Origin of the sequence: Lacticaseibacillus zeae subsp. silagei, from assembly GCF_030770335.1 — a bacterium.
GTDB lineage: Bacteria > Bacillota > Bacilli > Lactobacillales > Lactobacillaceae > Lacticaseibacillus > Lacticaseibacillus zeae.
This window is the reverse complement of record NZ_CP132484.1, coordinates 922,745-980,415: the sequence shown is the minus strand read 5'-3', so window position 1 is coordinate 980,415 and position 57,671 is coordinate 922,745. Positions and strand designations below refer to the sequence as shown.

Annotated in this window: 52 protein-coding genes and 1 tRNA gene (2 of these 53 running past the window's edge); 12 read left to right on the top strand and 41 right to left on the bottom strand. The window is 48.3% G+C overall.

The features are described from left to right. The 3 genes from LACZS1_RS04685 to LACZS1_RS04675 form a co-directional block, all read left to right on the top strand. Positions 1–59, top strand: partial view of an ABC transporter permease gene (locus tag LACZS1_RS04685; RefSeq protein WP_070650174.1) — the 3' portion only. It extends 1,084 nt beyond the left edge of the window; only the last 59 of its 1,143 coding nucleotides appear in the window; its start codon lies off the left edge, out of view; the stop codon is at positions 57–59. Between the two features lie 32 nt (positions 60–91). Beyond that, positions 92–736 carry a TetR/AcrR family transcriptional regulator gene (locus LACZS1_RS04680; protein ID WP_070650175.1) on the top strand — a complete coding sequence of 215 codons (645 nt, stop codon included), beginning with the start codon at positions 92–94 and terminating at the stop codon, positions 734–736. 131 nt (positions 737–867) lie between these two features. After that, the gene (locus LACZS1_RS04675) at positions 868–3,681 is read left to right on the top strand and encodes a cation-translocating P-type ATPase (RefSeq protein WP_070650176.1); all 2,814 of its coding nucleotides are present in this window, start codon (positions 868–870) and stop codon (positions 3,679–3,681) included. 163 nt (positions 3,682–3,844) lie between these two features. Here the strand turns inward: LACZS1_RS04675 and LACZS1_RS14180 are convergent, their stop codons facing one another. From LACZS1_RS14180 to murB, 8 genes are all read right to left on the bottom strand, one after another. Continuing rightward, positions 3,845–4,036 (bottom strand): hypothetical protein, encoded by a 192-nt coding sequence (locus LACZS1_RS14180; protein ID WP_010489269.1) that lies wholly within the window; start codon positions 4,034–4,036, stop codon positions 3,845–3,847. A 222-nt stretch (positions 4,037–4,258) separates the two neighbouring features. Next, positions 4,259–5,332: an ABC transporter substrate-binding protein gene (locus LACZS1_RS04670; protein WP_070650177.1), complete on the bottom strand. Its 1,074-nt coding sequence runs from the start codon at positions 5,330–5,332 to the stop codon at positions 4,259–4,261. After that, a complete protein-coding gene (locus tag LACZS1_RS04665) occupies positions 5,316–6,149 on the bottom strand; it encodes an ABC transporter permease (RefSeq protein ID WP_010489273.1) in 834 nt (277 codons plus the stop codon). The genes LACZS1_RS04670 and LACZS1_RS04665 overlap by 17 nt, the downstream gene beginning before the upstream one ends. Continuing rightward, the gene (locus tag LACZS1_RS04660) at positions 6,139–6,963 is read right to left on the bottom strand and encodes an ABC transporter permease (protein WP_080958066.1); all 825 of its coding nucleotides are present in this window, start codon (positions 6,961–6,963) and stop codon (positions 6,139–6,141) included. Before LACZS1_RS04660 ends, LACZS1_RS04665 begins: the two co-directional genes overlap by 11 nt. A 97-nt stretch (positions 6,964–7,060) precedes the next feature. Then, on the bottom strand, positions 7,061–8,149 hold the full coding sequence (locus tag LACZS1_RS04655; RefSeq protein WP_010489277.1) for an ABC transporter ATP-binding protein: 1,089 nt from the start codon (positions 8,147–8,149) through the stop codon (positions 7,061–7,063). Positions 8,150–8,162: 13 nt separating this feature from the next. Beyond that, the gene (locus tag LACZS1_RS04650; RefSeq protein WP_010489279.1) at positions 8,163–8,702 is read right to left on the bottom strand and encodes a helix-turn-helix domain-containing protein; all 540 of its coding nucleotides are present in this window, start codon (positions 8,700–8,702) and stop codon (positions 8,163–8,165) included. Positions 8,703–8,971: 269 nt separating this feature from the next. Continuing rightward, a complete protein-coding gene (locus LACZS1_RS04645; RefSeq protein WP_070650178.1) occupies positions 8,972–11,083 on the bottom strand; it encodes a cation:proton antiporter in 2,112 nt (703 codons plus the stop codon). A 33-nt stretch (positions 11,084–11,116) separates the two neighbouring features. Further along, the gene (gene murB / locus LACZS1_RS04640) at positions 11,117–12,019 is read right to left on the bottom strand and encodes a UDP-N-acetylmuramate dehydrogenase (RefSeq protein WP_172493414.1); all 903 of its coding nucleotides are present in this window, start codon (positions 12,017–12,019) and stop codon (positions 11,117–11,119) included. A gap of 134 nt (positions 12,020–12,153) precedes the next feature. On the opposite strand from murB, the gene LACZS1_RS04635 reads away from it, so the two are divergent. Together LACZS1_RS04635 and LACZS1_RS04630 are read left to right on the top strand one after the other, a co-directional pair. Then, positions 12,154–12,912: an exodeoxyribonuclease III gene (locus tag LACZS1_RS04635; protein WP_070650179.1), complete on the top strand. Its 759-nt coding sequence runs from the start codon at positions 12,154–12,156 to the stop codon at positions 12,910–12,912. 11 nt (positions 12,913–12,923) lie between these two features. After that, complete coding sequence (locus LACZS1_RS04630; RefSeq protein ID WP_070650180.1) at positions 12,924–13,466, top strand: 3'-5' exonuclease; 543 nt, start codon at positions 12,924–12,926, stop codon at positions 13,464–13,466. A 361-nt stretch (positions 13,467–13,827) separates the two neighbouring features. On the opposite strand, the gene LACZS1_RS04625 is transcribed toward LACZS1_RS04630, so the two are convergent. The 5 genes from LACZS1_RS04625 to LACZS1_RS04605 form a co-directional block, all read right to left on the bottom strand. Beyond that, entirely contained in the window at positions 13,828–15,087 is a 1,260-nt protein-coding gene (locus tag LACZS1_RS04625; RefSeq protein WP_010489288.1) for an ABC transporter permease, read from the bottom strand. Then, positions 15,080–15,976, bottom strand: coding sequence for an ABC transporter ATP-binding protein (locus LACZS1_RS04620; RefSeq protein WP_070650181.1), 897 nt, complete (start codon positions 15,974–15,976; stop codon positions 15,080–15,082). Before LACZS1_RS04620 ends, LACZS1_RS04625 begins: the two co-directional genes overlap by 8 nt. 194 nt (positions 15,977–16,170) lie before the next feature. Next, positions 16,171–16,635, bottom strand: a complete 465-nt coding sequence (tsaE, locus tag LACZS1_RS04615; RefSeq protein WP_047105826.1) for a tRNA (adenosine(37)-N6)-threonylcarbamoyltransferase complex ATPase subunit type 1 TsaE — start codon at positions 16,633–16,635, stop codon at positions 16,171–16,173. After that, positions 16,632–17,609, bottom strand: a complete 978-nt coding sequence (gene pta / locus LACZS1_RS04610; protein ID WP_010489293.1) for a phosphate acetyltransferase — start codon at positions 17,607–17,609, stop codon at positions 16,632–16,634. The genes tsaE and pta overlap by 4 nt, the downstream gene beginning before the upstream one ends. Positions 17,610–17,710: 101 nt before the next feature. Then, the gene (locus LACZS1_RS04605) at positions 17,711–18,400 is read right to left on the bottom strand and encodes a uracil-DNA glycosylase (RefSeq protein ID WP_010489295.1); all 690 of its coding nucleotides are present in this window, start codon (positions 18,398–18,400) and stop codon (positions 17,711–17,713) included. Between the two features lie 118 nt (positions 18,401–18,518). Here LACZS1_RS04605 and LACZS1_RS04600 point away from each other — a divergent pair, with 118 nt between their 5' ends. Then, positions 18,519–19,412: a Cof-type HAD-IIB family hydrolase gene (locus tag LACZS1_RS04600; RefSeq protein WP_010489297.1), complete on the top strand. Its 894-nt coding sequence runs from the start codon at positions 18,519–18,521 to the stop codon at positions 19,410–19,412. 48 nt (positions 19,413–19,460) lie between these two features. Then, positions 19,461–19,967, top strand: a complete 507-nt coding sequence (locus LACZS1_RS04595; RefSeq protein ID WP_010489299.1) for an LURP-one-related family protein — start codon at positions 19,461–19,463, stop codon at positions 19,965–19,967. Between the two features lie 375 nt (positions 19,968–20,342). Here LACZS1_RS04595 and LACZS1_RS04590 read toward each other — a convergent pair whose 3' ends face one another. Beyond that, the gene (locus tag LACZS1_RS04590) at positions 20,343–20,915 is read right to left on the bottom strand and encodes a GNAT family N-acetyltransferase (RefSeq protein ID WP_070650183.1); all 573 of its coding nucleotides are present in this window, start codon (positions 20,913–20,915) and stop codon (positions 20,343–20,345) included. A 299-nt stretch (positions 20,916–21,214) separates the two neighbouring features. On the opposite strand from LACZS1_RS04590, the gene LACZS1_RS04585 reads away from it, so the two are divergent. The 5 genes from LACZS1_RS04585 to LACZS1_RS04565 all read left to right on the top strand — a co-directional run bounded on the left by LACZS1_RS04585 (position 21,215) and on the right by LACZS1_RS04565 (position 26,788). After that, positions 21,215–22,276: an ABC transporter ATP-binding protein gene (locus LACZS1_RS04585; RefSeq protein ID WP_010489303.1), complete on the top strand. Its 1,062-nt coding sequence runs from the start codon at positions 21,215–21,217 to the stop codon at positions 22,274–22,276. Beyond that, positions 22,266–23,159 carry a carbohydrate ABC transporter permease gene (locus tag LACZS1_RS04580; RefSeq protein WP_049172338.1) on the top strand — a complete coding sequence of 298 codons (894 nt, stop codon included), beginning with the start codon at positions 22,266–22,268 and terminating at the stop codon, positions 23,157–23,159. The genes LACZS1_RS04585 and LACZS1_RS04580 overlap by 11 nt, the downstream gene beginning before the upstream one ends. Before the next feature lie 15 nt (positions 23,160–23,174). Then, positions 23,175–23,996: a carbohydrate ABC transporter permease gene (locus tag LACZS1_RS04575; protein ID WP_039638850.1), complete on the top strand. Its 822-nt coding sequence runs from the start codon at positions 23,175–23,177 to the stop codon at positions 23,994–23,996. Positions 23,997–24,005: 9 nt separating this feature from the next. Beyond that, positions 24,006–25,322, top strand: a complete 1,317-nt coding sequence (locus LACZS1_RS04570; RefSeq protein WP_070650184.1) for an ABC transporter substrate-binding protein — start codon at positions 24,006–24,008, stop codon at positions 25,320–25,322. Positions 25,323–25,546: 224 nt separating this feature from the next. Next, positions 25,547–26,788: an MBL fold metallo-hydrolase gene (locus LACZS1_RS04565; RefSeq protein WP_070650185.1), complete on the top strand. Its 1,242-nt coding sequence runs from the start codon at positions 25,547–25,549 to the stop codon at positions 26,786–26,788. A gap of 42 nt (positions 26,789–26,830) precedes the next feature. Here LACZS1_RS04565 and LACZS1_RS04560 read toward each other — a convergent pair whose 3' ends face one another. From LACZS1_RS04560 to LACZS1_RS04430, 27 genes are all read right to left on the bottom strand, one after another. Further along, on the bottom strand, positions 26,831–27,019 hold the full coding sequence (locus tag LACZS1_RS04560; protein ID WP_010489313.1) for a helix-turn-helix transcriptional regulator: 189 nt from the start codon (positions 27,017–27,019) through the stop codon (positions 26,831–26,833). Beyond that, a complete protein-coding gene (locus LACZS1_RS04555; RefSeq protein ID WP_047105819.1) occupies positions 27,019–27,303 on the bottom strand; it encodes a hypothetical protein in 285 nt (94 codons plus the stop codon). Before LACZS1_RS04555 ends, LACZS1_RS04560 begins: the two co-directional genes overlap by 1 nt. A gap of 167 nt (positions 27,304–27,470) precedes the next feature. Then, on the bottom strand, positions 27,471–28,133 hold the full coding sequence (pgmB, locus tag LACZS1_RS04550) for a beta-phosphoglucomutase (RefSeq protein ID WP_070650200.1): 663 nt from the start codon (positions 28,131–28,133) through the stop codon (positions 27,471–27,473). Then, the gene (locus LACZS1_RS04545) at positions 28,126–30,387 is read right to left on the bottom strand and encodes a glycoside hydrolase family 65 protein (RefSeq protein ID WP_070650186.1); all 2,262 of its coding nucleotides are present in this window, start codon (positions 30,385–30,387) and stop codon (positions 28,126–28,128) included. The genes pgmB and LACZS1_RS04545 overlap by 8 nt, the downstream gene beginning before the upstream one ends. A gap of 39 nt (positions 30,388–30,426) precedes the next feature. Continuing rightward, positions 30,427–32,172 carry a glycoside hydrolase family 13 protein gene (locus LACZS1_RS04540; protein ID WP_070650187.1) on the bottom strand — a complete coding sequence of 582 codons (1,746 nt, stop codon included), beginning with the start codon at positions 32,170–32,172 and terminating at the stop codon, positions 30,427–30,429. 249 nt (positions 32,173–32,421) lie between these two features. Beyond that, the gene (gene smpB / locus LACZS1_RS04535) at positions 32,422–32,895 is read right to left on the bottom strand and encodes an SsrA-binding protein SmpB (RefSeq protein ID WP_070650188.1); all 474 of its coding nucleotides are present in this window, start codon (positions 32,893–32,895) and stop codon (positions 32,422–32,424) included. A 73-nt stretch (positions 32,896–32,968) separates the two neighbouring features. Continuing rightward, positions 32,969–35,338, bottom strand: coding sequence for a ribonuclease R (rnr, locus tag LACZS1_RS04530; protein WP_306402904.1), 2,370 nt, complete (start codon positions 35,336–35,338; stop codon positions 32,969–32,971). Between the two features lies 1 nt (position 35,339). Continuing rightward, on the bottom strand, positions 35,340–36,074 hold the full coding sequence (locus tag LACZS1_RS04525; protein ID WP_093997920.1) for an alpha/beta hydrolase: 735 nt from the start codon (positions 36,072–36,074) through the stop codon (positions 35,340–35,342). A 244-nt stretch (positions 36,075–36,318) separates the two neighbouring features. Continuing rightward, a complete protein-coding gene (secG, locus tag LACZS1_RS04520; RefSeq protein WP_010489332.1) occupies positions 36,319–36,555 on the bottom strand; it encodes a preprotein translocase subunit SecG in 237 nt (78 codons plus the stop codon). A 165-nt stretch (positions 36,556–36,720) separates the two neighbouring features. Continuing rightward, a complete protein-coding gene (locus tag LACZS1_RS04515) occupies positions 36,721–37,089 on the bottom strand; it encodes a hypothetical protein (protein ID WP_070650191.1) in 369 nt (122 codons plus the stop codon). A 105-nt stretch (positions 37,090–37,194) separates the two neighbouring features. Beyond that, positions 37,195–38,775: a ClC family H(+)/Cl(-) exchange transporter gene (locus LACZS1_RS04510; RefSeq protein WP_070650192.1), complete on the bottom strand. Its 1,581-nt coding sequence runs from the start codon at positions 38,773–38,775 to the stop codon at positions 37,195–37,197. Positions 38,776–38,915: 140 nt separating this feature from the next. Then, on the bottom strand, positions 38,916–40,220 hold the full coding sequence (eno, locus tag LACZS1_RS04505) for a phosphopyruvate hydratase (RefSeq protein ID WP_010489337.1): 1,305 nt from the start codon (positions 40,218–40,220) through the stop codon (positions 38,916–38,918). A 48-nt stretch (positions 40,221–40,268) separates the two neighbouring features. Beyond that, the gene (gene tpiA, locus LACZS1_RS04500; RefSeq protein WP_047105810.1) at positions 40,269–41,024 is read right to left on the bottom strand and encodes a triose-phosphate isomerase; all 756 of its coding nucleotides are present in this window, start codon (positions 41,022–41,024) and stop codon (positions 40,269–40,271) included. 78 nt (positions 41,025–41,102) lie between these two features. Continuing rightward, positions 41,103–42,293 (bottom strand): phosphoglycerate kinase, encoded by a 1,191-nt coding sequence (locus LACZS1_RS04495; RefSeq protein WP_010489340.1) that lies wholly within the window; start codon positions 42,291–42,293, stop codon positions 41,103–41,105. Positions 42,294–42,473: 180 nt separating this feature from the next. Then, positions 42,474–43,496, bottom strand: coding sequence for a type I glyceraldehyde-3-phosphate dehydrogenase (gap, locus tag LACZS1_RS04490; RefSeq protein ID WP_025013036.1), 1,023 nt, complete (start codon positions 43,494–43,496; stop codon positions 42,474–42,476). 36 nt (positions 43,497–43,532) lie between these two features. Then, positions 43,533–44,570 (bottom strand): sugar-binding transcriptional regulator, encoded by a 1,038-nt coding sequence (locus LACZS1_RS04485; protein ID WP_010489344.1) that lies wholly within the window; start codon positions 44,568–44,570, stop codon positions 43,533–43,535. Between the two features lie 558 nt (positions 44,571–45,128). After that, positions 45,129–45,200 (bottom strand) — tRNA-Arg (locus LACZS1_RS04480). Positions 45,201–45,522: 322 nt separating this feature from the next. Continuing rightward, positions 45,523–46,113 carry an ATP-dependent Clp endopeptidase proteolytic subunit ClpP gene (clpP, locus tag LACZS1_RS04475; protein WP_005684526.1) on the bottom strand — a complete coding sequence of 197 codons (591 nt, stop codon included), beginning with the start codon at positions 46,111–46,113 and terminating at the stop codon, positions 45,523–45,525. Between the two features lie 117 nt (positions 46,114–46,230). After that, positions 46,231–46,686 (bottom strand): MarR family winged helix-turn-helix transcriptional regulator, encoded by a 456-nt coding sequence (locus LACZS1_RS04470; protein WP_010489365.1) that lies wholly within the window; start codon positions 46,684–46,686, stop codon positions 46,231–46,233. 300 nt (positions 46,687–46,986) lie between these two features. Then, the gene (gene whiA / locus LACZS1_RS04465; protein WP_047105807.1) at positions 46,987–47,934 is read right to left on the bottom strand and encodes a DNA-binding protein WhiA; all 948 of its coding nucleotides are present in this window, start codon (positions 47,932–47,934) and stop codon (positions 46,987–46,989) included. Positions 47,935–47,938: 4 nt separating this feature from the next. Further along, complete coding sequence (locus LACZS1_RS04460) at positions 47,939–48,967, bottom strand: gluconeogenesis factor YvcK family protein (protein WP_070650193.1); 1,029 nt, start codon at positions 48,965–48,967, stop codon at positions 47,939–47,941. Further along, positions 48,964–49,851, bottom strand: coding sequence for an RNase adapter RapZ (rapZ, locus tag LACZS1_RS04455; protein WP_010489370.1), 888 nt, complete (start codon positions 49,849–49,851; stop codon positions 48,964–48,966). Before rapZ ends, LACZS1_RS04460 begins: the two co-directional genes overlap by 4 nt. Positions 49,852–49,988: 137 nt before the next feature. Continuing rightward, positions 49,989–50,528: an HdeD family acid-resistance protein gene (locus LACZS1_RS04450; protein ID WP_010489372.1), complete on the bottom strand. Its 540-nt coding sequence runs from the start codon at positions 50,526–50,528 to the stop codon at positions 49,989–49,991. Between the two features lie 205 nt (positions 50,529–50,733). Then, the gene (gene uvrA / locus LACZS1_RS04445) at positions 50,734–53,622 is read right to left on the bottom strand and encodes an excinuclease ABC subunit UvrA (protein WP_070650194.1); all 2,889 of its coding nucleotides are present in this window, start codon (positions 53,620–53,622) and stop codon (positions 50,734–50,736) included. 196 nt (positions 53,623–53,818) lie between these two features. Beyond that, positions 53,819–55,834, bottom strand: coding sequence for an excinuclease ABC subunit UvrB (uvrB, locus tag LACZS1_RS04440; protein WP_010489376.1), 2,016 nt, complete (start codon positions 55,832–55,834; stop codon positions 53,819–53,821). Between the two features lie 172 nt (positions 55,835–56,006). After that, positions 56,007–56,654 carry a YfbR-like 5'-deoxynucleotidase gene (locus LACZS1_RS04435; RefSeq protein ID WP_010489378.1) on the bottom strand — a complete coding sequence of 216 codons (648 nt, stop codon included), beginning with the start codon at positions 56,652–56,654 and terminating at the stop codon, positions 56,007–56,009. A 205-nt stretch (positions 56,655–56,859) separates the two neighbouring features. Then, on the bottom strand, positions 56,860–57,671 hold the 3' end of the coding sequence (locus LACZS1_RS04430; RefSeq protein WP_070650195.1) for a phospho-sugar mutase. The gene runs 916 nt beyond the window's last position; 812 of the gene's 1,728 nt are visible here — the last part of the coding sequence; its start codon lies beyond the right edge, outside the window; it ends in the stop codon at positions 56,860–56,862.

Here is a 57,671-nt window from a genome sequence, read left to right as displayed (position 1 = left end):
TCTTCTTACTATTTTTAAGCCTGAATCTTGTCACCATGCGGCATTATCGACAGGTTTAAACAAATCTGACTAAAGAAGGAAGTGAACGATCGTGCAGCCGCATAATCTGACGGATCTATTCTCCTCATCGCTTGCTGAAAGCCAGTTGTCAGCCAAGCAACAAGCAGTTTTGAAAGCAAGTCTGAGCCTTTTTTCGGAAAAAGGATTTGATCGTACCAGCACAAAAGATATCGCCCACCTGGCAGGCGTTAGCGAAGGAACAGTTTATAAGCAGTTCAAAACCAAAGAAAGCATCCGCCAAGCGTTATTGGCGCCCATGATTCAACACGTTATCCCGAGCGCATTCACTGAGTTCATTCATGAAATCGGTGAGCAACACCTACCTGATCTGCATACTTTTCTAACCTTCATCGTGCATAATCGGATGGCCTTTGCCATTGCCAATCAGGCACAGCTAAGAATACTGGCCGCCACTCTTTTGCAAGATGCGGCGCTAAGCCATGCACTGGCGGAAAAGTTTCAAAAGCAATTCATGGACAAGGCCATCCACTTACTCGCCGTCTATCAACAGGAAGGTGCGCTCGTTGACTGGCCACTGACGCGCATCCTTCGCTATATTTTTGGTACCATTTTAAGTTACCTGTTGCCAGTTGTCTTGGGGATGCAATCTAGTTTTGATCTTGAGACTGCGGTTTCCGAGGCAGTGGCGTTTCTTGAGCGGGGGTTACAAACATGATAAGACCAGATATACCAGCTATAAATCGCTAAATTTTAATCACCTAAATTCGACAGTTTTGGGTGTTTTTACATCCGGCAGAACGTTAGAATGAGGTTAAACGTCTTAATAAAAGGAGCCATGTCTGAGTCATGAAAAGTGAAAAGGAGACGCGGCGCAAGTTTGCAACTGAATCGGTTGCGGATTTACTGGACGACTTGCACACAACGTCAACTGGATTAAGTCAAAAAGAAGCAGCTGCCCGCCTTGCTAAATATGGTGAAAACACAATCACCCGCGAAAAGCAAAAGTCGCAGTTGCTAGTCTTTCTGAAAAACTTTACCAGTGTGATGGCGATTCTGTTATGGGTAAGCGGGTTTGTTGCAATCCTATCCGGCACCCTGGAGCTAGGCATTGCCATCTGGCTGGTCAACGTTATTAATGGTATTTTCAGTTATTGGCAGGAACATGAAGCTCAAAAGGCAACGGACTCACTCATGAAAATGTTGCCGACCTATACGCAGGTCTACCGTGATGGCAAACTGCAACAGGTCAATGCTACCCAAATCGTACCGGGCGACGTTTTCAATCTACAAGCAGGCAATGCAGTACCGGTTGATGCCCGCCTGATCAAGGCCACCTCTGTCCAAGTTGACCAAAGTGCCCTTACTGGTGAGTCTGTTCCCGAATCCAAAAAGGTTGACTACAACGCTGGCCAAGGCGAATTCGCTGAGTCCAATCTTGTCTATGCCGGCACCACGGTTGGCGCCGGAACCGCAACGGCCATTGCTTTTGCGACTGGCATGAAAACCGAGTTCGGGCGAATCGCCGCGTTAACCCAACAACAAAAGCGGAGTCTAAGCCCGCTGCAATTAGAGCTTAATCGTCTAACCAAACAGATTTCACTCATTGCCATCAGCTTAGGCGTTCTTTTCTTTGTGGCCGCCATCTTCTTTGTCCACTATCCGGTCGCCCAAAGCTTCATTTTCGCGTTAGGCATGATCGTCGCCTTCATCCCCGAAGGCTTACTGCCGACAGTGACACTTTCGCTGGCTCAAGGCGTGCAGCGCATGGCCAAGAAGCATGCTTTACTAAAAGACTTGAACAGTGTTGAAACGTTGGGTGAAACAACGGTGATCTGCTCGGATAAAACCGGCACCCTGACGCAAAACCAGATGACGGTCGATCATATCTGGACTCGGTCACATACTTATACCGTGAGCGGCCAAGGCTATGTCAATAATGGCCATATTGAGTTAGACGGCAAACCGGTTCAATACGGCAGCAATCCTGACCTGGATCTGCTTATTCGTCTGGTCGCATTCAACAACGACACCGAAGTTGAACCAGCAAAAGGCCAAGCCCGACCGAAAATCCTTGGCACACCGACCGAAGCATCACTGGTGATTCTGGCGCAAAAGTCCGGTATCGACGTTAATGCTTATACTAAAAAATATCCGCGGCTTAAAGAGCTCCCCTTCGACTCCGATCGGAAACGGATGACCACCATCCACCAGCACGATGATCACACGCTTTCCATCTGTACCAAAGGCTCTCTTAGCGACTTATTGCCGCACTGCGACACCATTCAGGAAAACGGCAAGGTCCGGCCTTTAACCGCAGCAGACAAAGAAGCAATCGATGCCGCCAACCGCAAGTATGCTTCTCTAGGCCTTCGCTCAATTGCGACCGCTTATCGTGAAATTCCCCAAGAAGCTGATAAACAAAGTCAGCTCGACAACCTCACGATTGAGACGGCCGAAACCAAACTTACCTTTGTCGGCTTGGCCATCATGTCCGATCCACCACGTCCGGAAATTTACGATGCCATCGAGAAATGCCACCGCGCTAGCATCAAAATCATCATGGTGACTGGCGATTCCTCACTAACGGCGAAGTCCATTGCCGTTAAAATCGGCCTGACCTCCGACAAAGCGCGGGTCGTCACCGGCAGTGAACTCGATGCCATGAGCCAAGACGAACTCAAACAGGCACTGGCAGGCGAAATTATTTTTGCCCGGGTCGCGCCAGAGCAAAAATATAAAATCGTTTCTACGTTACAAGCGATGGGCGAAATCGTTGCCTCCACCGGTGACGGCGTGAACGATGCGCCTGCGTTGAAAAAAGCAGACATTGGTGTTGCGATGGGCGTCACCGGAACTGATGTCGCCAAAGACGCTGCCGACATGATTCTTACCGACGACAATTTTGCCTCTATTGTTGCCGCCATCGAAGAAGGTCGTACCGTTTACAGCAACATTCAAAAGTTCTTGGTTTACATTTTGAACTCCAACCTACCAGAAGCGGTACCATCTGCCCTCTTCCTCTTCTCGCGCGGTGCCATCCCGTTACCGTTGACCGTCATGCAAATTCTGACTGTCGACCTCGGCACCGATATGATGCCAGCGCTGGGACTAGGGTCGGAAAAAGCCGAGCCTGGCATTATGGACAAACCGCCACGCGCACGTGATGCTCACCTTATGAACCGCACTGTTTTGTGGAAGGCATTTGCCTGGTATGGCTTAATTGCATCCATCATTTCCAGCGGCGCTTACTTCTTCGTCAACCATCTAAACGGCTGGCCATTACGCGGCCTGGCAACCAGCGGATCAACCTACGTCATGGCCACGACCATGACTCTTGCCGCGATCATCTTCTGCCAGATCGCTGCCGCTATGAACTGCCGCACCGAAAATGCTTCGGTCTTTAAAGTCGGCTTGTTCACCAATCACTTGGTCTGGTTCGGTATTGGCTTTGAAATCTTTCTGTTAGCATTGCTTAGCTACACGCCATTCTTACAGAACTTGTTCCACACCGGACCGTTAGCACTCACCGACTGGCTTTTCCTGGCAATCATTCCAATTCCCCTCTTCCTAATCGAAGAAGGCCGCAAATGGCTTAATCGCCGGCGCTTATCGCGTGAAAAAGTCACGGCTACCGCCCGTGCGTCAAGTGTTACCCGTTAACAGCATACCCGTGTGTTATAAGTCAGTTAAAAAAGGTCCAGAAGACATGTGATGCATATGCCTTTTGGACCTTTTCTAGTTGGCCATTGTTTGTCATCCGTCAACGACTCTACGTGCTCTCATTGCCTCACAAACCGGATTAATTGGAAAAGCCAGGTGCAACTCACCATTTTTTAAAAACCGTGACCGTCTCACCGAGTGCGCAAAGCCCAAAGGCCAGCATGATGATGATATAAGGTCGGTTCACTTTAATTGCCAAAGCTGCCAATAGCAGACAAACTACTGCCAGCCACAGACTCAGACAACAAATGATATCAAGCCACAGGCCTTCGTTGTGCCGACTGTGTTTTCTCATTTGGGTCACCTCATATACAACCTATCATACCTGATTGAGCTGCCTAGGACTACTGTATGCTTTCTTTCAATCTGTCTGGTTAAGATGACTTGACACCATTTTGGAGGCTTAATGGTTGCGGCTTGTTTGATACTATAAAAACCATCATAAATTCAAAACAAAAAATCCGCACCGGTCAGGGACTTTTTCCCGTCTGATGCGGATAGTTTTAGATACGAGTTCTCACCGGCGGTACATCTTAAATTCTAAGAATAAATCATTGTAGAGCCCAACCTTCGCCGGCGGGAGGTCTGAGTAGATCTCCAGATGCTTCATGGTCTCGTCATCTGGATAGAACTGCCGATCATTTTGGACGCTTTTTGGCAGCAGTTTTTTGGCGGCGGCATTTGGCGTCGCATAGCCGACATATTCGGCATTTTGAGCGGCGTTTTCGGGTTTCATCATGAAGTTAAGAAAGGCGTATATGGCTTTGAAATGTTTGGCGGTTTTTGGAATGACCAAGTTGTCAAACCAGAGATTGCTGCCTTCTCGCGGAACGACATAGTGCAGGTGTTTATTGTTGGCCAGCATTTCACTGGCTTCACCTGACCAGTCGACAGCGATTTTAGCTTCGTTTTCAGCCATATACATTTTGATTTCATCGGCGACAACTGCCTTGACGTTGGGCGACAATTGATCGAGTTTGGCTTTGGCCACTGCCAGCGTCTGCGGATTGGTTTCGTTAACTGACTGGCCCATTGAGATCAAAGCCGGCGCGAAAACATCACGCGCGGAATCAATCAGCATGATCGAATCTTTGAACTTAGGATTCCATAACTGATTCCAGTGCTGAACTTCACTGGCTTTGACAAACTTGTCATTATAAATGATCCCCAGTGTCCCCCAGAAATAAGGAATGCTGTATTTATTGCCAGGATCGAATTCCTTATTGATCAAACGCGGATCCATGTTCTGCATCCCGTTTAATTTACTTTTATCAAGCGGCAATAGCAGATGCGCCTTTTTCATTTTCTCAATCATATAATCCGACGGGACGGTCAAATCGTAGCTGGTGCCGCCTTGCTGGATTTTGGTGAACATGGCTTCATTGGAATCAAATGTTTCCTGATTCACGTGATAGCCGGTTTGCTTTTCAAATTTACTGATTAGTGCCGGGTCGATGTAATCGCCCCAGTTGAAAAGATTCAGCGTGTTGTCGCCAGTATTGCCTTGCGACTTTTGCAGGTCTTGGCTCCAAACCGCTAATCCAAGGCAAACGGCCAGGATGGCGACCGCAATACTAATGAGTCGTTTCATTGATCAACGCCTCGCTTTCTCGCTTGTGTTTGGCGCGCCGGCTCTGACCCGCCCGCTGTAGGAAGTAGTAACCGACAACCAGCAGTAAGGCAAAGACGAACATGACGCCGGATAATGCATTGATTTCCAAGCTGATGCCTTGGCGGGCGCGAGCGTAAATCTCGACAGCCAACGTTTCAAACCCATTGCCGGTCACGAAGAAGGTCACCGCAAAGTCATCCAGCGAGTACGTAAATGCCATGAAGAATCCCGAGAAAATGCCAGGCGTGATGTAAGGCACGATGACGCGCGTCAGCACCTGATAGTTGGAAGCACCCAAATCACGAGCGGCGTCCAGCAAGGAATGACTCATTTCCTGCAGACGCGGCAGGATCATCAGCACCACAATCGGGATAGAAAAGGCGATATGGCTCATCAGCACTGACCAGAATCCCAGCGGAACCTTTAGCGCCGTGTAAAAAATCAGGAAACTGGCACCGATAATAACATCCGGACTTACCATCAGAATGTTGTTGAGTGACAAGACCGTATTTTTCATCACGGGACGGCTGGTTCGATCAATGGCCAGCGCGCCCAATGCACCGATAATCGTCGCAATTAAGCTTGATAACAACGCTACCAGCAACGTATCCAAAACAATCTGAATCATCCGCGTATCCGCAAATAACTCAGCGTAATGTTTCCAGGTGAAGCCGGAGAAGTTGCTCATCCGATCCCCAGTCGAAAATGAATAGATCACAAGATAAAAAATCGGCACGTACAGACAGATGAACACGAAAATCAGATAAAGGTTGGACCATTTAAACTTACGCTTCATGCCGGCGCACCCCCTTCTTCTTTCGCTCACCGGTCAGGAACATGATGATAAACATGGCGACAATCAAAACAACGCCGATTGTTGAACCCATGCCCCAGTTCATTGTCGTCAAAAAATGCTCTTCAATGGCGGTGCCAAGGGTGATGACCCGATTCCCGCCAATTAACCGGGTTAACATGAACAGGCTTAAACTGGGAATGAAAACTGCCTGAACCCCTGACTTGACCCCTGAAATCGTCAACGGCCAAATCACTTTAGTAAACGTCTGCCAGCCGTTTGCGCCCAGATCCTGCGAGGCATTCACCAGATTTTCCGGTAGTTCTTCAATCGCATTGAAAATCGGCAAAATCATGAACGGAATTTCGATGTAGGCAGCAACGAAAATAAAGCTGAAATCAGTAAAGAGAAATTGCTGTGGTGCAATCCCAAACATCCCTAAGAAACTGTTGACTCCGCCGTCCTGGCTAAAGATGCCGATGAACGCATACGCTTTTAGCAACAAGTTGATCCACGTCGGTAAAATGATCAGCAATAGCCACAATTGCTTATGCTTGGCGTAATGCAGCAGATACGCAGTCGGATAACTGATCAGCAATGTGGCAAAGGTGATCAAAAAAGCATACCAAACCGAATTAATCGTCATCATAATATAAGTGCCGGATTTAAAATAAGTTTGGTAATTCGCCAAGGTAAAATGGCCGCTGATATCAAAAAAGCTTTGATAAACGATCAATACCATCGGCGCGATGACAAATAGTGCGAGCCACATCACATAAGGCGTGTAAAATGCAACATTCGTGGTGGATTTTTTCACGATGACCCTCCTCAGATTCAAAATCTAATGGTGCCTGCCAAGTGTTGGTTTTTCCAGACTACAAACGCCGACAGAACACCGATCCCCCTACCACGGATCAGTCGCCTTCATAGGTTTCCAGCCGTGCGTCGAATTCTTCTTCGGATTCGTTCAACCGCATGACGTGAATATCTTCAGGATCAAAGGTTAATCCGACTGTTTCCCCGTCTTTTGCCGGATTTGTCGAGTGAATCAACCATTCGTTTTTCAGTTGGTCGTACGCGACAATTTCGTAATAATCGCCGCGGAACAGTTGGGTATCAACTTCGACATTCACTTTGCCGGCGTCGGCTGCTGTAATGTCCAAATCTTCCGGGCGCAGGACAACTTCAACGGGTTCATTTGGCCGCATGCCGGCGTCGGCGCATTCAAACTGTTTGCCATTGAATTCAACCAGGAAGTCCTTAATCATGTGACCGGGGATGATATTACTTTCGCCAATGAAGTCGGCAACAAAGTGATTGACCGGTTCATCGTAAATATCGACCGGCGTGCCACTTTGCTGAACCTGGCCATCGTTCATGACAAAAATTTCATCCGATAATGCCAGTGCTTCTTCTTGATCATGGGTCACAAATAAGAAAGTGATCCCCAACCGTTCCTGCAATTCGCGCAGCTCGTACTGCATGTCCTTACGCAGCTTGGCATCAAGCGCTGATAATGGTTCGTCTAAAAGCAACACTTGCGGCTCAAGGACAATTGCCCGGGCAATGGCGACGCGCTGTTGCTGGCCGCCTGACAGCTCGGAAATCTCCCGATCGGCATATCCTTGTAGCCGAACCATTTTAAGCGCGTCCGTTACCTTGGTCTGAATCGTTTCCTTGCTCATACGATGCAACCGCAATCCAAACGCAACATTGTCAAAGACGTTAAGGTGCGGAAATAACGCATAATCCTGGAAAACGGTATTCACTTTGCGTTGGTTAGCCGGGACATCGTTTATTTTTTTGCCATCAAAAAGAACTTCGCCTTCCGAAACATCCAAAAATCCCGCAATGGCGCGCAGAATCGTTGTTTTACCGGAGCCGGACGGGCCGAGCAGCGTATAGAATTTTCCTTGTTCGATTTCGATATTGACATCTTTTAATACTTGCGTGTCGCCATAGCGCTTGCCGACATGCTTCAGTTCCACAATAATGTTGCTCAATGACCCCAACTCCTTATAGATAAGATGCTGTCGCAACCAGCAGGCACTTACTGCGACCCGTTGCTGCGTTGACAAGTTGATGTTGTTTCGTTGCGTGAAAATAAATGGTTTCGCCTTTTTTGGCAACATAAGCCTGATCGCCCAGCAGCAGTTTCACTTTGCCGCTAACAACGTAAACAAAGGTCTCAGCCGGGGATGGTTCAAACGTTTTAAAAATGCCATCCGGGGCAAAATCAATCATCACCGGCTCCATCTCATTCTCATTACTTTCCGGTACCAACCACTTCAGTTGATAGCCTTTGTCTTCATCCAGATAAGTGACCTGATCTTCTTCGTGGTAAACCAGCGAATCAACCGGCTCTTCCCGGAAAAAGTCTGCTGGAGACTCGCCTAAAACGCTCAGAATATCAAAGAAAGTCTCGAGTGACGGTGAACTCTGGTCATGTTCAACCTGCGAAATATACCCTTTCGATAAGTCGGTCCGCTCCCCGAGTTCTTCCTGTGTCAGGTTTTTTCGAATGCGCAGATCACGAATTTTACTACCAATATCCATGGCACACCGCCTTTTTAGGTTTCGTTAAACTAAACTTCAAGTTTACTGACTCTGCCTATTATACAAATGTCATGCACCAACGCAAGCTTTTATAACTGAGATGGGCAAAAATATTTTTCAAGCGGGATTGCCTGGCTGAAAATTTAATGAATATCGCCTAAATCGTTAGCAGCACAGAAACAGCGGCATCGCATTTTCTTTTAAGAAAAGGATGCCGCCGTTCGTTTATCTATTAAGAATAGTGTCGCTCTATAGCCAGACTTCTAAGATCAGACTTCCTCCAAAGACGTCAGAGTCGCCGCATTTTCGGTAAAGTTGACATTTTGATTCAGCCGCTGGGCCATGGTCATGGTGATGTAGCCTTTTTCCATCAAATCATGAATTGCCGTGCGCTCTGCGGCAAAGGCAATCGCGCGTAAACGACTCAGTTCATGTTCGTACTGAGTCGACTTATGCGTATTCAACGCCTTGACCGAGGCGATGCGGTTGCGATATTGAACAATCAACGAATAAATCACCTGGCGATTGTAATGGTGGGCCTTGTTTTCTTTTTGGCGGAGAAACTTCGACAGGTACTTCAACCCGCCTTTTGCCGTTTCTTTTTCAATGAACAATTTCTCGTTAAAGAAGCGATGCGAGCGGTTTTGCTCACTGGCCACGGTGTACCAGAAGTGTGATAGGCGCAATGCCGAGCGGTCAAAAAGCATCCGCAACGTTGGCCGCCCCGATCGTTTGGCCATGGAGTCCAGATCATCCATTCGGTGCTTTAATCGCTTGCGTGCTTTGGCATAACTCTTCGACATGATTTGGTTTTCCCGCCACAAATCGTCCAATGCATATAATTCGCCTTGAACACCGACTTTGCGCAAGTCGAGTTCATCTTGAACCAACGGCGGAATTGCTGCACCGGTATCCTCGGCTAATTCAAGGCGACGGATCAGGTTTTGGTATTCCGCAATGAGATCCAACGCCGCTTTTTGATTCGATTCCCGACGCTCTGATTCAACGCGGCGGACCGCCATCTGGTATACAAACATCTGCGCCTGGCTCAGGGAAATAATCCGTACATCATTCGTGTGATCTTCGTCAGACTCAGTGTCATCATCGGTTGCTGCAATGGTAGAACCACGCGTTTGCAAAGGTGCGACTGACCGAGTCACGATTGGCAAGGCCACAATCGCCACAATCAGGCTCAACACCACGACACCTGCCGCAATAAACAGCATCAGGCTCCGTTCCGGAAACGGATCCCCGTTGGCCAGAGCAGCGGGTACCGCGAATACCCCGACCAACGTAATGGCACCGCGAACGCCTGAAATACCGCTTAACAATGCCGCGCGCCATGAAGGCTGGTTGCCTTTTGAACGGACCGTCAGCAACATGTAACCATAAATCCATAAGGTCCGTAAAATCAGGATACCCAGATAGACCAAAACGACAAAGCCGAGTGCCTGTAACGTGCTGACTTCATGATCAGCAATCGTATCGCGCATCGCCACCGGAAGCTCAATGCCCAGAATCAGGAAAATAATTCCGTTAAGCGTGTAAACAATTAAATCCCAAGTCCGTTCCGACACGATTCTTAATTCCGGTAACGCAGTCACATACCGATTATATTGCGTATTACTCAGCAACCCGGCTACGACGACGGCGATAACGCCGGAAGCATGCATGAACTCGTCAACAATCAAATAAATAAAAAATGGCGTTAACACCTGCAAAATCGTATGCAGAATCACATCATTGATCCCTTGTTGCAGCAGCCAGTTACGACTCAAGTTGATGATCCCGATTAAAACAAACCCAGCCATTGCGCCAACTAACGCCACATAGAAGAAATCCTGAACCGCGTGTCCAAAAGCAAATGTCCCGGTCAGCGTTGCGGCAATGCCATATTTGAATCCGATCAAGCCGCTGGCATCATTGATCAGGCTTTCACCGCTGACCAAGTGCAAAACCCCACTTGGCAAATGGGTCCGCTTGGCCAGGCTCTGAACCGCAATCGGATCAGTCGGGCTGAGAATCGCGGCTAAGGCAAAACTTGCAGGCAGCGGCAATGGCGGGATCAGGAAATGAATCAAGTAACCGCCAACCAACATCGTTGCAAAAACCAGAAAAATCGCATTTCCGATGATCGGGCCCCGCAATTCCCACAACTCCCGCCGTGGAAAATGCCGTCCATCGTAATACAATAGCGGCGCAATGAACAAGAGCATGAACCAGTCGGTCGCTAAGTTTATCGTTAAATGAAAAAACAAAGCCGCGCCGAGTCCCAGCGCGACTTGAATCAAAGATACCGGGACAGCGACAATGTAGTGGCTGAGCACGTTTGACACGATGACCAGCGCCATCAAAAACAAGACGGCTTCGACTAAATGCATTGTGGGGCCCCTTTCTTTTATTTTGAATGTAGGCTATGACTGCAAGGGTTCGCCAATGATGCGGACTTCAGTTTCCAAATCGACACCAAATTTGGCCTTAACCGTTTTCTGGATCAGGTGGATCATATCCAGATAGTCAGTGGCAGTTGCGTCACCTAAATTGATGATAAAGCCTGCATGCTTCATTGAAACCTGCGCACCACCAATAATGTGGCCTTGCAGACCGGCCTTTTGAATCATCGGGCCGACAAAATGATGCGGCGGCCGCTTAAAGACTGAACCGCAAGACGGATATTCCAATGGCTGTTTAGCCGCCCGTCTTGCATTCAGCTCGTCCATTTTGGCGCGAATTGCCGGTTTATCGCCGGGTTTCAGGGAAAAAGTAACGCTTAAGACAACATCGCCAGTATCCTGAACAATACTATGGCGATACCAGAACTTCAATTCGCGATGGTTATAGGTTTTGAATTCACCTGCGCGCGTCAACACATGGGCGCTGCTGATGACATTGCAGACTTCACCGCCGTATGCCCCAGCATTCATGAAAAGTGCGCCGCCGACACTACCTGGAATTCCGGCCGCGAACTCAAGACCGGTCAATCCGGCGCGATACGCAGCTTCAGTCGTGTCAATGAGGCGTGCGCCAGCCTGAGCCGTTACGGTGTTATCTGTCACCGTAATCTCGTTCATGGCCGTCAAAATCAAGACCAGCCCACGGATACCGCCATCGCGCACAATTAAATTACTTGCGTTTCCGATGACCGTCAAAGGCAAATGCTGTTCCCGCGCCGATTCAACCAGAGTCCGGACCTCGGCAACGTTTTTAGGAAAAGCCAGTAAATCGGCTGGCCCACCGGTTTTTGTAAACGTATAATGGCTTAACGGTTCATCATGCATGATGGTGATCCCTTCAAGCATCCGTGGTGCATCTACCACAACATCAGGTCCTTTCAAAAAGACTACTTATATATTTTAGCAGAAATTGACGCTTGTGAACACTTACCTCTCCGTGCGTTTGTTAGAAAAGTCTAGTAGAATAAAAGAGCAATGTAGCGATAGGAGTGAACGTTTTGAAATTAATTTCATGGAACGTGAATGGCTTGCGGGCCGTCTTAAAAAAAGACTTTATGACAATTTTTAATGAACTGGATGCTGATTGGTTTTGTCTTCAGGAAACCAAAATGCAGGCAGGCCAAGTGAAGCTTGACCTTCCTGGCTACCATCAGTATTTTAATTACGCGGAACGCAAAGGTTATTCAGGCACCGCGATTTTTACGAAACACGAACCGCTCAATGTGACTTACGGCATGGGCATTCCCGAGCACGATAAGGAAGGCCGCATCATTACGCTTGAATATCCCAAATTTTACTTGATGACGGTTTACACTCCCAACTCTGGCAGCGAGCTCAAGCGACTCGATTATCGTCAACAGTGGGATAAGGATTTTCGTGCCTACACTAACCAGTTGGCGGAAAAAAAGCCCCTTGTTTATTGCGGTGACTTAAACGTTGCCCATGAACCGATCGACCTTAAGAATGATAAGACCAATCACCATAACGCTGGATTCACCGATGAGGAACGTGCCGATTTTACCAAGCAGCTTAAGAGCGGCTTTATCGACACTTTCCGCCATCTGTATCCCGACACGGTCACTTATTCTTGGTGGAGCTATCGGTTCCACGCGCGCGCCAATAATGCCGGGTGGCGGATTGACTACTTTGTTGCCAGTTCAAACTTTCAGCCGTATGTCAAAGATGCCAAAATTTTAACCGATGTCATGGGCAGTGACCACTGTCCGGTTGAACTCACCACGCAGGATTTACTATAGGAGCGTCAATAATGAACTTTATTGCCATGGATTTTGAAACTGCTAATCGCAAACGAGCCTCAGCCTGTTCGCTTGCCTTAGTGGTCGTGCAGCAAAATCGGGTTGTCGATAGTTTTTATACACTCATCAACCCGCAGATGCGCTTTGACCCGCAAAATATTCGCATTCACGGGATCACACCGGATATGGTTCAAAACCAGCCAACTTTTGATCAGGTTTGGCCGCATATCCAGATGTTTTATACTCCGGGTCGCATTGTCACGGCTCACAATGCCCCGTTCGATGTGTCGGTGTTGCGCCTGACACTTGACCGGTATGGCATCGCTGCGCCGCGCTATCAGGTGATCGACACTGTTCGGACTTCACGGCAACTTTTACCGAAGCTGCCGAATCATCGGTTGGATACGGTCAGTGCTGCGTTAAAAATTCCGCTGGAACATCACCACAACGCGTTGGCAGATAGTTATGCCTGCGCACGAATTCTCATTGCCGAGAACGAACATTTTGGCGAAGCCCGAACGAAAGCTATGATGAAGTTGGCTAAGGCTGGTTGATGAACAAGTAGAGCTTAGGCAATCAGTCTTCATGCCGTGCCAAACTCCGCAATCTCCGGCCAGCTGGGGTGGCGACGCGAAGCTAGAGCGGAGGGCACGACTTAGAGCCTCTGCAAAACCGGCAGAGGCTCTAGGCTCGGCCTTGTACTACGCCGGGAAGATCGCCCGGCTAGTACAATGTCACAGCTGAGCCCCATCTGGCCTACGATTGCTCCGCTTTGGCACTAATATCTTAAATAACCCAACAAATTACCTTGGGGAAACAAAAGGTGAACATACTCTAGTATGTTCACCTTTTTATTATATCTATGAGTTATGACCCAGCATTAACTGATTTAGAAGATAGCTTTATCCAGCTATATTACTTTTTAGCAACGCTACGCTCAGACTTCCAGATGCTAAAGGACGTTTTCATCGACTGCCACAAGCCTGAACCGGAGTAAACCAATACATTGTTCCGGTAGACTTTTACCGTGAACATGGTAAACAGTACGAGGAAGACGAGACTGATGGCGACGCTGATCCACGCCTCGCCCATGCTGGCCCGCCCTAGTGACATCTGGGTGGGCATCACGAAGACATTCAGGAATGGGACATAGCTCGTAATCTGTGCCAAAGCCGAATCGCTTGATTGAGCCGCAATCGTAATGAAATACCCAATCAACCCCAACATACTAATCGGCATAGCTGCCTGTTGGACCTGTTCCTGATTGGAAACCAGCGAACCGGTCAGTGCAGCCAGTACTGAGTAGGTCAAGGTGCCGATGATGAAGAAGACGACAATCATTGCTGTGGTGCCAGACACCAGAATCGAAAAGTCAAATTGTTTCAAAACACCGGACACAAACGACTGATTTTTGACGAATTGCCAACTAATCACCCCGGCAACCACATAAATTGCTAGCTGCGTCAGTAACAGCGCGAAGATTCCGGCCAGTTTACCGAAGAATTGGGTGGTCGCGCTCACCGAGGACAAAAGAATCTCCATAATGCGCGAGCCTTTTTCCGTGGCAATTTCCTGAGCAAGAATCGAGCCGTAAACCATGGTCACCATCAAGATTAAAATCATGGCCACAACCGCAACCCCGTGATTCATCAATTGCGTTGAGTTTGACTTGGTCACCTGTTTGCCGTTTTCAATGGCCACCGTTTTAGTGCTGACCATTGGCGGTTGCGTCAGTGCACTGACCTGCGCTGCCGTGAGATGCATACTTGCCGCGGTGCTGCTAAGTTTCAAGCCACTGAGTGCCGTGACCAAAGTGGTTTTATCAACCTCTTGGCCGTTATCCCGCGAAACATAGCGCGAACGGAATTGATCTTTGGCATTGACAGTTAAAATGCCGTCAACTTTCTCATCGTTCAGCGCCGCATCAGCCTTTTTACTCGATGAGTACACTTTAAAATGCAAATCATCGTTGTTTTGCTTACTTAATGCCTGGCTGACCGCGCTGACGTCACTGACAACTGCCACTTGGGCGGGTGCCTGCGTTTTGGCAATGTAAAAAGCAATGCCGAATCCAATCGCCAGAAAAAGCAATGGCGATAAGACCAAAAAGATCCACGAACCGCTTTTGGCATTCTTTTTGTAAACCTGACTCATGACGACCCAGAATTTATGCATGTGTTTCACCCACTTTCAAGCGGAAAATCTCATCAAGCGTTGGCGGTTGTTGCCGAAATTCCGGTATGTAACCATTGGCGACCGCTTTAGCAAAAATCTGGCGGCCCACTGCCGGATCTGCCAACGTCAACTCAAATTCCTGACCGTGTTGACGAATGTTCGTTACACCATCAAAGGCTTGCAAATCATCTCGGGTTAAACCGGATTCAATGAAGAGCTTCGTCCGGCCAAAGCTTTCGCGAATGTCACCGACAGCGCCGTTTAAGACCATCTTTCCTTGCTTCAGCATCACCAAATGATCCGAGATGGCTTCGACATTGGCCATATCGTGGCTGGAATAAATAATCGCCGCGCCATTGTCTTTTAGCATCTCAATCCCAGCCATTAACAAGCTCGCATTGACCGGATCCAGTCCTGAGAAAGGTTCATCTAGGATCACCAGTTTAGGCATATGAATCATGGTCGCAATCACTTGCACTTTTTGCTGGTTACCTTTGCTCAGGTCCTTGATTTTATCGGTTGCCTTGCCTTTAACCTGAAAACGTTCCAGCCATTCGGGAATCCGGGCTTTCACATCCGCCGTCTTCATCCCGCGCAATCGGGCAAAATAAATAATCTGATCCTGCACGCGCATCTTCGGGTATAAACCGCGTTCTTCAGGCAAATAGCCGATGATGTCATAATCCTTGGCCGTTAACGGATGGTCATTCCAGGTAATCGTTCCGGAGTCTGGGGTCAAAAAATTCAAAATCATTCGGAACGTCGTTGTTTTACCGGCCCCGTTTTGGCCAATCAGTCCCATAATTTCGCCAGGCTTGACGGTAAAACTCACATCATCAACCGCCGTCATGGTGCCAAAAGTCTTGACGAGATCTTTAACTGCTAACATTGCACACCTACTTTCTTAATTCATGTCATGCTCCACATTGCTAACAGTGTAGCATGTATACTTTGCTTATCAAAATATAATTTTTAACTATCATAGCCAATGATTAACCTGTTACACTAAAAATAGCACTAGAGCCACCACTGGTCTTAGTGCTATTTTAGTTGAAGTTAAAATAAAAATCATTGGCGCTACGCTCATTTTAAGCTCTGAAGCAATGTTTCATAGCGCTTACCCTGAGGAACAAATTCAAGATGACGGGTTGTATCCGACTGCTCATCTTTTTGAAAGTGCACCAGCAAATCGGCTTCGGGTTCGCTTGCACCCAGAAAATCCGGCCATTCAACGACTGAAACGCCGTCACCTTCAAAGTATTCTTCAAGTCCCAGGTCTTCGGCACCACCGTCTTCCAAGCGATAAAGATCCATGTGATACAGCGGCAGCCGACCGTGACGATATTCGCGAATAATCGTAAACGTCGGGCTTTTGACATAATCCGTAATACCCAGTCCCTTAGCCAAACCTTTGGTAAAGCTGGTTTTGCCAGCGCCAAGATCACCATCCAAGAGAAGGACATCTCCTGCCTGCAGATGCGGACCTAGCGAAGCGGCGAATGCCTGTAGTTCGGCTTCGCTGGTAAAATCCTTTTTCAAACTTGTCATAGCAAGGTCTGGGCCGCTGTAATAATGGCCAACTTGTAGACGTCTTCTTCGTTAGCGCCACGACTGAGGTCGGAAACCGGCTGATTCAAGCCTTGCAGAATCGGGCCGATGGCTTCAAAGCCGCCAAACCGCTGGGCAATTTTGTAGCCAATGTTGCCGGATTGCAATTCCGGGAAAATAAAGACGTTGGCTTCACCGGCAACTTTGGACTCCGGCGCCTTTTGCTTAGCAACGGTCGGGACAAACGCCGCGTCAAACTGCAACTCACCATCCAATGCCAAATCCGGTGCCAGCTCGTGAGCTTTCTGGGTTGCGGCCACCACTTTGTCCACTTGTGGTCCCTTAGCGCTTCCTTTAGTCGAAAATGACAGCAAGGCAACGCGTGGCGGATCAATGTCGAACAAAGCAGCGGTTTTCGCCGATTCAACCGCGATTTCTGCCAGTTGATCGGCATCCGGATCGATATTAATCGCATTATCCGCAAATAAGTACCGTTCATCTCGGCCACGTTGCATGATAAACGCGCCGCTAACAAGATGAACGCCGGGACGGGTCTTGATGATTTGTAAAGCCGGCCGCACGGTATCCGCCGTTGAATGCACCGCACCGGAAACCATGCCGTCTGCTTCCTTCATGTAAACAAGCATGGTGCCAAAATAATTGGCATCCTGGACAATCTTTTCCGCCTGTTCCGGAGTTGCTTTGCCTTTACGCCGCTCAACGAACGCGGTCACCATCTTGGCGTGAAGATCATCATGCTCAGGATCGCGAACCGTCAACTTGCTTAAATCCCAGCTTTTTTCGGTTGCCAGGTTATGAATTTTCTCAGGGTTACCCAGTACAATCGCCTGCACCAATCCATCGGCGGTCAGTCGTACCGCGGCTCCTAGAACCCGCGGATCCTCGCCTTCCGGAAATACAATGCGCAAATGCTTGTCGTTAATCTTGTCTTTTAAGCTTTCAAATAAATCCAAATCTTATCCCTCCATAAAAGCGCTTTATTCCTTAACATCATACCGTTTTTATCGGGTCGTGACCAGCGGAAGACAATGGAAAAACACTTTGCGTGACTTGATTAACTTGCCGCAGTCACGGTTTCTGGCAGCTGCCAGTTAATCGGCGTTTCGCCCATTTTTTTCAACGCTTCATTGGTGCGCGAAAACGGCCGGCTGCCAAAAAAGCCGCGAGACGCTGACAATGGACTTGGGTGCGCGGAGGCAATGATGGCATTTTTGCTGGTATCAATCAACGCAGCTTTCTTCTTGGCAGCATTGCCCCACAAAATAAACACAACCCCGCCACGCGCAGATAAAGCCGCAATTGCTGCATCGGTCAGCTCCTCCCAACCATGATTCTGGTGGGAATAAGCCCGGCCTGCTTGCACGGTCAAGACCGCATTCAGCAACAAAACGCCTTGATCGGCCCATGCCTTCAGATACCCGTGATGTACCGGCGGATAGCCTAAATCGCTTTGTAATTCTTTATAAATATTTTGCAACGATGGCGGCAATGCCACACCAGGCGCCACGGCAAAACTCGCCCCCACCGCCTGATGCGGATTATGGTACGGATCCTGTCCCAAAATGACCACTTTGACATCATGAAACGGCGTCCATTCGAATGCCTGAAAAATGTGATGCATTTCCGGATAAATCGTTTTGGTCGTGTATTCTTCCTTTAAAAACTCATGCAGCCGGGCATACTCGGGACTTTCAAAAATCGGTTCCAGCACCGTCTGCCAATCATTATGTATTAATGTTTTCAAAAGCTGCACCTCCGCAAATAGTGTACAAGAATCCCTGCGCGTTTGCTACCGGGCAAGCGCTTTTCATGCTAAAATTAAGGACGTAATCGCACCATGACAAACCGGAGGGAACAGTAATATGATCAAACTTATTGCATCAGACATGGATGGCACGCTTTTGAATGACAAAATGGAAGTCTCAGACGAAAATGCCAAAGCCATTCGTGAAGCGCAAGCCGCTGGTATCGAGTTCATGGTTGCCACCGGGCGCGGTGTTACCGAAGCCAAGCCATTATTGGCGGCACAGCAGCTAAAGCCCGCGTTCATCACGTTAAACGGCGCCATGGTTTTTGACGAGGCCGGCAAACCGGTTGTCACCATCCCTATCGCCGATGATTTAAGCCAGTACGTTATCGATACTTTACAAGCAGCCGACATCTACTTTGAAATCACAACTAACAAAGGCGTCTTTTCCGACAGTCGGGTTAAGCGCATTCAGAACGTGGCAGACTTGCTAGTCGATCTCAACCCTGATACCACTTACAAGCTCGCCGTTGCTTTGGCGGCTGCCCGGTTGGAAATCATGAATATTAATTATGTGGATGACTATCAAAAATTACTGGACGATCCGACGATTCAGATTATGAAAATCATCGCTTACACCGGCGAAACACCTGATATTTTAAAGGCCCCGGCTAAAGTATTTAAAGCGACCGGCAAATTAAGTGTCACATCCAGTTCCGTTAACAATATTGAAGTCAACAATATTAAGGCGCAGAAAGGTTATGCGGTTGAAGCTTATGCCAAACAAAAAGGCATCACAATGGATGAGGTCATGGCCATCGGTGATAATCTGAATGATGCCAGCATGATCAAAATGGCCAAATACGGCATCGCCATGGGCAACGCGATCCCTGAAATCACCGACTTAGCCTGGGGTACAACCGGCACCAATGGCGAAAATGGCGTTGCTGAGGCGATTCGTAAAGCCATTCGGATCAATAAAGCGGAAGCAACTAACGCGCGTTTCTAGGATTGGCAGCTGAACCACATCATGCAAGCCTTCAAGGGAGGTTAGCAAATGGCGTTATATCTTGACATCAATGCATTGAGTACCGGCAGTCTTAGTGTGGTCAAAACTGACAATGGTAAGCCTGCCTACATTCTGACCGCCCGTCACGGTCTCATTAACGGTGGTTTCGATTTGAATACGCTCAGTGGCAACCCGTTAGGTTCGATCCGGCAGAAAACGGTCAGTGTTTTCCCGCGATATGATCTGTACATCGCCAATCGGAATGTTGCCAGCGTCAAAAAGATGTTCGGCGTTTGGCACCAGTTTATTTTTATTTCAAAACTCAACTGGGTGGCTATGGGGAATCTCTTAAATAACCATTACCAGGTCTTCCACGGCGTTAAAACGATTTTCAGTGCTGAAGAAGTTGCCCCGGCGATCGTAAAGCTAACCATTCCTAACAATCGTGACATTCCAGCCGCCATTTTGCTAGCCGCCATCCTCGATCGCTTCCGCCACGTCGGCGTGGCCGATCCGCTCAAACGTTACGAGTACGGCCTGGACTTTCCGGATTAGCGTCTGGGTTTAAAACAGCTTAGGGCAATTAGTCCCTTGCCGTGCCAAACTCCGCAATCTCCGGCCAGCTGGGGCTGGAACGTGGTGGGCACGACTTAGAGCCTCTGCAAAACCGGCAGAGTCTCTAAGCTCGGCCTTGTACTACGCCGGGAAGATCGCCCGGCCAGTACAATTGCACCACTGAGCCCCATCTGGCCTACGATTGCTCCGCCTTGGCACTAACATCTGAATAATCCTACCGAATTACCTTCGGGAAACAAAATGAACATCCTCCGTCATTATTGGGGGATGTTCATATTTTATTTGTGGCTATAAATTATGACCCAAGCTTTTGCTTTGTTTAGTCCGTGGCGTCTCTGCCGCAAATCTCAGCCGCTACTCACCCACCGGCCGAACCATATGATCATAACGGTGACTGCCGATCATGAGTTCACCGTTTTTGACAAAGCCATTGCGTTCATATAGTTTCTTGGCGCGCGGATTTTGCTGGTCGACGTTCAAACTGACAACATCCGCCTTGCGTGCGCGGGCAACCGGGTCAACGGCTTGCAGCAATTTTGTGCCGATGCCATGGCCTTGAGCACTTGGCGCCACTGCCAGTGTGTCCAGATACCATTCGCCCGGATAAGTTTCGGTATCCGTAAACAGCGAGGATTGTGGCGTTAAGCCCAGCTTTGGCAATAACGGTTGCAAGGCGTCATCAATGTGTGCCTCCTGTTCGTGCAGATATCCGACTGCGATGCCTTCAATTTTGCCATTTTGATCGGCCACGAGCATCTGGGGATAGCCGTAGCGATAAGTCGGCAGAAGAAATGCCTGTTGCAATACTGCATAAAGCGTCTTCTTCGGCACGCGCATCAGTTGCGGAATTTCCATTTCGGTAAAAACAATATCAATCAGCGGTGCCACCTGAGCGGCATCCGCAGGTTTACTTGGACGTATGATCACAAAAATCGCTCCTTTTTCTTGTTGTTTATTATAGCAAAAAAAGCGAACGTTCGCGTGTTACCGCTTCCGAATCATTAATCAAATGTTTTTAAGCGAATAAGTCCAATTTTCCGCCGTTCTGGGTTAAAATATGTGAAGAGTTGTGTTGGCTTGCTGCCTACTAGATATAGTCAAGTGGTATAGCTACAACGCAATATCTTGTTCCAAATTTTCTTTTTGGCGCGACCCTGTTTGGCAAACCATGCGGGACCGACGAACGGAGGTGAGGAGCAGAAAACTATTTGAAGGAGCGTACTGGGTTGAAAGTTACTTTCAAGGACGTCACGATGTCCTACGATGGCAAGACAGATACCCTGAAGGATCTGAATTTTACCATTCCCGACGGCACGCTGGTTTCCCTGCTGGGTCCTTCCGGCGGCGGTAAAACCACAACGTTGAATTTGATTTCAGGGTTGTTGTCCCCTACTGCTGGGCAAATCTTTTTTGGTGACACGGATGTGACCAAAAAAGATGCCTTAGCCCGTAAAGTCGGCATGGTATTTCAGAACTACAGTCTGTATCCGCACTTGTCAGTGTTAGACAATATCGCCTTTCCGCTGAAAATGGCTAAAGTCAGCAAGGCCGAACGCCACGCTAAAGCTAAAGATCTTGCCAAGTTGGTCCATGTCGAAGACCAGCTTGACAAGAAACCGGGTGCCTTGTCTGGCGGCCAACAGCAGCGTGTCGCTATTGCGCGGGCGCTGGCCAAATCACCAAGCCTATTGTTGCTGGATGAACCGCTATCCAATCTTGATGCGCGGCTGCGAATCGAGATGCGGGAAGAGATTCGCCGAATTCAGCGCGAAACCGGCGTTACGACCATCTTCGTCACCCATGACCAGGATGAAGCCTTGCATATTTCCGACAATATCATGGTCCTGGCCAATGGATCGATTCAGCAGTTCAGTTCACCGCAGACACTCTACGATCAGCCTAATAACCTGTTTGTGGCTAAGTTTATCGGCGAACCTGTCATTAACACCATTCCGGCACAGGCCTTAGCTGCCGATCTTGCAGGAGCCGTTCCGGAAGATATTTTGAAGCAAGCCGAAACCGCCGGCATTCGCAGTGAGGCACTCATCCCTTACGATGCCGGTGAGAATGTGTTGGCCAAACTCCATGGCAAGATTACCCAAAGTTCTAAATATGGCCGGGAAGCCACCGCCAATATTACTTACAACGGTGAACATCTCTTGTCGACCGAAATGGCCGGTGTTTCCGGTAGTCAACCGGAGTTGGATTTTTATCTCACCAAATCAGGATTCTTTCTCTTTGATCAGTCTGGCGCCTTGATTTTTGGTGGTGAAAGTCATGCTAAATGAAAAAGCCAGCTTAAAATCGACAGCCAAGGCAGCGTTGTATTTGCTGCCGATGCTCGTCATTACCATTACCTTTAACATCTGGCCGATCATCAATTCTTTTTTAATGAGCCTTTACACCAAGTATGACTTTTACACGGATAAGGTCAGCGGCTGGGGATTCGACAATTTCGTCTATCTTTGGAATGATCCGGATTTTCACCTTGCCGTCCGCAATACCTTGGTCTTTGTAGTTGGCGTGGTGCCGATAACGGTGATTTTGTCGCTGATCATTGCGTTGCTGCTGAATCAGGTCAAGATCATTTCCGGCTTTTTCCGAACTGTCTACTTCTTGCCGTTCGTTACCAGTACCGTCGCCATTGCCATGGTCTGGAACTGGATGTTTCATGGTAACTACGGCCTGGTCAATTACTTCTTGAGTTGGTTTGGTGTTCATCCAATCAACTGGCTGACCGACCCGCATTATGCCTTGTTGGCGTTGATCATCATGAGTATTTGGAAAAGTCTTGGTTTTAACATCATTCTTTTCCTGGTTGGCTTGAACAACATCGATCACGGTTACTATGAAGCGGCAGAAATCGACGGTGCGAATGCCCGCCAGCGGTTCTGGAACATTACCATTCCGATGCTTTCGCCGATTACCTTCCTGGTTTCGGTCAACGGGATTATCGGTAGCTTCAAAGTCTTCGATGAAATCTTTGCCTTGTTCCAAGGAACACCGGGACCGGGTAAGGCCGATTTGACGATTGTGTATTACTTGTACCAGAAGTTTTACACCGAGTATAAGTATCCGATTGCCGCGGCATCAGGCGTTGTGCTTTTCTTCCTCATCTTGCTCGTGACACTCGTGCAGTTGTGGTATTCGCGCAAGCACGTTCACTATTAAGGGGGGGAGTAAAAATTGGCTAAAAAGCTCAGTAAGGTTTTACTTTATCTGATCGTTATTTTAGGGGCCATCACCATGCTGATCCCCTTCCTATGGATGATCTCGACGTCATTGAAAACAGCACCGGAAACCATTGCGGTACCGCCGATCTGGATTCCCAAGTCCCTCCAGTGGGGCAATTACGTCAAGGCATGGAACGAAGCACCGTTTGGTCAGTACTTTATTAACAGTATTATCGTTACGGTCGTCACCACGGTCGGCCAGCTTTTCACCAGTATTCTTGCCGCATTCGCCTTCGCACGGCTGAAGTTTTACGGCAAAAATATTTTATTCATCATCTTTTTGGGAACGATGATGATTCCTGGGGAAATGCTGATCATCCCTAACTTTGTGACCCTGTCGCATTTAGGGCAAATCGACCACTACGGCGCGTTGATTCTACCATGGTTGGCCAGTTTCTTTACGGTTTTCACCTTGCGTCAAACATTCCAGTCCACACCGGATCAGATTTATTACGCTGCCAAAATCGACGGCGCCTCGGACTGGAAATATCTATGGCAGGTGCTCGTGCCAATGAGCAAGTCCACCATCACGGCGGTGACCGTCCTTCAAGTCATCGGTTCATGGAACGCCTTCATGTGGCCGTTGATCGTCACCAACTCCGATAAGATGCGGACCCTGCCAGTCGGCTTGCAGGCCTTTACGACCGATGCCGGCACACAATATCAACTTTTGATGGCGGCTTCTACTTTCGTCATCATTCCAATGGTCATTTTGTATATCTTCTTGCAGAAGTACATTATTGCTGGGATTTCTAAAGCTGGATTGAAAGGATAATCTATCAAAATGAAAAAGCAAAATTGGGTAAAACGAGTCTTACTTGCAATGCTGACGATCACACTGGTTGCTGTCTTGACCGCGTGTGGTAGCAACAGCAGCAGCAAATCCAGTTCCACGACTAAGAGCGATTCAGGCAAACGTGTCACCATCACCTTCTGGCATGGCATGAACGGTCCTTACCAAAAAGCCATCAACCAGATCATTACCGATTTCAACAAGAGTCAAAAGCAATACAAGGTTGTCGGAACCGCGCAAGGTAACTACACGGCCCTGCAGCAAAAAATCATGGCTGCGGCTAAGTCACGTAACTTGCCAACCACTGCGCAGACCACTTACACCACCGTTCCTGATTACGTTAAAAACGGGTTTATCACCCCACTCGATCAGTACATGCTGAAGGGTGACAACAAGATGAGTGCCAGCGACTTGAAGGATATTTATCCAGCCTTCCTGTCAAGCTCGAAGTATCAAGGCAAGTACTACAGTGTACCTTTCTCCAAATCAACCCGAATCCTTTTCTATAATGAAGCACTGATGAAGAAGTACAACATCGACAAGCCTAAGAGTTGGGAAGACATCAAGAAAGATGCCGACAAGCTGAAGGCTGATGGCGTTGCCGCGATTGGTTTTGACAAGAGTTTCGATATGGAATTCGAAGGTTTAGCCCGTCAAGCCGGCAATCCGCTCATTTCCGCCAAGCCGTTGAAAGCCAACCTGGATACCAAGAAAACCATCACCGCCGCTAACTTCATCATGGACATGGTCAACAATGGTGAAGCCAAAACTGCCGGTGAAGATATTTACGGCGACAAGAACTTCACTTCCGGTAAGACTCTCTTCTATGCCGGTTCAAGTGCCGGGATCACGAACATGAAGCAAAATGCACCTAAAGACTTCAAGTGGGGCACCATGCCGCTGCCAAGCTACAAAGGCAAGAAAGCGACCGAACTCGCCGGTAATGACATCGTCCTCTTCAAGTCCGCTTCAACCGACCAGCAAAAAGGTGCTTGGGCATTCATGAAGTTCCTGCTATCTGAAAAGGAAACTTCCAAGTGGGCCCAGTTGACCGGTTATGTTCCACTGCGTAAGTCCGCGGTTCAATCTGCTGACTTCAAGAAGTATCTGAACGAAAACGAAACCAGCAAGGCTGCGGTTGATTCCCTCGGCTTCGGCTTCCAGTCCACGGCATTCATCGGCTTCTCGGAATATCGCAACGATCTTCTGAACGCGGTTGATGCTATGCTGACGAAACACGAAAAGCCGGAACAGGCATTAAAGACCCTGCAAGGCCAAGCTGAAACCATTATCAAGACAAACAAGTAATGGCAGCTCGCATCATTCGCGTGAATGATTGAAACGAAGCCTTGTTTAAAATAGCGTCAGACATGATCGACCCCAGAGATGCACCGCGTCTCTGGGGTCGATTTGTTTCAAGCGATACCTGCCCGCTATGATTGCTCAAAAAAATTCTTTATTTGCTTTTCAAGCATCCGCGGAGTACGATTTAATGTTCTCAAAAATATTGACGAGACATTGGAGGAAATCACGTGACTACGATTCGCTTTTTAAATGGCTTAAATACCATTGGCGGTAATATTGTCGAATTCGCCACTAAAACCAGCCGGGTCATTATGGACTTTGGGGTGGCAGCTGATTTAAGTCAGGAAACTGTAGCCTCGGCCCTTGAGCAAGGAAAACTGCCGCATGTGCCGGAACTCTTTTTCAATCAACCTGATCATTTTTCCGACGAAGCGATTTTTATCTCACATCTGCATATTGACCACATGGGTGCTTTGCAGTATTTGCAAAAGGACATCCCGATCTATCTTTCGGAACCATCCTATCGTCTCTATCGACTGCTCATTCAGTTGGGTATCGAAAAGCCGGTTGCAAACCTGCACCCCCTCGCCTTTGAAACTCCGCTTGCGGTTGGCGATCTGACGGTCACTGGGTTTCACAGCGATCACGACGAGCCGGGCGTCATGGCGTTGCTGATTGATGACGGTGCGCGCCGCTTTGCGCATTCAGGCGATGTCCGGCTCAACGGCCCGCATGCTGATCGGGTTCACGCATGGGCAAAACGGTTTAAGGAAGAAAAAGTGAGTCTTTTGATGCTGGAAGGCACTAGTTTTTCGTTTGACACGCCCATTCCTGTTGAGGATCAGAATCATCCCAGTGTGCCATTGACGGAAATGAGCCTGCAGACCAAGTTTCAGCAATTATTGGCGGATAGCTCTCAACTTGTGGTCATCAACCCTTACAATCGCAATTACGAGCGCTTAGCGGCGTTCCAAGTCTCGGCTCATGTCAATGGTCGGCAAATGGTTTGGGAGCCAAATGAAGCGGCTATTTTGACAACTATGACCGGCACGCAACCCGATGCCATTCTCGGCCAAACGATCCAGCTGACTGACATTGCCCAGCAACCGCAAAGCTACGTTCTTCAAAACAGCTTTGCAAATCTGGCCTCACTAGCAAACTTACCGATCAGCGCGTACGTCCACAGCAACGGCGAGCCACTGGGCGACTATGATCCCCGTTTCGCCCAGCTAAAAGATTGGCTAGCTGACCACAAGATGCCATTAGTGTTCATGAACGCCTCAGGACACGCGGCTCGTGAAGATCTGATTGAATTGGTCAAGGAAGTCAACCCCCGTGTCGTCGTGCCGTGGCACAGCTTCCATCCCGAACGCGAAGCTGACGCGATTGATGCCCAGACAAATGCCGATGTTCTATTTCCGGAAAAAGATTTGTATTACGATTTCGATCCTTTAACTGAAGAAGAATAGTTAGCAAAAAACAGGCTGCAAGGACACTTTGCAACCTGTTTTTTAATGCTGGAATAGATCATCTACCGTTGTCTGTAGCTGCTTGGCCAAAGCAAAGGCTAAGGAAAGCGTCGGGTCATATTTATTGTTTTCAATGGCGTTAATGGTTTGGCGTGTGACGTTAACGGCATCGGCCAATTCCTGCTGAGTCAGATTTTGCCGGGTTCGGAGTGTGCGGATTTTATTTTCCACTACAAAATCAGTCCCAAAAGTCCGATTAAAATTAACCCAGCGGTGATAACCACTCCCCAAACCACGAATTGCCTCGGTTCGCGGTCAGTATCATCGGCCTTGTGTTTATGCCACTCGTAGATAAAACCAAAACCAACTGGCTGCAGCGCCACAATAAGACCGATTGTTATATTTTGAAATGATGTCAAGATATCATAAATCACTAAAGCAAGGACTGTAATGAAATACATGTATTTAGCAGCTGTATCCATGAATTTCTGTTCCATCTCATCTGACCGTCGCATGCTCAGCACCCTCTTTTGTCAAAACTTTTTTACATTTTCAGTATAAAACCGTTCTGCTAAATGTCAAACATATTTGACTTTTTAGGCGAATGCCCAGGTTACTAGGTCATCAGAAACCAAAAGAACCAAACGAGAGCTGATTCTTTTAATAAAGCGCATCATGCTCACTATTGACGTTCAAACGCCGCCACAATGCGATCGTAATCCAGCTGACCCGTCGTCGACACGCGATAGTCGGCCGCGGCTAACTTGTCCGCATCCCCAATGCCCACCGAAAACTGGCCGGCCGCCTTGATCGCCGCAATGCCAATCGGTGCATCTTCAAAACTGATGACCTCAGCGGCTTGCAACTGCAATAACTGCTGGGCTTTCATATAAATTTCCGGATCGGGTTTGCCATGATGAAGGCTGCTCGGGTCCACAATGGCATTGAACTGTGACGCTAAGCCCAGTCGCTGCAAAATCATCGGGGCATTTTTAGATGCAGAGGTAATCGCCATTTTCAAGCGGTGTTGCTCGGCCTTTTCCAGTAACAACGGGATTCCCGGTAAGATATCCGAGGAGGTGATGGACGCAACTAACGCCCGGTAGCGCCGGTTTTTCTCCTCCGCCAGCGCCACCTTTTGCGCCTCGTCATAATTCTGTTCCTGATGGCCGTATTGCAAAATAAGCTCCAGCGAGTCCATGCGCGCACGGCCGCGTAACGCCGCATCAGCTTCAGGCGGCAAGTGAATACCCAACTGCTCGGCTAATTCGTGCCACGCCGTTAAGTGGTACTTCGCCGTGTCGGTTAAAACACCGTCTAAATCAAAAATAAAACCTTTAAGCATGGCCATCCCCCACTTCCAAGTGCACCGGTTTGCCATCAATTGCCATATCCAACGCCGGCCCCGCCAATAGTGAGACAGTGACCGTTTGCCCGACATCAACGGCTAATAGGCGCCCGCGATAGTTGAGTTTGAACTGATATCGGCGCCAATTTTTCGGTAATTGGGGGTGAAACTGCAGCTGATCATGATCGTAGCGCATGCCGGCGAATCCTTGCACAATCGCCAACCAGCTGCCACTCATGGACGTGATGTGTAGACCGTCTTGCGTATCGTGATTGTAATCATCCAGATCCAACCGAGCAGTGCGGGCGTAAAGTTCAGTTGCCTTATCGATTTTGCCGAGCTCAGCTGCCAACACTGCATGGATGGATGGACTCAGCGAACTTTCGTGGACCGTCAGCGGCTCATAAAAGTCAAAGTTACGTTCTTTTTCCGCCTTGGTGAAGCGATCATTCAAGAAGTACAAGCCTTGTAACACATCGGCCTGTTTGATGAACGGCGAGCGCAAAATGCGGTCCCATGACCAATGCTGGTTAATCGGCCGCTGATCTACCGGAATCGTGCTGGCAGGCCGCAAATCCTTATCCAGGAAGTTATCCTGTTGCACAAAAATGCCCAGGTGATCATCAGTCGGATAATACATATGGTCGATAATCGCCTGCCAATGCTGCTTTTCCTGATCAGTCACGGCAAGGGCAGTCACGACATCAGCATCGCCTTTTGCCAATCGTTCTAAGGTATACTGCAACTCCCACACGGCCATGGTATTGGTGTACCAGTTGTTATTCACGTTATTTTCATACTCATTAGGGCCGGTCACGCCATGAATCATGTATTGTTGGGTGCGCTGGCTAAAATGAACCCGATCTACCCAAAAGCGCGCGATCCCCACCAATACTTCCAGACCGTCATGCTTTACATAACTTTCGTCGCCGGTATAAGCCGTATATTGATAAATGGCAAATGCAATAGCGGCGTTGCGGTGAATCTCTTCAAACGTAATTTCCCACTCATTGTGACATTCAATGCCATTAAAAGTCACCATTGGATAGAGTGCGCCAGCCAAGCCTTGTTGCCGGGCGTTGTGAAACGCCCCCGGCAACTGGTCATGCCGATATTGCAGCAATGCCCGCGTCACTTCCGGCGGGGTCACAGCCAGATACATTGGCACGATAAATGCCTCCGTGTCCCAATACGTCGCCCCGCCGTACTTTTCGCCAGTAAATCCCTTTGGCCCGATGTTTAGCCGCTTGTCTTCGCCGTAATAAGTCATAAACAGCTGGGCAATATTAAACCGAATGCCTTGTTGGGCGGCCGGATCGCCTTCGATCACGACATCACTTTTAGCCCAGCGCTGATCCCAGCGGGCAGTGTGCGCAGCCAAATGCGCTGCAAAGCTTTGGGCGGTTACTTGCTTCATCAGCTGAGCCGCTGTCGTTGCTTGGGCCGCCGGTGCCACATCACGGCTGGTGACCACAATCGCGTCTTTTTCCAGTTGATAGCTCTGGCCTTCCGCTAACTGCACCTTCACCTGCTCATGTAATTGACCGCTTGTTGTGGCGACCTGACCGCTTACCGGCTGATCATTCACGCGCAACTGTTGTTTGAGCAAAACAGTAAACTGCGGCACCCCGTAAGGATTAGGTTTGGTTTGCAGCTGAATGCTTTTGGCACCCGCATCTTCATGCAACGGCACCCAAAAGCGCTCATCATAATTGCTGTCTTCGTTCGTGACCTGACCATCCAACGAGGCATCAAACGTCACCGCGGCATGCCCACGCAGCACCGTCGCCTTGACGCTCACAAACGCCGCTTCTTTAATGGTTTGGCTTAGAAACCGAGCAAACTCAAACCGCACTTCAACCCCATCACCCAGGTAAACAAATCGCCGCGTCAGCAAGCCCTGATGCAAATCCAGTGCAAGATAAAAATCCCGGTACCGACTCGTTGCCAAATCCACCTGCTGGCCATTAACCGAAATCCCGATCCCCAGAAAACTCGGCGCATTAATCACCTTGCCAAAATATTCAGGATAGCCGATTTTCCACCAACCAACCCGGGTTTTATCCGGAAACCAGACACCGCCTAAGTAAGTGCCCTGAAGTGAATCGCCGCTATAGCCTTCTTCAAAGTTACCACGAAGACCCATATAACCATTGCCGACAGCCGTAATGCTTTCCTGTAAACGCCGATCAACCTTATCCAAATGATGCGTGGCAACCAGCCAAGGATCAACTTCAAATAATCGTTTCAAAATTACACCTCTTTAAAAATGCGCATAAGTCAACCTTCATCAACCCAAGCTAACCATGAATCCTTTAGGCGCTAACTGACCATCCACAAATCCTTGCGCGAAAACAGCTTCCTTATTGACGGCAACTAAATGCTCCGTGGTGTTAAAATAGCCCGTCAGCATCTCATGTCCCTGCCGAACCACTTTAATCAGGCCGGTATCAGTCACACTTAGCCTTGTCCCCCCGGTTCCAAGCGTGGTTGCATGCTGACGGCGAAAATGAACCAGTGCGGCTACCCTTTTCCAAATCGGCTGACCCAGTTTCGCCCAATCCATCGGCTTCCGGTTATCCGGATCGGCCCCGCCGGACATGCCCATTTCGGTTCCATAATAAAGGCAAGGGCTGCCGGTTTGCATCCACGTGAATGCCAACGCCTGCAACGCCAAGTCTTCATCCCCATGTGCCAACGTCAAAATCCGCGGCGTATCATGGGAATCCAACATGTTCAGCATTACCTGATTGGTTTGATCCCGATACAGCATCAATTGATCCGTCAACAAGGCAACCATTTCCGCTGCTGTCCGGCGCCGCTTGAAAAAGTGATCCTCAATCTGCTGCGTAAAAGGATAATTCATCGTCCCTGAAAACTCATCACCGTTTAACCATGCCTGACTACGATGCCACACCTCACCCAGCATATAAAAATCCGGTTTGATCGCTGTGACGGCTTGATAGAACTTTTTCCAAAAGTGATGATCCACTTCATTGGCAACATCCAATCGCCAGGCGTCAATATCAAACGTTTTGATCCAGTACGTTGCGACCATCAACAAATAATCCTGTACTTCCGGGTTGGCCGTGTTCAATTTGGGCATTTTTTCCTCAAAAGCAAACGTATCATATTGCGGTTGGCCTTCACCTTTTAGCGGATTATGAAAAGGTGTCACCGGCGTTTGATGTAAATGAAACCATGATGCAAAGCGGGATTTTTCGCCATTGCGCAACACGTCTTGCCACTGCAGACTGCCATAACCCATGTGATTAAACACCGCATCCAGCATCACCCGCATGCCGCGTTGATGCGCCGCGTGAATCAATTTAGCCAACAACGCCTTATCGCCAAATGCAGGATCCACATTCAGGTAGTCGATCGTGTCATATTTGTGATTCGAAGTAGCAGTAAAAATCGGGCAAAAATATAACCCGTTGATACCCAAGGCCTGTAAATCATCAAGATGATCCAGCACCCCTTGCAAATCACCGCCATAAAAATCTTCACGTCCGGGATGATCCGTCGGGTGCCATGGTTTGGTACCAGCTAGATCGTTACTAGGATCGCCATTGGCAAACCGCTCCGGAAAAATCTGATACCACACCGTCGTTTTCACCCAGTCAGGCGTCTTGACACGATCAATCGCCTGAAAATAAGGCATCCGAAAATAGTTTTCGGCCTCATGCCGTGCGTCCGCACTATTTTGGCGCAGGCCACGATCACCGTACAGCCAAACCTTGCCATCCTGGCCAGTCACTTCAAACAAGTATTGCAGTCGACGATACGGCGCCTCCAGCGTCACGCCCCAATGGTCCAACACTTGCCCGGTGCCTATGAGCGTCATTGTTTCGCGCTGATAGACGAGCTGATCATCGCCATGGGCATCGGGAATGCGCCAATACGGATCGCCATACAGAACCGTCACCTTTGCGACATCCTGGCGGGCAGTATGAAAACGCAGATGAAGCGTCTTATCCGTGTATAAAAAGCTATCTTCACTTTCCGGTCGATGCGTTAAAGCCGCCAAATTCATGACGCAACCCCTCCTTGAACTGACTCCTGTGTTAAAAATTCACCGCACTGGTTTGAGCCATACGATTTGATATCTATACGGCGATCATACAGCCTTCACGCAGCACACTCAATCAATCCGCATGAACGTTTTACTTTTTACTATCTATGACCGCCGCGATTATCGTTGCGCCAACAAGTCCCAGGCAACACAAATAGGCACTAACGCCAAAATTCAACGTTAGTGCCTATTTTTAATGCATGCATTCAATTAATAACGAGCTTTCAAGGCACGTTGGACCTCACGTTCCTGATCTTTACGCTTCAGGGTTTCACGTTTGTCATAGCTGTGTTTCCCTTCAGCGACGCCTATCAGTACTTTTGCATAGCCATGTTTTAGATACATCCGCAATGGCACAAGCGTCACGCCTTGGCGCGCTGTCAATTGGCCAAGCTTGCGAATCTCTTTCTTGTGCAACAGCAGCTTGCGATTGCGCATCGGATCAACATTAAACAAATTACCTTCCTTGTAGGGGCTGATATGCACATTTTCAAGCCATGCTTCATTATTACGAATACGGGCAAAACCGTCCCGCAAATTGATCTTACCATCCCGCACAGACTTAATCTCGGTCCCTGTCAGTGCAATACCAGCTTCATAGGTATCAAGAATGTTGTAATCATGTCCGGCTTTTTTATTCTGGGCGAGCAGGTTATCAGGTTTTTGTCGATGTTTCTTAGCCATTAAACCATATCCCTCCTTTGTGAGCGTGAGTCAGCCCGGTTTCTGGGCTGGCGAACGCATTATCGCATCAGCCCTACTTAGCACCACGCTTAGCATTATAATGCTTCCCTTGATGCGGTGCCCCAGCCGGTTTACGCGGGCGTTGATTATTGCGCTGATTACGATTGCCGCCTCGGTTACCATTGCCAAAACTTGGCCGATTGCCGTTCGAGCGGCGATCGCGCCGGTCATCTTTTTTGACCAGCTTGCCTAAATCACTCGTCGGCGTCTTGTCATCCGGAATAAGTGAAAAGTCCATTTGCCGCTGATCAATATCGACGTTATCCAATTTAACACGTAGTGACTGGCCGACACGATAAGTCCGCTTGGTACGTTCGCCGACCAAGGCCATCTGACTTTCGACAAAGGAATAATAATCATCGCTCATCCGCGTGATATGAACCAAGCCTTCAACCGTGTTAGGTAACGCCACAAACATGCCGAAGCTTGTCACACCACTAACAACCGCATCGAACTCTTCGCCGACCTTGTCTGCCATGTATTCGGCTTTCTTCAGGTCGTCAACAGCCCGTTCGGCGTCAATACTACGCCGTTCGGCCATAGACGCTTGGGTCGCAATATCAGGCAACTTCTTATTCCACGAAGCCTGAACGTCATCACCGGCGCCTTCTGTTGCATAGTCGCGAATCAGGCGATGGACAACTAAGTCAGGATAACGCCGAATTGGACTGGTGAAATGACAGTAATACTTCGCTGCCAAGCCAAAATGTCCAAGCGGATCCGGTGAATACCGCGCCTGCTTGAGGCTCCGCAAGAGTTTTACGTTGACCATGGCTTCTTCAGGTGTCCCAGTCACATCCGTCACAACTTCCTGAAGCTGTTTTGGCGTGATTTCCTTACCTTTTTTCATGGGAACCGTAATACCGAAGCTGGCAATGAATTCCATGAATTCTTTAACCCGATCAGCGTCCGGCGTCTCGTGAACCCGGTAAAGGAATGGCAGGTGCTGCTTGTTGTAGTGTTCTGCCAAGGTTTCGTTGGCCGCGAGCATGAAGGATTCGATCATGCGTTCAGAGACACCACGTTCCCGCAACACGATATCGGTTGGGTGGCCCATATCGTCCACAATGATCTTGGCTTCATTTTCTTCAAAATCAATCGCACCGCGGGCATGCCGCATTTTATACAGAATCTGGTGCAATTCGACCATGTCTTCAAACATCGGCACGAGTTCCTGATACTCGGCCATCACTTCCGGGTCGTGGTCAGTCACAATTTTGTTTACATTGTTGTACGTCATGCGGGCATGACTCTTGATGACACTTTGATAGATCTCGTGACTCACGACATGGCCTTCGTGGTCGATTTCCATATCACAAGACATCGCCAGACGATCAACACCCGGATTCAACGAACAAATGCCATTGGACAACCGAAATGGCAGCATTGGAATCACGCGATCGACCAAATACGTACTGGTGCCGCGGTCAAAGGCTTCCTGATCCAAGGCTGATCCTTCCGTGACATAATGCGAAACATCCGCAATGTGTACACCAAGATGGAAGTTACCATTTGGCAGTTTCCAAACGACGACCGCATCATCAAAGTCTTTACTGTCATCGCCATCAATCGTGACAACTGCCTGATCAGTGATATCTTTACGGCCAACGCGTTCTTCCGGCGTCACGTGATCCGGAATGGCATTGGTCTGATCCATCACTTCATCCGGGAATTCGGTTTTAATGTGATTTTGCAAAACCAATGACATGATGTCCACGCCGGGATCATTCTTATTCCCTAGTGTTTCCACCACCATGCCGTACATTAATTTTGGATGGTATTCAGTCGGAAATTCAGTAATCTCCGTCACTGTCATATCGCCGAGTTGCGGGATCGTCCCGGTATCCTTTACATAAACCGGATAATTCTTCAGCTTCTTTTCATGGCTGACAACCATGCCAATAAAACCGGACTTGGCCCGATCTTTATCGGAAAAAGGTTTGAACTCGCCAACTAAGGTCGTCAGGCTGCGCTGAACAACCTTAGTAATTTCGCCTTCTGCTCCGCGCGAATCGTTTGGCCGCGCTTCACGGACAATGCGAACCTCAACCGTATCGCCATCCAAGGCAAAATCCGTGTTGGTAGCTGGCACATAAACATCATCATCCAAACCTTCAACGGCAACGAAACCAAAACCTTTTTCATTACCATGGAAGACACCGGTCAAAACTTTAGGCGTACCACCCAATGCATAACGGCCTTCATGATTGGCGTGGATCAGATTGTCATTTTCCATACCATTTAATGCCTGTACCAGCACTTTAAAATCCGCGCCTTCATTTAATTTCAACGCGCGACTAAGTGTCTGAACCGAATAATCAATCTTCGGATTCCTGCGAAATGTTGCTAATAATTCATTACGAATATGGCCAACTGTGGTCATGCTATCCCTCGTTTTCTTGTTGCATAAATTCAATAACGTCTTGTTCTAGTGCGTGGTGAGCCGAATTGACGGTAATAACGTGCTTGGCCCCGTCGTACCAGTGAAAATCCACACGGGCCGCGTTAATCAACGCATCGCGCAATTGGTACGCCAATCGACCATCCACTAATTCGTCCTCACCGGCCTGACCAATGAAAGTCGGTTGCTTGACTAGATCCAAATCGGCCGCAACCCCCGTGGCAAACTGATCAATTGCAGCCAGTTGTCCCGGCAGATAAGCCAGAATCTGGGTACTTTCATCCGGTTTATTGGCCAAGCGATTCATATACTGGGCATATTTTAAAAATCCCGGAATCAAATGATGCTTGCCTGGCAGAATCGGCGATGAAAAAACGCCGCCAGCCGTAATGCCAGGTAATTTTTCTAAAGCTTTTACCGCAAAAATACCGCCTAACGACAGGCCAAACACAAACACGTGGGTGTACTTTGCGGTCATATGGGCAACGGCAGCGCTGGCTTCTGCCCACCAGATGTCTGGATTGCCCTTCGTCAAAATATCCATGGGCTCTAAGGTTCCATGCCCGGCAAAAAGCGGCACATACACCCCATAACCGGCACGTTGTAAAGCTCGGGCCATAAAATTCATGTCATTGGGGCTGCCAGTGTACGCATGCAGTAAAACAACGCCTGTGTCGGTGCCTTCGTATTCAAAAGGTTGCGGTTTACGAAAGATCATGGTGAAATCGTCCTTTGTGGCTTTCAGTGATATTCGACGCATGAACGCCGATTTTTAAATATTGTGCATGTTTAGCTGCCAGACTGATACCAAGATCGTCCGTCTTGCCAAAACCTGATACAAAGCCTTGGCTGCAGATCGTCGATACACCGCACAGGAACTTATATGCTTAAGCGGCAGTTCTAGGCAGGTTGGATCCATGCTTCTGCAAAAAAAGCCCCCTGAACGTTCCAGGAGACTTTGGTTAATGGGCTTCCAGATAGACCAGCGCGATGGCGAGGCCGAAGAAAATGACACCCAATACAACGGTGACTTTCTCCATGAAAGCTTCAAAACCGCGGGATTTGGTCTTCCCGAATAAATCGGTTGCCCCACCGGACAATGCGCTTAACGCATCCTGTTGTTTGCTTGGTTGCATTAAAGTTGCGATCACGATAAAAATCGAATCGATCACAAGTAATGTGGTCAATAAACTTTGCAAGTTGTTGCCTCCCTTGCGAAAAATCTCACTTTAGTAGTTTAGCATAAAAGCAAGGCAAAGGCGAATCTTTGCTGATTTCAGTCATCTTTTTCATCATCGATCTAAACATAAGCCGATTTCAGCGGCCAATAAGCCCTTTCCTACAATCACATGCCCGTTCAATTATCATGCGACAGGCGCCTTTTTTCTGAAAGTCTGGTACAGCATGTAGCCGCCGATCACGGCCACCAGGAACGGCATTAAATAGCTGGCCTGATCCGCCACCCCAATTGGCAACATTTGATTCAGGGCAATATTCAGACCCATCAGTACCGGATAACCTAAATACCACCAGCGCATCTGCTTATCGATAATAACGCCAACTATGACGAGCGCAACCATGCCCCAATTCGCTACGAAACCCAGTAAGAACGGCACAATAAAGCTGGCAAAACCGTCACCGGAATATGTGAGCAATCCTAGTTCGCCGCCAACCGAATAAAATAACCCAAGGAGAATGCTTGCGATTGCATACACGATGCGAAATGTTCTCATGGTGATCAAGTCCCTTCTGTTGACGATAGCCATCACTTTGACAGGTTCATTATACATGCATACCGATTAGCTGCCACCTAAAAGCTGCGATTCACAGACACGGCATCACACTCGCGTTTTATGCGCTGTCGCCAAAGCCGCAGACAGGGCATCGATTCGTTTTTTCACCCGCACACGCTCAGCCGCATCTGTCAGCAATACCAGTGTATCGCCTTCTCGAATCAATGTATCGCCATGAGGAATCACTTCCCGCTCACCGCGCCGAATGCCGATCAGCAATGCCTCTTTTGGCCATGGCATGTCACGAACCAGCTTGCCGTTGAGTGAACTGCCGACAAAAACCGGAATTTCCAATCGATCAGGCCGGTGTAGCTGGGCAACGGTTTTAGGAAATGTCATTTGTTCAAGCAAGGCTTCATAAATCGGCGCACCACCAAGCAGGTCAACCACGAGATAAGCCGTCAACGACAGCACCGCCAGCGGCATGAGATGGGTCAGATTACCCACCATCTCGGTCACCAATAAAATCGCAGTAAACGGCGCTTTCCCAATTCCGGCAAAGTATCCGGCCATCGAGAAGATAATCAGATTCATGATGTAGACATGTGGCAACAAGCCCAGCTGATACATGACCACCCCATAAATGGCCCCGATAATCGCCCCTAACGATAAAATCGGCAAGAAAATACCGCCCGGCAACCCTGAGCCATAAGAAATCATGGAAAAAACAAAGCGAATGGCGAAAATACCCAGTAACGTCAAAAGTGGCGGCACATACTGACCAAACCCGACAATCAAGCTATTGCCGCCGCCGAGCAGATTAGGGGTAAAATAACCGACCGCAATCAATAAGATGAACGGCACGACGCCTTGCACGACCCGTGGTAAGTGGGTCAATCGTTGATACCACCGCGGCATGGATAAAAGCACCCGTTGGTATAAATAGCCTAGCAGCCCTAGAAGAATGCCTAGGAGGATCAAATGCCAGTAACTGGTAACCGGCAAACTTCGCGAATAACTCAAATGTAGCACGGGAACCAGTCCAAACACGTACAGCGAGATGAAATCCGATCCAATGGCACCAGCCAGTGCAGTCAGCCAAACCAGCGGCGAGAAATTATGGTAAACCTCTTCCAACACGAACAGGGTCCCAGCAATCGGCGCATTGAAGGCAGCTGCGAGTCCGGCTGCTGATCCGGATGCAATTAGGAGACGCCGATCGGTTCCGCGCAATTTGAATCCACCAGCCAAGCCTTGACCCACGGCTGCGCCTAACTGAATCGAAGGCCCTTCACGACCCAGAAACAAACCGGGAGCAAGTGACAGCACGCCGCCAACGAACTTACGCCAAAGAATGGCCCACCAATGCATTTCCAATTCGCCGGCAAGCTGTCCTTCGACTTGAGGGATGCCTGACCCGGAAATATAGGGTTCTTGTTTTAACATTAGGGCCACAAGCGCCGCCAGCACCAGATTAAAGGCAATCAATAAGGCCCAGTGCCACCAGACAAACGGCCCCATATGTAAGTATCCGTATACCTGATGACTGGCGCGCAACCCGACTTCAATACAGTAACGAAAAGCACTGACCACCGTACCGGTCATCAAGCCGACCAATAATCCCAGCAAGACAAACCGCAGGCGGGTGATATCGAATTTTTCTTTTTCCTTAATGATTCGTGCCACAACATTTCCCTCCATGCCAACATTCATTCAGTATAAACCTTAAAAGGAAACGAGAAAAATCCCATTCTTTCAAAAAATTAGGAAAAAAACACGCCACTTGTCATAAGTGACGTGCTCGTAACGACAGCAACGGCGATTAATTAGTCGATTGCTTTAACGTTGTAGAAGGACTTGCGACCCTTGTATTGTGATTGTGCACCTAATTGATCTTCGATGCGCATCAACTGGTTGTACTTGGCAATCCGGTCGGTCCGGCTCATGGAACCGGTCTTGATTTCACCGGCGTTGGTTGCAACAACCAAGTCAGCAATCGTGGTGTCTTCGGTTTCACCGGAACGATGTGAAACAACGGCGGTGTAGCCAGCTTCTTTAGCCATTTCAATTGCTTCGAAGGTTTCAGTCAAAGTACCGATTTGGTTCAGCTTGATCAGAATTGAGTTAGCAACGCCCATATCGATACCCTTCTTCAGGTAATCGGTGTTGGTAACAAACAGGTCATCACCAACGATCTGAACTTTGTCGCCCATCTTCTGGGTGAATGTCTGCCAGCCTTCCCAGTCGTTTTCGTCGATAGGATCTTCAACAGAAACGATCGGATACTTGTTGATGTAACCATCGATCATGTTGGTCCATTCTTCGGTGGTGTACTTCTTGTCAGGGTTTGACCACTTGGTTGTGTAAGTCTTGGTGTCGGCATCGTACATTTCTGAAGCCGCAACATCAAAGGCCAAGGCAATGTCGTCGCCTGGCTTGTAGCCAGCTTTCTTGATCGCTTCAACAAGTAGTTCGAAGGCTTCTTCGTTGTCCTTCAAGTTAGGAGCGAAGCCACCTTCATCACCAACAGCGGTAATGTCACCTTTGCTCTTCAACAAAGCCTGCAGTGCATGGAAGGTTTCTGAACCCATGCGAACGGCTTCACGAACACTCTTGGCACCAACAGGCATAATCATGAATTCCTGGAAGTCAACAGTGTTAGTTGAATGTGCGCCACCATTAAGAACGTTCATCATTGGTGTTGGCAGAACATGAGCGTTCGGGCCGCCAAGATATTGATACAATGGCAGGCCGACTTCATCAGCAGCAGCACGGGCAGCAGCCAAGGAAACACCCAAGATGGCGTTGGCACCCAGCTTGCCTTTGTTTGGTGTACCATCAAGATCGATCATGGTTTGGTCGATCAGGCGTTGTTCGGTAACGTCAAGGCCAATCACAGCCTTGGCAATTTCATTGTTGACATGACCAACGGCCTTCAAAACACCCTTGCCGCCAAAACGATCCTTGTCACCATCACGCAGCTCAACGGCTTCGTGTTCACCGGTTGAAGCACCTGATGGAACTAATGCGCGGCCAAAACCGCCATCTTCGGTATACAATTCAACTTCAACAGTAGGGTTGCCACGTGAATCCAAAACTTCGCGTGCCAATACATCAGTAATGATAGACATATATTCTTCTCCTTTTTGCCAGAAGGCTGTTTAATATTGGAAACCAGATTAATCTTGGTAGTTAGCCAAGGCGATGAAACTTTCAGGATCCATCGAAGCGCCACCGACTAAGCCGCCATCGATATCAGGCTTAGCCATTAATTCCTTAACGTTCGCTGGTTTAACGGAGCCGCCGTAAAGAATCCGAACAGCGTCTGCCGTGTCTTTATTATACAACTTCTCAACGGTCGCACGAATGTGGGCAACAACTTCTTGTGCCTGATCGGCAGTCGCAGTCTTACCGGTCCCGATTGCCCAGATTGGTTCATAGGCCAAAACGGCAACCTTGACTTGGTCAGCAGTTAAGCCAGCCAAAGCTGCTTCGATTTGCGAAGCAACCCAATCTTCGGTTTGGCCAGCTTCACGCTGGGTCAAACTTTCGCCACAGCAGATAATCGGCAGAAGATTGTTCTTAAAGATAGCCTTAGCTTTCTTATTGATATCTTCGTCGGTTTCGTGGAAGTAACCACGACGTTCGCTATGGCCGATGATGACATAATCAACGCCCATTTCCTTTAATGCTTTCGGGCTGGTTTCGCCGGTATAAGCACCTTCATCTTCAAAGTAGCAGTTTTCTGCCGCTGTCTTTAAAGGTGTGCCTTCTGCTCCGGCAACCAAAGTCGTCAGATCAATGGCAGGTGCGCCAATAACCGTTTCAACTTTGCTTGCGTCAGGCAGTTTGCCTTTCACAGCATCCAAAAAGGCTTGCGTCTCCTTGGGGTTTTTGTTCATTTTCCAGTTACCAGCAATGAATGGTGTCCGCATGACTTAGCTTCCTTTCATTATGTACCGACACGCTCAGCACGTGTCGGCATTGACTGTTAGATCAGCATCACTGACAAATTACTTGTCAGAAATGGCTGCGATACCTGGCAACGTCTTGCCTTCAAGATATTCAAGGCTAGCACCGCCACCAGTGGAAATGTGGGTAATCTTAGGTGCGATACCCAATTGCTTAGCAGCAGCGGTTGAATCGCCACCACCAATGATTGTCGTAGCATCCTTCAAATCACCGAGTGCACGGCCGACTTCCAAAGTACCTTCAGCGTAATTGCTCATTTCGAAGACACCCATCGGGCCGTTCCAAACAACCGTCTTGGCACCTTGCAAGGCATCTTTGAATTCTTGAATCGTCTTCGGGCCGATATCCAATGCCATGTAGCCATCTGGAATATCGCCTTCAACAACCTTATGAGGAGCATCGTTTGAAAATTCTGGGGCAACAACAGAATCAACAGGCAAAAGCAACTTATCGCCGGCTTGGTCCATAATCTTCTTGGCTAAGTCGATCTTGTCTTTTTCAACCAATGAGTTACCAATACTCATACCTTTGGCTGCATAGAAGGTATAAGTCATGCCACCACCGATAAGGATCTTATCAGCTTTAGGCACTAAGTTTTCGATGACACCGATTTTATCGGAAACCTTGGCACCACCCAAGATAGCGATGAATGGGTGCTTCGGGTTGTCAACAGCGTCGCCTAAGAACTTGATTTCCTTTTCCATCAAGAAACCGGCAGCTGTTTGCTTCATGTTGGAAGCAATGCCGACGTTGGACGCATGCTTACGATGTGCCGTACCAAAGGCATCATTGACGAACAGGTCGCCAAGGCTTGCCCAGTACTTGCCTAATTCAGGATCATTGCCGGATTCTTTCTTACCGTCAAGATCTTCAAACCGGGTGTTTTCCATCAAAAGCACATCGCCATCGTTCATCTTGGCAATGGCATCTTCCAGTTCCTTACCGCGGGTAGCCGGTACAAAAGTAACTGGCTTTTTCAGCAATTCACTCAAGCGTTGGGCAACTGGCTTCAACGTCAGCTTAGCCTTATCTTCTTCGGTCTTAACTCGACCAAGGTGTGACAGCAAGATTGCCTTGCCGCCGTGATCAATGACATATTGGATGGTTGGCAATGCTGCCACGATCCGGTTGTCATCACCGATAACGCCATCTTTGATCGGCACGTTGAAGTCAACGCGGATCAGAACTTTTTTATCTTTAACATCTAAATCTGAAACGATTAATTTAGCCAAAAGATTTGACCTCCTTCATTTTCCCAAAGATGATGGATGAACATAGGTCCTCCACCATGGTGCTCGCAAAGGGCAAAAATCATCGTGTTTGCGTTGGTTTTTATCACCTTTCCAAAAAAAGCGGAGGGAGTAAAGCTCCCTCCGCTTCGGATGTTGCGGTTAGAAAAGCGTTACTCCGGATTAGAGAGTAGCAAATTTCAGCAAGGTACGGATCATCTGGCAAGTAAAGCCATATTCGTTATCGTACCAAGCAACCGTCTTAACTAATTGATAGTCACCGGCAGTTGTAACTTCAGTCTGAGTAGGATCGAAGATTGAACCATAAGTCGTACCGATTACATCGGAAGATACGATTTCGTCTTCGTTCCAGCCGAAGCTAGGGTTGTTTTCGGTGTGCTTCTTGATAGCTTCGTTGACTTGGTCAGCTGTAACGTTCTTGGTCTTCAGGATGGAAACCAATTCGGTCAAGGAACCGTCAACAACAGAAACACGCTGTGCGTGACCCTGCAACTTGCCGTTCAATTCTGGGATAACCAAACCGATAGCCTTAGCAGCACCAGTGCTGTGAGGAATCGTGTTAGCGGCGGCAGAACGTGCAGCACGCAGGTTGCCACCACGAACTGGGCCGTCAAGCAACATCTGAGTTGAGGTGTAAGCGTGAACGGTGGTCATGGTACCAACTTCAATGCCGAATTCCTTGTTCAGGAAGTAAGCCATTGGTGCCAAGCAGTTGGTCGTGCAAGAACCAGCAGAAACAATCTTATCGTCTGCATTCAAAGTGTCATCATTAACATTGTAAACGATGGTCTTCATCTTGCCAGCTGGGGCAGAAATCAGAACACGCTTTGCACCTGCATCCAAATGAGCTTGTGACTTTTCAGCAGAGGTATAGAAGCCTGTGCATTCAAGAACATAGTCAACGCCATCGTTCTTAACCCAAGGAATGTTCTGGGCTTGCGGTTCTGCGTAGACGCGGTATTCTTTACCGTCAACGACAATACCGTTATCGGTTGCACTAACTTCACCAGGGAAAGTACCGTGAGTTGAATCATACTTAAGCAAGTGAGCCAGCATGGTTGGGCTGGTCAGATCGTTGATCGCAACAACCTGGATGTCATTGCTCTTTGCACCCAATTCGTAAATACGACGGAATGCCAAACGACCGATACGGCCAAAACCATTAATACCAATCTTAACAGTCATGCTAAAATTTCCTCCTTTAGGAAATAAGGTTTTATTCTAACGGGTTGCCCCAGTTAAAATCGAATTTGTTGCACCGATATCAGTTAACAGCCACGTTCGACTCGGTGCGTGCTGCATGTACGCCGCAATTGCTTTGGCTTTACTTTTACCCGCCGCAACTGCGAAGACATACGGTATATGATCAAGATCCGCAAGCTGTAATCCGATTTGCGGTATCTTGTAAACGACCTTGCCCTTGGCATCATAGAAAACACCGAATGCCTCGGCAACGGCATGTTTGGCTTTCAACATGCTGATCGTATCAGGCGACATGCCACGGCGCTTAGCCATGACCAGCGCATCGCCCACACTATGAATCACTACCTGAGCTTTGTCGATAAGGTTTAAAACCTCTCTTACCGACGGCTCTTTGATTAAGGACTCATAGGACTCCGAGCTTAGATTCTCAGGAACATATAAAGCTCGATATTTGCTATCGGTTGCTTCTGCCATTGCGGCCGCAATCGAGTTGGCCTGAATGGTCACGGCTTCACCGAGGCCACCCCGTGCAGGGACAAACGACAGTTCACGGCCCGCAGATAGCTGAAAAGTTAACTGCGTGGCTAAATGTGCCATCGTTGTGCCACCCATAACGGCAATCGTTAAATGCCCAGGCGGTAACAGTAATTGTAAGGTTGAATTCAACGTTTTGCCAAGTTCATCAAGAACCCGACTACTCTGATCTGCATCCCCGGAAACGACCAGACAATGGTCGATACCAAGATGCGTTGCCAGTCGCTTTTCATCATCTTTGATTCCCAGCAACTGATTCATCAAATGATCGAGGCCGTGAAAAGTTTCTAACCCTTTAGCTGTCAACACCATGCCAGATTTCGAGCTCTCTAAAAGCCCCTGCCCGCGCAAAAAATCTGTTTCTGTACGTAATGCGCGTTCTGAAATCTTCATTTGTTCGGCTAACGTTCGCCGGCCAACCGGTGCCATCCAGTTAATAAATTGAAGGACCTGATAGCGTTTAGTGACGACGCCCATCAGATCAGGCGCGATCGCTTTGAGCCACGCAAGTTCAGTATGCATAAGGCACGTCCTTCTTTAATGGGTCATTTCACGTCCCTCCGAGTCGTTTGCCGACCCAGCAAGCTGAAAAAAATTAGGAACCCAACGTTTGCTGTTTTCCCTTACCAACAAAACCAATTGTAGCAGGGGTTCCGCTTTATCGCAAGTCTGTTGCCTAAATCGTCTTAAAGTAATCACAAAACCGGTTAAGTTTGAACATCTACTTCAAGAATGGTTCAAATGTTCGGCATTTACCAGTTTTGGCAACCTCGCTGCGGCTTTTTGATATCAGGGGTTTCGGCTTGCTTCTAATGAAATTTTCATGCACTGTATTTCGATCTATTTCAACAGCCTACACACAGCCAGTCATGGGTTCTTTCATCACTGCTTGTTCTGTTTTGAGCATTTTTCAAGCGAAACTGCCATTTGGTGAGGGAACGATTTCATTTGGCGTTTTCTTAGCCTAAAAAGGGCTATGCTGATCAGCGACATTTGCGTCCTACAAACACATTATGGCAAACAAAAAGCCCGCCATAGCGGACTTTTCTATTTTCGGTATTTTCCATATGACTGGAATTCTGCGCAGCCCGGGAGTCGAACCCGGATTTCGAGAACCGGAATCTCACGTGCGATCCATTACACTAACCGCGCAAGTACCTAATTATATTACTCAATCAGGAGGTAATTTGCAAGTCTTTTTATGTAGAGCGTGAGCCGGCGCGGTTAGAAGCCGGAGTGTAAGCGGCCTTGGTCGTGATGGCGCTCCTTGCCATTGCGACCAAGGTCCTTACACGCAGGCTTCTGCGCCGGGGATCGCGTTTCGGAACCGGATTGCCCTTAAGAGCTTATCACTTCAATTCGACGGCAATCTGATGGTCTCCATTTTCTTAAGACTCTTCTTCGACACCTTTTTCCCCCACCAAAATAAAAGCACACCGCTACTACAACAGCGGTGTGCCAATTCGTTTAAACCTTATTTTTGATTATTCTTATTAACCAGAATATCATCAATCAAGCCGTAATCCTTGGCTTCCTGAGCGCTCATATAGTGATCACGTTCAGTATCCTTCTTGATTTGCTCAACTGTCTGGCCTGTTGCATCGGCCAGGATCTGATTCATCTTTTTACGGGTCTTCAAAATTTCTTCGGCCGCAATTTCGATTTCGGTTTGCTGACCTTGGGCACCACCTGAAGGCTGATGGATCAAAATGGTCGAATTCGGCAAAGCAAAGCGCTTGCCTTTCGTGCCACCGGCTAACAGGACAGATGCCATGGATGCAGCCATCCCAATAGCAATGGTCTGAACATCGGACTTGATGAAGTTCATGGTATCAAGCATCGCCAAGCCGCTGGTGATTACACCACCGGGACTGTTGATGTAAAGGTAAATGTCCTTTTCAGAATCCTGTGCATCAAGAAAAAGTAGCTGGGCGATGACCGAGTTTGCCATTTGATCGTTTACTTCACCGGACAACATGATGATCCGGTCTTTTAATAGACGTGAGTAAATGTCGTAAGCGCGTTCGCCACGACTGGTTTGTTCAACGACGGTAGGTACTAGCATGTCCTAACCTCCTGAAAATCGTTTTTTAGCACTCTTTAAAGTACAGTGCTAAGTATACTGCTAAAGTCAAATAAGGTCAAAGATTTTAATCACAATCTTTGACCTTATAAAAATCGTTCAGACTTGTGGGTAGGCGTCGTCAGCGATAGCACTCAGATGCTCATCGACACGCGTTACCTCAGTCTTGATACGATCATATTCAGTTTGCGGCAAATTCATCAATTCCATGCAGGAGCCAACATGTTCAAAAATCTCATCGCGCGCATCCAAAGCCTTTTGCGTCAAGCTAACATCAACGCGACGTTCATCTTCGGTTGACCGTTTGCGGCTGATCCAGCCGTCTTTTTCCAGACGCTTCATTAACGGTGTCAAAGTACCGCTGTCCAACTCAAGTGTTTGGCCCACCTGCTTAACCGACATCGTGCCGTGTTCATATAGCGACAACAACGTAATGTACTGCGGATACGTCAACTTAAACGGCGCTAATGCCTGAGCATAGAAATGATTATATTGTTTCTGTGCCTTGTAAATTGCAAAACAAAGTTGTTCATTTAACGTGATCGGTTTGACCATAGTGCTTCCTCCTAAAACCTAAGCAACAATTGTATCCCGCTGAACGTGACAATTACCGCTTCATCTGGTAATAACATCACTGTAAATCCGAATGTAAACTGACTCATGTTTCTTGTCGTGGCATTCGTCAACCAGTGCACTGCCGGACAGTTTTTAGCATCCTAAAAGTGGCAGCTGGGTCGTTCAAATGCCCACATCAAATAACTTGATGTCGGTTACATTGTACACGATTATCTTGAGGAAACAAAGGCATTATCTTATAAATATGGCTTTTTGCTTATCTTGCAATTATCATAGCTGCTAGGCATCTTCCGGTTGCTGGTAACCCTCGGCAATCTGATTGAGTTTGCGCAACCGATGATTGACGCCTGACTTCGAAATTGTCCCACCCGGAACCATGGCGCCCAACTCCTGTAACGAGACATCCGGATGGGCTAAGCGCAAAACGGCAATTTCGCGCAGTTTGGTTGGCAGGTTATCCAACCCCACATGATCTTTAAGATAGTTGATATTCTCAATTTGTTTCTGGGCCGCATCAATGGTTTTGTTCATATTCGCCGTTTCGCAATTAACGAGACGGTTCACCGAGTTACGCATATCGCGCACAATCCGGACATCTTCGAACTTAAGCATCGCATTCGTCGCCCCGATCACCTGCAGGAAATCCGCGATTTTTTCGGCTTCTTTTAAATAAACAATATAGCCGCTTCGGCGTTCGACAGTGCGCGCATTCAGATTGAAATGATTCATCATTTTCAAAATGCCGGCATTGTGATCGGCATACAACGAATAAATTTCCAGATGATAGCGCGATGTTTCCGGATTATTCACCGATCCGCCGGCTAAAAAAGCGCCGCGCAAGTAGGAACGCATCCGTTGTGGTTCTTCCAAAACCGTTGCCGGGACCGTCGTCGAAATCGCCATCGTCGTCGGATCCAAAATTGACAAGTCCGACAGAATATCATTGACGCCTTCTGTCAGGCGGACAATGTACTGATAATTTTTCTTGAGTTTCATTTTGCGATGAACGACCAAGTTGGCTTCATGCCGATAAACCTGGCGAATCAAACTATAAATTCGCCGAGCAATGGCCGGATTTTCGGTTTGAATGTTTAAGACAAACCGATGGGCCATCAATGTCAGGCTGCCGTTCATCCGGATCAATGCCGACAGCTCTGCCTTCGCATGTTCAGGATGAACCTCGAGTTGGGTCAGTTCTTTTTTCACCATACTGGCAAAGCTTGCCATGCCCTCACCTCCGGATTTTCGCACTCACTTGAAAGGCTAAATTCAAAATTTCCTTAGCCACCTTGTCGCCATCATGGAAGACGCCGCGATCACGCAATTTCAAAAAGTCTTCCGAAATCACGCGACAGCCCATGTCACGCAAACCTTGATAATTATGCTTAACCGGCGTCAGAATCTCATTGTACTTTTGGTGATCGAGATAATTCTCGGGAACCGGCTCGATATTGACGAGCACAGTGTCGACAAAATTCTCACCCATCTGTTCATTCAAGACCCGGACATGGTCGGCATCGGTGAAGTTTTGCGTTTCGCCTTTTTGCGTCATGATGTTAACGATATAAATGACTTCGGCCTTCGTTTTCTTCACAGCGTCACCCAGATTGCCAATCATCAGGTTCGGCAGGATGCTGGTAAACAGACTGCCGGGCCCCAGCACGACCACGTCCGCGTCCATAATGGCATCAATGACTTCATGGACGGCTTTGGGTTCGCCATTAGTCGGATCGGTTTCGGAGACGGAAATATGCTTGATATTCTTACCGGCCGCGGTAATTTCGGATTCACCGGATAGGCTCGTTCCATCTGTGAATTCGGCATTAAGTGTGAGTGGCGTGTTGCTGGCAGGATAAACGTGACCATCCACCTGCATCATTTCACTCAGCTGCTGAACCGCCGGGAAAATACCGCCTTTCATCTCTGACAAAGCCGCAATGATTAAGTTGCCAATCGCATGGCCGGCAAAAAACGCATCGGTGGTGTTAAAGCGATACTGGAAAATATCCAGATACAGACTCGGCAACTCCGACAAGGCAACAAGCACATTGCGAATATCACCAGGCGGCACCACGTTAATATAATTGCGAATGGTGCCTGACGACCCGCCATCATCGGCAACCGTCACAATCGCCGTTACGTCAGCATCCTGTTCATGCAGGCTATGCAAGATAACCGGCAATCCGGTTCCGCCGCCAATCACGACGACTTTCGGACGCCGCCCGCGAATGACGCGGATAAATTTAGTTTCCCGACTCATGAACGATTCACCGTCTCCTTATGTTTCTTAATGTCCCGATGGGTAATATCAACCGCATACGCATCCGAAAATGCCTTACCGATGCGCTCCGCAAACGCAACGCTTCGGTGTTGACCGCCTGTGCAACCGATCGCGATCGTCACACTGGTTTTCCCTTCGGCTTTATACTTGGGCATGATCTCAGCCAGCAAATCGTAAAATTTGTTGTAGAAGCTTTCGGCATCTTCATTGTCCATTACATAGTCATAAACTTCCTGATCCAAACCGGTTTTTGGCCGGTAAGCCTTGACGTAAAACGGATTAGGCAGGAACCGGACATCCATGACAATGTCCGCATCAATCGGCAACCCGTATTTGAACCCAAATGACATGACTTCAATATGAAAGGCTGGCTGACCGCTATTTTCTTTGAAGTTTAAAAAGATCTTTTCCCGTAACTGCCGCGGACTTAACGTGGTGGTATCGATCACGACTTGCGCTCGATTCCGCAACTCAGTTAGTAGCACGCGTTCCTTTTTAATGCCGTCCATCAACCGGCCTTCCATTGCCAAGGGATGGGAACGGCGGGTTTCCTTGTAACGCGAAACCAGTTCTTCATCCGTCGCGTCTAAGAACAAAATGCGCGAATGAACGTAAGCGTTGTTGTCCAGATTAGCCAACATGTCGATAATCTGGTCATAAAAGGCCCGACTACGCAAATCCACGACTAGTGCAACCTTTGAGATCTTCCCGGATTCCTTAACGAGTTCCCAGAACTTAGGAAGCAGCGCTGGCGGCATGTTATCAACGCAAAAATACCCTAAATCTTCAAACGCCTGCATTGCAACGGTTTTGCCAGCACCCGACATCCCAGTGATAATAACAAGATCCAAACTTTCAGTCATAAAAGGCTCCTTTGTGCTCATATTCAATCAAGTATAACATTCCGGGCGTGTCATTCCTACCATCACAGACTCCCGAAATCAAAAAAGCCGAAGAACCGGCTTAGAAACACCGATCCTTCGGGCTTTTGGTGGACAATTTAAATGTTGCGTCGAGCAAAGGCGATGACAATACACTCGATGCCGAACAGGACGAAGAACATCGCCAGCAAGGTCACCAGCGTCACTGCCGCAATCACCGGCTGCATGAACAGCATCAGCGAAACAATGACCGCCAGAATATCCAGAATCAGATAAACAACAAACCAGCCGGTGCCGGCAACGCGCAGATGACCGACGTTGAACAATGAGCCGACAGAATCGACCAGGAACCAGATAGCAAACATCATGGTGATCGTCGCCACGCCTAAGCCAGAATTCAATAAGAAAATCAGGCCAATGACAAGGTCAAAAATTCCCATAATCAAGGAAATCCATGCCAATCTACCGGTAAACTGGCGCAATGTGGAAAAGCCCGCAAGAACCGCAATCCCTCGAATAATGGCAACGACAGCAAAGATAAAGGTAACCGTCCTTAATGTCGCTAACGGGTACCGTAAGACCACAAAAGCAGCAACCAGAAACAGAATACCGGTGATGAACTGCCCCCAGTCAAAGCCAAAACTCTTTCGATTTAACATATTATTCCCTACTTTCTTAATCATTTCTATCATACCATTTCAAAAAGCAATTCAATAAATTGAATTACCGGAATTTTTGAAGACGCCGGCAAATGCCGCTAGCCACGCATGATCCGCAACCTTTAAAAAGTTATCAAAAATCGGTTCCGCGCTGCTCATTTATGTACATAAATAGTCGCGGTTTTAAACGCGACTATCGAACGCTTTATTTCTTAGGTGCACTTTTTGCTTTACCATCCTTGCTGGCAGCCGCTTCTTTGGTCCGTTTGGTGTCACGGATCAGAACCGGTTTGAGGTACTGGCCGGTGTAGCTATCAGCCACCTCAGCGACTTGTTCCGGCGTGCCTGTGGCAATGACGCGGCCACCGCCATCTCCGCCTTCAGGACCCAGATCAATGACCCAGTCGGCAGATTTAACCACATCCAGATTGTGCTCAATGACCAAAACCGTGTTGCCTTCATCGACCAAGCGTTCCAGCACTTCCAGCAGCCGCTTAATATCATCGGTATGCAAACCGGTCGTCGGTTCATCCAGAATATAAAAATTCTTACCGGTCGAAAGCTTCTGTAACTCACTGGCCAGCTTCATCCGCTGTGCTTCACCACCGGAAAGGGTTGTAGCACTTTGACCAAGCTTCACATAGCCCAAGCCGACATCCACAATCGTCTGTAACTTGCGGCGAATCTTTGGAATATTTTTGAAAAAGTTGGTGGCTTCTTCAACGGTCATGTCGAGGACTTCCGCAATATTCTTGCCTTTGTACGTCACTTCAAGCGTTTCGGAATTATACCGTTTGCCATGACAAACTTCGCAAGGTACATAAACGTCCGGTAAAAAGTTCATTTCGATCTTGATGATCCCGTCGCCTTTACAGTTTTCACAGCGACCACCTTTGATGTTAAAGCTGAACCGCCCTTTTTTGTAGCCACGCAGTTTAGCTTCATTGGTTTCTGCAAATAATCCGCGAATATCATCAAAAACGCTGGTGTAGGTAGCTGGATTGCTCCGTGGCGTCCGGCCGATGGGGCTCTGATCGATATTGATTAGCTTCTCGATGTTTTTATAACCCAGAATCTTATCATATGGTCCGGGTTTTTCGGAGTTGTGATTCAGCTTTTGGGCCAATGCCCGCCGCAAGATCGAATTAACAAGCGTTGACTTGCCCGATCCGGAAACCCCGGTAACTACAATAAACTTGCCTAATGGAAAATCAACATTGATATGCTTGAGATTATGGTCGGCAGCCCCTTCTAAACGAATCACTTTGCCATTGCCAGTCCGACGCTTTAACGGTACCGGAATAAACTTACGGCCAGATAGGTATTGCCCCGTGATCGACTTGCGTACCCGCGCCACTTGTTTAGGCGTGCCTGCCGCCATAATCTGTCCGCCATGGTCACCGGCACCCGGGCCGACATCGATCAGATAATCGGCCGCCCGCATGGTATCTTCGTCGTGTTCAACCACAATGAGCGTATTGCCTAAATCACGCATTTTTTTCAAAGAGGCGATTAAGCGATCGTTGTCGCGTTGATGCAGGCCGATTGACGGCTCATCCAGAACATACATGACCCCGCTCAAGTTGGAGCCGATCTGGGTTGCCAGCCGAATCCGTTGTGCTTCACCGCCAGACAGCGTTCCGGCACTACGACTCAAGGTCAGATAGCCAAGACCGACATTGACAAGAAAGGTTAAACGATCCACAACCTCTTTCACTATTGGCTGAGCAATCACACTTTCAGCCTCGCTCAGCTGAATCTGCTTAAAGAACGGTAAGGCATCTTTGATCGCCAAATCGGAAACTTCGGCAATATCACGACCGGAAATTTTAACGGCAAGTGCTTGCCGATTCAGTCGCTTGCCATGGCAGACCGGGCAAGGCAATGCGGTCATGTAACTCCTCATCTGTTGGCGCGTAAAATCGCTGTTGGTCTCGGCATAGCGCCGGGAAATGTTGGTCAGTACCCCTTCAAACGGGACATCGACATCCCGAACGCCGCCAAAATCATTTTCATAATGAAAATGGAACGGCTTACCGTTACTGCCATCAAGGACAACGGTGCGCTCCCGTTTGGTCAACTTCTCAAATGGCACATCCATGCGCACTTTGAAGGCCGTTGCAGCTTGTTCCAACAATTCCGGATAATACTGAGAGCTAATAGGATTCCACGGAGCAATCGCGCCTTGTGCCAAGGTCATGCTTGGATCCGGCACCACCAAATCCATATCGACCGTGAGCTTAACCCCTAAGCCATCACATTCCGGGCAGGCACCAAATGGGGCATTGAACGAAAAGAGCCGCGGCTCCATTTCACCAATGGTAAAGCCACAAATCGGGCAGGCAAAATGTTCGGAAAACCGTAACGTCTCGCCGCCAATCACATCGACATTGGCGTAACCTTCCGACAGACGTAACGCCGCTTCGAATGAATCAAACAACCGGCTGCGCGCTTCAGGCTTCACCACAATCCGGTCAATCACGATATCAATATCATGAGCCTTGTTTTTATCCAGCTCATAGTCGGCCGTCGCGTCCATGACTTCACCATCAACGCGCATCCGCACATAACCTTCACGCATAATCTTGGCGAAGACTTTCTTATGACTGCCTTTTTTGCGCCGCACAATCGGTGACAAAATTTGAATCCGGCTCTTTTCCGGTAATGCTAAGACACGATCCACCATTTGCTCGACACTCTGACTCGTAATCGGTGTCCCATCATTCGGGCAAATCGGATGACCAACTCGCGCCCACAACAACCGCAGATAATCGTTGATTTCCGTGACGGTGCCGACCGTTGAACGGGGATTCTTGGAAGTCGTCTTTTGGTCAATCGAAATCGCCGGACTGAGCCCATCAATCGAGTCGACGTCCGGTTTCTCCATCTGGCCCAGAAATTGGCGGGCATAGGCAGACAGGCTTTCAACGTACCGACGCTGGCCTTCTGCATATAACGTATCAAACGCCAGGCTGGACTTGCCAGAACCGGACAGCCCCGTCATGACCACGAGTTTGTTACGGGGAATGGTCACGTCAATATTTTTTAAGTTATGGGCACGTGCCCCATGGATCACAATTTTATCATTTGCCATTCACAAAAAATCTCCTCAATTAAAACAAGCCGCCGTCTGCCACCAGAATGTCAGCCCATCTGGTGCGACGAAGCGGATCAGTCCCTGCGTCTCATTCAACGCCAGGATCACGACAAGAAAACAGCCACGATCGCCGGATCTAATCAAGGTAATCATGGCTGACTTTGTTTCATCATGCAAGTTCGTTACAAAAATCTCAAGACATATCCGCTTGCAACTCCAGAATGGTATCCCGTAACGATGCCGCCTGTTCGAAATCCAGTTTCTTGGCCGCCGTCTGCATTTGTGAACGCAGGTTGGCCACCAATTCTTTCTTATCGGCTTTGGTCATGTCTTCATAGTCAACCTCGGCAAAGGTCTTCTTGGCCTCGGCTTTCTCATCGTCAGACTGTTCGTAGGTCGAAATAGCTGCCCGAATCGGTTTGATAATGGTCTTAGGCTGAATATGATGTTCTTCGTTAAACTTCTCCTGAATCGCCCGCCGCCGCTTGGTTTCATCAATCGCGGCCTTCATCGAATCAGTGACTTTGTCCGCATACATAATCACTTTACCGTGCTCATTACGCGATGCCCGGCCGATCGTCTGGATTAAGGATCGTTCTGCCCGCAAGAAGCCTTCCTTGTCAGCATCAAGAATCGCAATCAACGAAACTTCCGGCACATCAATTCCTTCACGCAAAAGGTTAATGCCGATCAGCACATCGAACTTACCTAGCCGCAAATCACGAATAATCTTGGTCCGTTCCAGTGTCTTGATATCGCTATGCAAGTAGCGGACTTTAATCCCCATATCCTTCAGATAGTCGGTCAGGTCTTCCGCCATTTTCTTAGTCAAAGTGGTAATGAAAACCCGTTCATGAGCATCGATGCGTTTGTTGATTTCACCAACCAGATCATCGATTTGTCCCATCACCGGACGTACTTCAATCTTCGGATCCAGCAAACCGGTCGGCCGGATAATCTGCTCAGCAATATCTTCCTTGGGTACGCGACTCAATTCGTAAGGTCCCGGGGTGGCGCTGACATACAAAATGCGCTTGACGTGCTTTTCGAACTCCTCAATCTTCAGCGGCCGATTGTCCAATGCACTTGGCAAACGGAAGCCATAGTCAATCAGCATCTGTTTCCGCGCTCTGTCACCGTTGTACATTCCTTTAATCTGCGGCATTGTGACATGGCTTTCGTCAACCATGATCGTAAAGTCTTTCGGGAAAAAGTCTAGCAGTGTATACGGCGGTTCGCCGGGTTTGCGGCCATCCATGTGGCGGGAATAATTTTCGATGCCACTGGTGAAGCCCATTTCGCGCATCATCTCAATGTCATAGTTCGTCCGCTGTTCCAAGCGCTGCGCTTCAAGCAACTTGTTCTCGCCCCGCAACACCTTCAGGCGATCTTCCAATTCCGCCGAAATACTCTTGATCGCACGTTGCATCTGTTCGTCACTGGTCATAAAGTGGGTGGCCGGGAAAATGGCAACATGGTCCCGCGTGCCAATGACTTCACCGGTCAATGCGTCCACTTCAGTAATTCGGTCAATCTCGTCCCCAAAGAACTCAACCCGAATGGCATGATCATCACGGCTGGCCGGGAAAATTTCAACAACGTCCCCGCGAACGCGAAAACGGCCACGCTGAAAATCAATGTCATTCCGATCAAACTGGATATCGACCAGTTGCCGTAGTAACGTATTCCGGTCAATCGTCATCCCGGTTCGTAGCGATAACACATGATTCTTATATTCATGCGGATCGCCTAAGCCAAAGATCGATGACACCGACGCCACCACAATCACGTCGTTTCGTTCAAGTAACGCACTGGTTGCACTATGCCGCAACTTGTCGATTTCGTCATTAATAGCACTGTCTTTTTCAATATACGTGTCCGTGCTGGGCACATAGGCTTCAGGTTGATAATAATCATAGTAAGAAACAAAATATTCAACCGCATTGTGCGGGAAGAATTCCTTAAACTCGCCATAAAGCTGTCCCGCCAAGGTTTTATTATGCGATAAAATCAAAGTCGGCTTATTCAGGTTGGCGATGATGTTGCTCATCGTAAACGTCTTCCCGGTCCCGGTTGCACCTAACAGGATTTGTTCTTTCTTGCCTTCTTCAAACCCTTTTGTCAGCTTGGCAATCGCCTGAGGTTGGTCCCCAGCCGGCTGATAAGGTGAAACCAGATCAAATTTACGATCAGCGATTCGTTCGATCATCGACATGCCTCCAATCAACATGTGACGCGCGGCTATTCACACGCGCATTAACATCCATTTGTATGCGGTATCCCGCCGTTGTACCAAAATTTTTCATCAAAAAAGTTGGAACCGATTTGAAACGCATTCCAACTTTCATCTCGCATATTATAACATAGCGAACATACTTTCGCTACTTACTCGGCTCGTGTTCTGCCATGGTTGCTTTGGTCAGTTTGGCCAATTGATCACGACTGGCAAACTTTTCTTCCAGCATATCCGGCAAAACCTGATCGAGGAAGTACCGGACGCTTGGTCGATTCTTAAATTCCAGAATAGTACTCAGGCTTTCCGTGTAGATGTCAAGAAAGACCTGTTCAGGATTGCCTTTTTCAATTTCGCCAAATCCTTCGTAAAGCAAGTCGATTTTGTCGGCCACACTCAAGATTTGGCCCTCAAGCGTGTCGTCTTTGCCTTCAGACAAACGACGGCGATAACGATCCTGAAAATCGCGCGGAATTTCATTTTTGATGAAGTTCTCCGTCATCGTAGCCTCAACGTCGGCAAGCATCTGCCGCAATGTCGGCGTGGCATATTTGACCGGCGTTTTGATATCGCCGATGAAACGTTCCGTGTAATCATGGTTCAGCGACTTTTCGTAGAGCATCTGCCAATTAACCTTGTTCCCCGCCAATTCCTCGACATCGCCCAGCATTTGTGCGATTTCCGCAACCTTGAAGCTGTGGGCCGCCACCGAGTGCTCCTGATACTTGAAAAAGCCCGGTGCCCGCCGCAGTGTCTCCAGATTACTCAGTCCTTGGATAAATTGGTGCATGCCCATGTCAAAATGACCTCCTGTTGTTTGTTGTGACGATCAAAAAAATTACTTAAATTGCTAAAAGACTACCACCATAGCCAGACCATTGCAAGGTGTTTCACATTTTGGGACCGGGTTGTCCTGAGTGAATGCAAACAAATAGACCCTGAACGTTTTGTCAGGATCTATTTAAGCTTACGCAGAAAACGCCTTTACCACACTGATTGGCTTAGGCTTCCTCACGAAAATCATTCAAGGCTTTTTCGAACGCCTCAAGTTTCTCCTGTGCTTTTGCATCAGTTTCTGCCTTGGTGCCAACATAGAATTTGACTTTTGGCTCGGTGCCGGATGGGCGAATCGCAATCCAGGTGCCGTCTTCCAAAATGTATTTCAGCACGTTGCTAGAAGGCATCGTCAGTTTTTCAACCGTGCCGTCTGCCGACTTCGCTTCTTGACTCAGGAAGTCTTCCACTTTGGCAATCTTGACACCGCCAAAATCATCCGGCTGCTCTTCGCGGAACTTCGTCATGAGATTGGCCATTTGCTTTGGACCGTCAACGCCTTCAAAATCAACGCCAACCGTCTTTTCAGCATAGTAACCATATTTCTTGTACAGTTCCTGAACGCCATCCCAAAGTGTCTTGCCTTGTGACTGGTAGTATGCGGCTACTTCAGCCAGCAAGACTGTTGACTGGATCGCGTCTTTATCCCGAACGAATGGTTTGATCAGATAACCATAGCTTTCTTCAAAGCCAAAGAGAAACTCATGCTCACCAGTGGCCTGGAAGTGCTTGATTTGATCGCCGATAAACTTGAAGCCGGTTAGCACGTTAATCATGTCCACGCCGTAATCTTTCGCAATCGCCGTCGCTAATTCGGTTGAAACGATTGACTTCACAACTGCGCCGTTTTTCGGCAACGTGCCAGCTTGTTTGCGGGCTTCGAGAATATAGTGCAGCAATACCGAAGCAATTTGATTACCGGTCAGCAACTGATAATGGTCGCCAACTTTGACCGCGGTCCCCAAACGATCGGCATCCG

What these genes read in the sequence shown, in the direction of transcription:
- tsaE (WP_047105826.1), bottom strand. Translation starts at nt 16,635, where the DNA reads ATGACAAGTTTGAAAAAGGATTTTACCAGCGAAGCCGAACTACAGGCA.
- LACZS1_RS14180 (WP_010489269.1), bottom strand. Translation starts at nt 4,036, where the DNA reads ATGAGAAAACACAGTCGGCACAACGAAGGCCTGTGGCTTGATATCATT.
- pgmB (WP_070650200.1), bottom strand. Translation starts at nt 28,133, where the DNA reads ATGCTTAAAGGTTTTATTTTTGATTTAGACGGTGTTTTAACCGACACG.
- LACZS1_RS04650 (WP_010489279.1), bottom strand. Translation starts at nt 8,702, where the DNA reads ATGGATATTGGTAGTAAAATTCGTGATCTGCGCATTCGAAAAAACCTG.
- LACZS1_RS04600 (WP_010489297.1), top strand. Translation starts at nt 18,519, where the DNA reads ATGATCAAACTTATTGCATCAGACATGGATGGCACGCTTTTGAATGAC.
- LACZS1_RS04435 (WP_010489378.1), bottom strand. Translation starts at nt 56,654, where the DNA reads ATGGGCATGCACCAATTTATCCAAGGACTGAGTAATCTGGAGACACTG.
- clpP (WP_005684526.1), bottom strand. Translation starts at nt 46,113, where the DNA reads ATGCTAGTACCTACCGTCGTTGAACAAACCAGTCGTGGCGAACGCGCT.
- tpiA (WP_047105810.1), bottom strand. Translation starts at nt 41,024, where the DNA reads ATGCGGACACCATTCATTGCTGGTAACTGGAAAATGAACAAAAACCCC.
- LACZS1_RS04625 (WP_010489288.1), bottom strand. Translation starts at nt 15,087, where the DNA reads ATGCATAAATTCTGGGTCGTCATGAGTCAGGTTTACAAAAAGAATGCC.
- gap (WP_025013036.1), bottom strand. Translation starts at nt 43,496, where the DNA reads ATGACTGTTAAGATTGGTATTAATGGTTTTGGCCGTATCGGTCGTTTG.
- LACZS1_RS04595 (WP_010489299.1), top strand. Translation starts at nt 19,461, where the DNA reads ATGGCGTTATATCTTGACATCAATGCATTGAGTACCGGCAGTCTTAGT.
- LACZS1_RS04645 (WP_070650178.1), bottom strand. Translation starts at nt 11,083, where the DNA reads ATGCATTTAGTCGAAGCCGTCTTGTTTTTGATGGCGCTGGTCATCGTG.
- LACZS1_RS04460 (WP_070650193.1), bottom strand. Translation starts at nt 48,967, where the DNA reads ATGAGTCGGGAAACTAAATTTATCCGCGTCATTCGCGGGCGGCGTCCG.
- LACZS1_RS04675 (WP_070650176.1), top strand. Translation starts at nt 868, where the DNA reads ATGAAAAGTGAAAAGGAGACGCGGCGCAAGTTTGCAACTGAATCGGTT.
- LACZS1_RS04515 (WP_070650191.1), bottom strand. Translation starts at nt 37,089, where the DNA reads ATGAGAACATTTCGCATCGTGTATGCAATCGCAAGCATTCTCCTTGGG.
- LACZS1_RS04580 (WP_049172338.1), top strand. Translation starts at nt 22,266, where the DNA reads ATGCTAAATGAAAAAGCCAGCTTAAAATCGACAGCCAAGGCAGCGTTG.
- eno (WP_010489337.1), bottom strand. Translation starts at nt 40,220, where the DNA reads ATGTCTATCATTACTGATGTATTGGCACGCGAAGTTTTGGATTCACGT.
- LACZS1_RS04470 (WP_010489365.1), bottom strand. Translation starts at nt 46,686, where the DNA reads ATGGTCAAACCGATCACGTTAAATGAACAACTTTGTTTTGCAATTTAC.
- LACZS1_RS04555 (WP_047105819.1), bottom strand. Translation starts at nt 27,303, where the DNA reads ATGCGACGGTCAGATGAGATGGAACAGAAATTCATGGATACAGCTGCT.
- whiA (WP_047105807.1), bottom strand. Translation starts at nt 47,934, where the DNA reads ATGGCAAGCTTTGCCAGTATGGTGAAAAAAGAACTGACCCAACTCGAG.
- LACZS1_RS04525 (WP_093997920.1), bottom strand. Translation starts at nt 36,074, where the DNA reads ATGATCTTTCGTAAACCGCAACCTTTTGAATACGAAGGCACCGACACA.
- LACZS1_RS04450 (WP_010489372.1), bottom strand. Translation starts at nt 50,528, where the DNA reads ATGTTAAATCGAAAGAGTTTTGGCTTTGACTGGGGGCAGTTCATCACC.
- smpB (WP_070650188.1), bottom strand. Translation starts at nt 32,895, where the DNA reads ATGGCTAAGAAACATCGACAAAAACCTGATAACCTGCTCGCCCAGAAT.
- LACZS1_RS04670 (WP_070650177.1), bottom strand. Translation starts at nt 5,332, where the DNA reads ATGAAACGACTCATTAGTATTGCGGTCGCCATCCTGGCCGTTTGCCTT.
- LACZS1_RS04630 (WP_070650180.1), top strand. Translation starts at nt 12,924, where the DNA reads ATGAACTTTATTGCCATGGATTTTGAAACTGCTAATCGCAAACGAGCC.
- rapZ (WP_010489370.1), bottom strand. Translation starts at nt 49,851, where the DNA reads ATGACTGAAAGTTTGGATCTTGTTATTATCACTGGGATGTCGGGTGCT.
- uvrB (WP_010489376.1), bottom strand. Translation starts at nt 55,834, where the DNA reads ATGATCGAACGAATCGCTGATCGTAAATTTGATCTGGTTTCACCTTAT.
- LACZS1_RS04540 (WP_070650187.1), bottom strand. Translation starts at nt 32,172, where the DNA reads ATGAATTTGGCGGCTTTAACGCATCGACCGGAAAGTGAAGATAGCTTT.
- uvrA (WP_070650194.1), bottom strand. Translation starts at nt 53,622, where the DNA reads ATGGCAAATGATAAAATTGTGATCCATGGGGCACGTGCCCATAACTTA.
- LACZS1_RS04485 (WP_010489344.1), bottom strand. Translation starts at nt 44,570, where the DNA reads ATGCATACTGAACTTGCGTGGCTCAAAGCGATCGCGCCTGATCTGATG.
- LACZS1_RS04570 (WP_070650184.1), top strand. Translation starts at nt 24,006, where the DNA reads ATGAAAAAGCAAAATTGGGTAAAACGAGTCTTACTTGCAATGCTGACG.
- rnr (WP_306402904.1), bottom strand. Translation starts at nt 35,338, where the DNA reads ATGACCACAGTTGGCCATATTCGTAATGAATTATTAGCAACATTTCGC.
- LACZS1_RS04620 (WP_070650181.1), bottom strand. Translation starts at nt 15,976, where the DNA reads ATGTTAGCAGTTAAAGATCTCGTCAAGACTTTTGGCACCATGACGGCG.
- LACZS1_RS04665 (WP_010489273.1), bottom strand. Translation starts at nt 6,149, where the DNA reads ATGAAGCGTAAGTTTAAATGGTCCAACCTTTATCTGATTTTCGTGTTC.